General features: G+C 72.7%; 50 protein-coding genes and 1 pseudogene (2 of these 51 cut by a window edge). 21 read left to right on the top strand and 30 right to left on the bottom strand.

All coding sequences use genetic code 11. The features are described from left to right. The 9 genes from ACZ466_RS30440 to ACZ466_RS30400 all read right to left on the bottom strand — a co-directional run. On the bottom strand, positions 1-709 hold the start of the coding sequence (locus ACZ466_RS30440; RefSeq protein WP_464041756.1) for a type IV secretion system protein. 1,559 nt of this gene lie to the left of the window's left edge; only the first 709 of its 2,268 coding nucleotides appear in the window; its start codon is at positions 707-709; its stop codon lies beyond the left edge, outside the window. 173 nt (positions 710-882) lie between these two features. Then, positions 883-3,390 carry an ATP-binding protein gene (locus tag ACZ466_RS30435; RefSeq protein WP_378293414.1) on the bottom strand — a complete coding sequence of 836 codons (2,508 nt, stop codon included), beginning with the start codon at positions 3,388-3,390 and terminating at the stop codon, positions 883-885. Continuing rightward, positions 3,387-3,536, bottom strand: coding sequence for a hypothetical protein (locus ACZ466_RS30430; RefSeq protein ID WP_378293412.1), 150 nt, complete (start codon positions 3,534-3,536; stop codon positions 3,387-3,389). Before ACZ466_RS30430 ends, ACZ466_RS30435 begins: the two co-directional genes overlap by 4 nt. Next, the gene (locus ACZ466_RS30425) at positions 3,533-6,643 is read right to left on the bottom strand and encodes a TcpE family conjugal transfer membrane protein (RefSeq protein ID WP_464041755.1); all 3,111 of its coding nucleotides are present in this window, start codon (positions 6,641-6,643) and stop codon (positions 3,533-3,535) included. The genes ACZ466_RS30430 and ACZ466_RS30425 overlap by 4 nt, the downstream gene beginning before the upstream one ends. 91 nt (positions 6,644-6,734) lie before the next feature. After that, complete coding sequence (locus ACZ466_RS30420) at positions 6,735-7,019, bottom strand: hypothetical protein (RefSeq protein WP_378293511.1); 285 nt, start codon at positions 7,017-7,019, stop codon at positions 6,735-6,737. A gap of 73 nt (positions 7,020-7,092) precedes the next feature. Beyond that, a complete protein-coding gene (locus ACZ466_RS30415; protein WP_378293509.1) occupies positions 7,093-8,115 on the bottom strand; it encodes a conjugal transfer protein in 1,023 nt (340 codons plus the stop codon). Between the two features lie 749 nt (positions 8,116-8,864). Continuing rightward, positions 8,865-9,185, bottom strand: a complete 321-nt coding sequence (locus ACZ466_RS30410; RefSeq protein ID WP_378287970.1) for a hypothetical protein — start codon at positions 9,183-9,185, stop codon at positions 8,865-8,867. An 11-nt stretch (positions 9,186-9,196) separates the two neighbouring features. Then, positions 9,197-10,288, bottom strand: coding sequence for a redox-regulated ATPase YchF (gene ychF, locus ACZ466_RS30405; protein WP_378287969.1), 1,092 nt, complete (start codon positions 10,286-10,288; stop codon positions 9,197-9,199). Positions 10,289-10,370: 82 nt separating this feature from the next. Then, entirely contained in the window at positions 10,371-11,378 is a 1,008-nt protein-coding gene (locus ACZ466_RS30400) for an alpha/beta hydrolase (protein ID WP_378287968.1), read from the bottom strand. A gap of 157 nt (positions 11,379-11,535) precedes the next feature. On the opposite strand from ACZ466_RS30400, the gene ACZ466_RS30395 reads away from it, so the two are divergent. Then, complete coding sequence (locus ACZ466_RS30395) at positions 11,536-12,834, top strand: DNA recombination protein RmuC (protein WP_378287967.1); 1,299 nt, start codon at positions 11,536-11,538, stop codon at positions 12,832-12,834. 56 nt (positions 12,835-12,890) lie between these two features. Next, the gene (locus ACZ466_RS30390; protein WP_378287966.1) at positions 12,891-13,454 is read left to right on the top strand and encodes a DUF6542 domain-containing protein; all 564 of its coding nucleotides are present in this window, start codon (positions 12,891-12,893) and stop codon (positions 13,452-13,454) included. A 14-nt stretch (positions 13,455-13,468) separates the two neighbouring features. On the opposite strand, the gene ACZ466_RS30385 is transcribed toward ACZ466_RS30390, so the two are convergent. Further along, positions 13,469-14,437, bottom strand: a complete 969-nt coding sequence (locus ACZ466_RS30385; protein ID WP_378287965.1) for a 4-hydroxy-3-methylbut-2-enyl diphosphate reductase — start codon at positions 14,435-14,437, stop codon at positions 13,469-13,471. A gap of 235 nt (positions 14,438-14,672) precedes the next feature. Between ACZ466_RS30385 and ACZ466_RS30380 the strand changes: the two genes are divergently transcribed. The 3 genes from ACZ466_RS30380 to ACZ466_RS30370 are packed head-to-tail and all read left to right on the top strand — an operon-like array spanning position 14,673 to position 16,923. After that, on the top strand, positions 14,673-15,368 hold the full coding sequence (locus ACZ466_RS30380) for a hypothetical protein (RefSeq protein ID WP_378287964.1): 696 nt from the start codon (positions 14,673-14,675) through the stop codon (positions 15,366-15,368). A 40-nt stretch (positions 15,369-15,408) separates the two neighbouring features. After that, a complete protein-coding gene (gene xseA, locus ACZ466_RS30375; RefSeq protein WP_378287963.1) occupies positions 15,409-16,665 on the top strand; it encodes an exodeoxyribonuclease VII large subunit in 1,257 nt (418 codons plus the stop codon). A 45-nt stretch (positions 16,666-16,710) separates the two neighbouring features. After that, a complete protein-coding gene (locus ACZ466_RS30370) occupies positions 16,711-16,923 on the top strand; it encodes an exodeoxyribonuclease VII small subunit (RefSeq protein ID WP_378287975.1) in 213 nt (70 codons plus the stop codon). A 6-nt stretch (positions 16,924-16,929) separates the two neighbouring features. On the opposite strand, the gene ACZ466_RS30365 is transcribed toward ACZ466_RS30370, so the two are convergent. After that, the gene (locus ACZ466_RS30365) at positions 16,930-17,592 is read right to left on the bottom strand and encodes a DUF4245 domain-containing protein (RefSeq protein ID WP_378287962.1); all 663 of its coding nucleotides are present in this window, start codon (positions 17,590-17,592) and stop codon (positions 16,930-16,932) included. A gap of 20 nt (positions 17,593-17,612) precedes the next feature. Beyond that, on the bottom strand, positions 17,613-18,278 hold the full coding sequence (locus tag ACZ466_RS30360; protein WP_378287961.1) for a TetR/AcrR family transcriptional regulator: 666 nt from the start codon (positions 18,276-18,278) through the stop codon (positions 17,613-17,615). 179 nt (positions 18,279-18,457) lie between these two features. On the opposite strand from ACZ466_RS30360, the gene glpX reads away from it, so the two are divergent. After that, complete coding sequence (gene glpX, locus ACZ466_RS30355; protein WP_378287960.1) at positions 18,458-19,489, top strand: class II fructose-bisphosphatase; 1,032 nt, start codon at positions 18,458-18,460, stop codon at positions 19,487-19,489. Positions 19,490-19,653: 164 nt separating this feature from the next. On the opposite strand, the gene ACZ466_RS30350 is transcribed toward glpX, so the two are convergent. Continuing rightward, positions 19,654-20,271, bottom strand: coding sequence for a DUF1707 SHOCT-like domain-containing protein (locus tag ACZ466_RS30350; RefSeq protein WP_378287959.1), 618 nt, complete (start codon positions 20,269-20,271; stop codon positions 19,654-19,656). Between the two features lie 85 nt (positions 20,272-20,356). On the opposite strand from ACZ466_RS30350, the gene ACZ466_RS30345 reads away from it, so the two are divergent. Continuing rightward, entirely contained in the window at positions 20,357-21,310 is a 954-nt protein-coding gene (locus tag ACZ466_RS30345) for an ABC transporter ATP-binding protein (protein WP_378287958.1), read from the top strand. Continuing rightward, complete coding sequence (locus ACZ466_RS30340; protein WP_378287957.1) at positions 21,307-22,098, top strand: ABC transporter permease; 792 nt, start codon at positions 21,307-21,309, stop codon at positions 22,096-22,098. Before ACZ466_RS30345 ends, ACZ466_RS30340 begins: the two co-directional genes overlap by 4 nt. Positions 22,099-22,158: 60 nt before the next feature. Here the strand turns inward: ACZ466_RS30340 and ACZ466_RS30335 are convergent, their stop codons facing one another. Together ACZ466_RS30335 and pdxR are read right to left on the bottom strand one after the other, a co-directional pair. Continuing rightward, entirely contained in the window at positions 22,159-22,389 is a 231-nt protein-coding gene (locus ACZ466_RS30335) for a hypothetical protein (RefSeq protein ID WP_378287956.1), read from the bottom strand. Positions 22,390-22,417: 28 nt separating this feature from the next. Continuing rightward, the gene (gene pdxR, locus ACZ466_RS30330) at positions 22,418-23,845 is read right to left on the bottom strand and encodes a MocR-like pyridoxine biosynthesis transcription factor PdxR (RefSeq protein WP_378287955.1); all 1,428 of its coding nucleotides are present in this window, start codon (positions 23,843-23,845) and stop codon (positions 22,418-22,420) included. A gap of 109 nt (positions 23,846-23,954) precedes the next feature. Between pdxR and ACZ466_RS30325 the strand changes: the two are divergent. From ACZ466_RS30325 to ACZ466_RS30305, 5 genes and pseudogenes are all read left to right on the top strand, one after another. Further along, positions 23,955-24,317, top strand: a pseudogene (locus ACZ466_RS30325) (EamA family transporter); the annotation flags it as partial. A gap of 175 nt (positions 24,318-24,492) precedes the next feature. Beyond that, on the top strand, positions 24,493-24,906 hold the full coding sequence (locus tag ACZ466_RS30320; RefSeq protein ID WP_464041753.1) for a hypothetical protein: 414 nt from the start codon (positions 24,493-24,495) through the stop codon (positions 24,904-24,906). 113 nt (positions 24,907-25,019) lie between these two features. Then, positions 25,020-26,660, top strand: a complete 1,641-nt coding sequence (locus ACZ466_RS30315) for a fumarate hydratase (RefSeq protein ID WP_378287953.1) — start codon at positions 25,020-25,022, stop codon at positions 26,658-26,660. Positions 26,661-26,788: 128 nt separating this feature from the next. Then, a complete protein-coding gene (locus ACZ466_RS30310) occupies positions 26,789-28,063 on the top strand; it encodes a serine/threonine-protein kinase (RefSeq protein ID WP_378287952.1) in 1,275 nt (424 codons plus the stop codon). A gap of 92 nt (positions 28,064-28,155) precedes the next feature. Beyond that, a complete protein-coding gene (locus tag ACZ466_RS30305; protein ID WP_378287951.1) occupies positions 28,156-29,574 on the top strand; it encodes a class II fumarate hydratase in 1,419 nt (472 codons plus the stop codon). Positions 29,575-29,644: 70 nt separating this feature from the next. Here the strand turns inward: ACZ466_RS30305 and ACZ466_RS30300 are convergent, their stop codons facing one another. The 8 genes from ACZ466_RS30300 to ACZ466_RS30265 all read right to left on the bottom strand — a co-directional run bounded on the left by ACZ466_RS30300 (position 29,645) and on the right by ACZ466_RS30265 (position 40,285). Next, positions 29,645-30,511 carry an aggregation-promoting factor C-terminal-like domain-containing protein gene (locus ACZ466_RS30300; protein WP_378287950.1) on the bottom strand — a complete coding sequence of 289 codons (867 nt, stop codon included), beginning with the start codon at positions 30,509-30,511 and terminating at the stop codon, positions 29,645-29,647. A gap of 542 nt (positions 30,512-31,053) precedes the next feature. After that, complete coding sequence (locus ACZ466_RS30295) at positions 31,054-32,373, bottom strand: PhoH family protein (RefSeq protein ID WP_378287974.1); 1,320 nt, start codon at positions 32,371-32,373, stop codon at positions 31,054-31,056. A 177-nt stretch (positions 32,374-32,550) separates the two neighbouring features. Next, positions 32,551-33,285: an isoprenyl transferase gene (locus tag ACZ466_RS30290; protein ID WP_378287973.1), complete on the bottom strand. Its 735-nt coding sequence runs from the start codon at positions 33,283-33,285 to the stop codon at positions 32,551-32,553. Positions 33,286-33,743: 458 nt separating this feature from the next. Then, a complete protein-coding gene (locus ACZ466_RS30285) occupies positions 33,744-34,265 on the bottom strand; it encodes a hypothetical protein (protein ID WP_378287949.1) in 522 nt (173 codons plus the stop codon). Positions 34,266-34,404: 139 nt separating this feature from the next. Beyond that, positions 34,405-35,580, bottom strand: a complete 1,176-nt coding sequence (locus tag ACZ466_RS30280) for a C40 family peptidase (RefSeq protein ID WP_378287948.1) — start codon at positions 35,578-35,580, stop codon at positions 34,405-34,407. A gap of 303 nt (positions 35,581-35,883) precedes the next feature. Continuing rightward, positions 35,884-37,884, bottom strand: a complete 2,001-nt coding sequence (locus ACZ466_RS30275) for a thioredoxin domain-containing protein (protein ID WP_378287947.1) — start codon at positions 37,882-37,884, stop codon at positions 35,884-35,886. A gap of 57 nt (positions 37,885-37,941) precedes the next feature. After that, on the bottom strand, positions 37,942-39,300 hold the full coding sequence (locus ACZ466_RS30270) for a dihydrolipoyl dehydrogenase family protein (RefSeq protein ID WP_378287946.1): 1,359 nt from the start codon (positions 39,298-39,300) through the stop codon (positions 37,942-37,944). 28 nt (positions 39,301-39,328) lie between these two features. Further along, positions 39,329-40,285: a ribonuclease Z gene (locus ACZ466_RS30265; protein WP_378287945.1), complete on the bottom strand. Its 957-nt coding sequence runs from the start codon at positions 40,283-40,285 to the stop codon at positions 39,329-39,331. 82 nt (positions 40,286-40,367) lie between these two features. Between ACZ466_RS30265 and ACZ466_RS30260 the strand changes: the two genes are divergently transcribed. Further along, a complete protein-coding gene (locus ACZ466_RS30260) occupies positions 40,368-40,844 on the top strand; it encodes a pyridoxamine 5'-phosphate oxidase family protein (protein ID WP_378287944.1) in 477 nt (158 codons plus the stop codon). Between the two features lie 190 nt (positions 40,845-41,034). On the opposite strand, the gene ACZ466_RS30255 is transcribed toward ACZ466_RS30260, so the two are convergent. Genes ACZ466_RS30255 through mca form a run of 3 tightly spaced genes read right to left on the bottom strand, consistent with a single transcriptional unit; the run spans position 41,035 to position 43,456 of the window. Continuing rightward, complete coding sequence (locus tag ACZ466_RS30255; protein WP_378287943.1) at positions 41,035-42,273, bottom strand: hypothetical protein; 1,239 nt, start codon at positions 42,271-42,273, stop codon at positions 41,035-41,037. Between the two features lie 47 nt (positions 42,274-42,320). Then, on the bottom strand, positions 42,321-42,599 hold the full coding sequence (locus ACZ466_RS30250) for a hypothetical protein (RefSeq protein WP_378287942.1): 279 nt from the start codon (positions 42,597-42,599) through the stop codon (positions 42,321-42,323). Further along, a complete protein-coding gene (gene mca, locus ACZ466_RS30245) occupies positions 42,599-43,456 on the bottom strand; it encodes a mycothiol conjugate amidase Mca (protein WP_378287972.1) in 858 nt (285 codons plus the stop codon). The genes ACZ466_RS30250 and mca overlap by 1 nt, the downstream gene beginning before the upstream one ends. A 227-nt stretch (positions 43,457-43,683) precedes the next feature. Here mca and ACZ466_RS30240 point away from each other — a divergent pair, with 227 nt between their 5' ends. Together ACZ466_RS30240 and greA are read left to right on the top strand one after the other, a co-directional pair. Further along, on the top strand, positions 43,684-44,202 hold the full coding sequence (locus ACZ466_RS30240; RefSeq protein WP_464041752.1) for a DUF4307 domain-containing protein: 519 nt from the start codon (positions 43,684-43,686) through the stop codon (positions 44,200-44,202). Positions 44,203-44,395: 193 nt separating this feature from the next. Beyond that, complete coding sequence (greA, locus tag ACZ466_RS30235; protein ID WP_378287941.1) at positions 44,396-44,896, top strand: transcription elongation factor GreA; 501 nt, start codon at positions 44,396-44,398, stop codon at positions 44,894-44,896. A gap of 269 nt (positions 44,897-45,165) precedes the next feature. On the opposite strand, the gene ACZ466_RS30230 is transcribed toward greA, so the two are convergent. Next, positions 45,166-45,666 carry an Lrp/AsnC family transcriptional regulator gene (locus tag ACZ466_RS30230; RefSeq protein WP_378287940.1) on the bottom strand — a complete coding sequence of 167 codons (501 nt, stop codon included), beginning with the start codon at positions 45,664-45,666 and terminating at the stop codon, positions 45,166-45,168. Positions 45,667-45,803: 137 nt separating this feature from the next. Here ACZ466_RS30230 and hppD point away from each other — a divergent pair, with 137 nt between their 5' ends. The 4 genes from hppD to ACZ466_RS30210 all read left to right on the top strand — a co-directional run bounded on the left by hppD (position 45,804) and on the right by ACZ466_RS30210 (position 51,832). Further along, complete coding sequence (hppD, locus tag ACZ466_RS30225; RefSeq protein WP_378287939.1) at positions 45,804-46,895, top strand: 4-hydroxyphenylpyruvate dioxygenase; 1,092 nt, start codon at positions 45,804-45,806, stop codon at positions 46,893-46,895. A 156-nt stretch (positions 46,896-47,051) separates the two neighbouring features. Continuing rightward, positions 47,052-48,704 (top strand): M1 family metallopeptidase, encoded by a 1,653-nt coding sequence (locus tag ACZ466_RS30220; protein WP_464041751.1) that lies wholly within the window; start codon positions 47,052-47,054, stop codon positions 48,702-48,704. A gap of 113 nt (positions 48,705-48,817) precedes the next feature. Beyond that, positions 48,818-50,329 carry a M1 family metallopeptidase gene (locus tag ACZ466_RS30215; protein ID WP_378287937.1) on the top strand — a complete coding sequence of 504 codons (1,512 nt, stop codon included), beginning with the start codon at positions 48,818-48,820 and terminating at the stop codon, positions 50,327-50,329. A 78-nt stretch (positions 50,330-50,407) separates the two neighbouring features. Next, positions 50,408-51,832: a M1 family metallopeptidase gene (locus ACZ466_RS30210; RefSeq protein WP_378287936.1), complete on the top strand. Its 1,425-nt coding sequence runs from the start codon at positions 50,408-50,410 to the stop codon at positions 51,830-51,832. Positions 51,833-51,862: 30 nt separating this feature from the next. On the opposite strand, the gene ilvA is transcribed toward ACZ466_RS30210, so the two are convergent. Genes ilvA through ACZ466_RS30195 form a run of 3 tightly spaced genes read right to left on the bottom strand, consistent with a single transcriptional unit; the run spans position 51,863 to position 55,320 of the window. Then, positions 51,863-53,074 carry a threonine ammonia-lyase gene (gene ilvA, locus ACZ466_RS30205; RefSeq protein ID WP_378287935.1) on the bottom strand — a complete coding sequence of 404 codons (1,212 nt, stop codon included), beginning with the start codon at positions 53,072-53,074 and terminating at the stop codon, positions 51,863-51,865. 9 nt (positions 53,075-53,083) lie between these two features. Next, positions 53,084-54,163 carry an ROK family protein gene (locus ACZ466_RS30200; protein ID WP_378287934.1) on the bottom strand — a complete coding sequence of 360 codons (1,080 nt, stop codon included), beginning with the start codon at positions 54,161-54,163 and terminating at the stop codon, positions 53,084-53,086. Continuing rightward, positions 54,160-55,320, bottom strand: coding sequence for an FIST signal transduction protein (locus ACZ466_RS30195; RefSeq protein WP_378287933.1), 1,161 nt, complete (start codon positions 55,318-55,320; stop codon positions 54,160-54,162). The genes ACZ466_RS30200 and ACZ466_RS30195 overlap by 4 nt, the downstream gene beginning before the upstream one ends. A gap of 154 nt (positions 55,321-55,474) precedes the next feature. On the opposite strand from ACZ466_RS30195, the gene ACZ466_RS30190 reads away from it, so the two are divergent. Further along, positions 55,475-56,832, top strand: the 5' portion of a protein-coding gene (locus ACZ466_RS30190; RefSeq protein WP_378287932.1) for a magnesium chelatase. 61 nt of this gene lie beyond the right edge of the window; 1,358 of the gene's 1,419 nt are visible here — the first part of the coding sequence; the start codon lies at positions 55,475-55,477; its stop codon lies beyond the right edge, outside the window.

The raw sequence follows: 56,832 nt of genomic DNA, 5'->3' as shown, positions 1-56,832 counted from the left end.
CCACGTTCGGCGAGTTCATCGGATCCGACTTGCCCGCGGGCGGCGGGATGCAGGACGTCCCCTTGGTCTCGCTCTGCGGCAGCGCCGCGTTGAACGCCGCGCTGGTCGCCTCCGACACCTTCGTGCCCAGCGTCGTGAAGTCCGCGGGCCGCGCCACCAGCCAGATCAGCGCCACCATCGCCGCGACCATCCAGATCACGCCCTCGGTGACCTTGCTGGCCCGCTTGCGCACCAGCCCCCACCAGGCCAGCCACATCGCGCCGAGGATGACCACCCACGACCAGTACCGCGCGTTGAACGTCTTCCCGATGTCGCTGATCACACCGTCGACGGTGTTCTTCAGCCAGCCCAGCAGCGACTCCGACGCCGCCGCCTGGTACACGCTGATCGTGGTCCGGTCGATCGCCCGGACCAGCGTGAACGTGGTGTTGGCGAGCGCGTTGCCCATCATCGCCATCGCGTCCGCGCAGCCCATGTCGACCGCGTACCAGTGCTGCCCGGCCGTCCCGTACCGGTCGTAGTACGTCAGCTGGTCGACCGGCGTCTTCCGCAGCTGCTCGCTCGGATAGTCCGGCGGCTTGATCATGCCGTCCGTCCCCGACCCGTACTGCTCCGGCGCCGGATTATCCGCCGGCCGGCACGGATCGCCGCCGAACGGGCCGGCGCCCGCCATCGGGGACAGCCCCACCATGAACAGGACGGCCAGCATGGCCAGGACGATCGACCGGCCTCTCCGTGCCCTGCGCGGACGCCTGCGCGCCCCCGAGAGCACCGACCGGTCGAGACCCTCCGACGGAGAACGCTGCAACCGCCGGGCTGACGCACGGTCGAGCGCGCCTCGCGACGGGACGCGGGGACGGTTCATTGGCTGACCTCTCGTGTTCACCCGGCTCCACCTCGACCCTGTGCGGCGTCTGCCCCCGAAACCGTGAGTTCGGCCGAACCCGGACGGGACCGGGTCGGGTTGGTGTCCAGCCAGCGCCGCAGCTCCTCGGAGATCAGATCGACGCCGATCCGGCCCGCGCGGCCGTCCAGATCCCGGAAGACGCACTCGCCGTTGCCGAGGTTGCGCAGGACGGCCTTGTGCTCGTCGGAGGTCTCCACCCCCAGCAGGGACATCACGTTCCCCACCTCGTTGCGTTCGGACGAACGGAACGAGAAGACCGACGAGAGGCAGTTGGTCACCTGTTCGTTGAGCAGGTCACCGGCGTTCTGCGACACCAGGATCAGGGCGGTGTTGCGGGAGCGGCCCATCCTCGACACCTCGGGGATCAGCTTCGCGCCCTCCGGGGTCGAGGTGATCGCCCAGGCCTCGTCCAGGAAGATGGCCTTCGGCATGCGCCGCTCGAGGCCGTGCATCAGCCGCCGGGCGAACTGGGACACGAGGTACATCAGGGCGACCGAGAGGCGCTGCTCGTAGGAGTAGTCCTCGCGGGAGATCGCCACGTCGGGCAGCGTGAGGCCGCCCAGGGTGAACACGGTCGTCCAGCCGGCGGTGTCGATCCGCTCGCCGCCGGACGGGTCGAAGCAGAGCCTGGCCAGCCGCATCTCCGACATCGAGCGGAGCACGGCGCCCAGGTTCTTGGACGCGGGGTCGCCCGAGCCCTCCAGATGGTCCACGACCTTGCCGAGGGAGGGACGCTCGGCGTTGGCGACGGCGCCGACCGCCTGGATCATCGCGGACTCGCGCTCCTCCGACATGCGCGGCAGCAGCAGCCGCAGCGTCTCGGTCGCCATCGTCTTCTTGGCGGCCAGGTCGTCGCCGAACGAGAACGGGTCGAGCAGCCCCGGCGCCGCCGAGCCCAGCGGCAGGATCCGCGCCTTGCGGCCGCGCGCCTTGAGCAGCTCGACCAGGGACTCGGCGTCGCCCTTCGGGTCGATCGCCGCGACCGTCACGCCGCGCAGCGCCATCTGGTAGATGAGCAGCAGCGCCAGGGTCGTCTTGCCGCCGCCCGGCTCGCCGGTGATCGCGACCGCGGTGGGACGGTTGCGCGCCGCCGCCACCAGCGGGTCGAAGTGCACGATCGAGCGGGCCCGGCCGAGCGTCTCCCCGATGTACGGGCCGACCCAGCCCTCGCCGTCGTCGTCGGGACGGTCGCCCAGGTCGACCGTCGCCACCGGCATCCCGCCCGCGATCGTGCGCAGCGGCTGCCGCTGCGCGTACGCGTTGAGGCGGATCCGGTCGCCCGGCAGCGACTCCAGGAACAGGGAGAACTGGTCGCCGGTGGAGTTCACGACGTCGATGTTGATGTCGCGGTAGTGCTCGACGACCGCGTCCACGCGCTGCGCCAGCAGCTCCTCGCTGGGCGCGGACACGATCAGGCGGTGCCAGCCGTACACGAACGGCAGCCGCTCCTTGGTGATGCCGTGCTCCAGCATCCGCGCCGCGTCGATCTGCTCGGCCAGCGCGATCGGCGCCTCCGCGCCCGCCTCCCGGATGTGCTGGTCCATGTCGCGGGCGTGCGCGAGCTTGCGGGAGACGTCCTTGGACGCCTTCGCCGGCGGGATCAGCTTCATCCGCGAGCTGATCTCGACCGGGAACGGCAGCGCGTCGCAGTAGTGGAACCAGGGCTCCCCGTCCGGGAACGCCATCATGTCCGGGAAGCGGGCGAAGGAGAGGTAGGCGACGTAGGACTCCGCGGTCGCGCTCGTCCCCACGCCGTTGAAGTTGGGCTGCTCCACGCGCAGGTAGGAGCGGCCGTTGTGGATGGCGCCCTCGACCAGCGTCTCGATCTCACCCTTGCCCCAGGTGCGGCGCGGCACGGCCGACGGCGGCGGGTCGGCCAGCGACGCCGTCACCGCGTGCTGGAACAGCCAGGCCACCTCGGTGGACGCGGCGTGCCGCGCGTAGAGGGCGGAGCCGCCCAGGGCCCGGCCGACACGCTCGGCCTGGTCGGTCCACCGCGCGATCTCCTTCTTCTCGATCGCGTCGTCGGTGATGCCGAGGACCTGCTCGCTGCGCTTGTAGAACCCGAGCCACTGCGCCAGCACGCCGCCGGAGAACTGCGCGCCGACGCCGCGCGAGCCGAGCCGCACGCCGAGGTAGACCTCCTTGGTCCAGAAGTCCTTCGCCCAGACGTGCGCGTACGTCTCCTCCAGATACTCCCGCCAGCCCTGCCCGCCGTCGGAGGTGCGGTCCAGCGCCAGCGCCCAGTCGGCCGCCGGGTAGGTGCGGTGCGCGATCCGCAGGTGGATCTCCGCGTCCTGCATCCGGATCCCGGCCAGCGCGATGGTGATGTTGGTGGCCAGGGCCTCGCGCTCCTCGCCGGTGGTGAACTCGTACGACACCGTCGGCAGCCGGAAGTACGCCCAGGCCGCGTTGTCGGTGAGCAGCACCCGGTCGTCGAAGTACCGCACGGCCAGCCGGCCGGTCTTGGACGCCCTGCTCATGCCGCCTCCTTGCGGGGGGTCGGCCCGGCGGGGGCCGCGTTCGCGCCCTCGCCGCGCTCGGTCACCGCGGACCCCCCGGTGGGAACCGCGCTCATGCCCTCGCTCCGCTCGGTCATGACGCCCGCCCGGGTGCCGGTCGCGCTCATCGGGTGGCCTCCTGCTCCTGCTGAAGCTCCTGGTAACGCTCGGGCACGACGGTGAACCCGCCGGCGACCACACCGGCGAGCGCGAGGTAGGCGCGCCGCGTCGGCGCGCGCAGGGACTTGAGCTCGTTGCGGGGGGCGCGGTCCATGCTCAGGTGATCGTCCCATGGGATCCGCACCAGGGCCCGGCAGCGGCCGCGGGCCACCGCCTCGGCCTGCTCGACGTCGTCCATGCTGCGGCGGCTGACGCCGTTGATGACGGTCACGGCGCGGGAGCGCAGTTCCTCGTACCCGTGCCCGTCCAGCCACTCGAACGTCATCGCCACCGCGCGCGGCGCGTCGGCGCTGGCGGGCGCGACGAGCACGATCTGGTCGGCGTACGGCAGCACCCGCGCGACCACGGCGGCGGCCGCGTCCAGCAGCGTCACCGAGTAGAACCGGTCGATGGTGCGGATGGCCAGCGCGTAGTCGCGGTCGTCGAGGGCCTGCAGCGGGTTCTTCCCGGCCGCGATGACGTCCAGGCCCGATTTGGCCTGCGAGGTGTAGCGGCGCATCGCGGTGAGGCTGTTGACCTGGTCGGCGCGGGTGATGAGGCCGGTCAGCGTCTCGTTGGTCTCGCTGCGCGTCCTGCGCGCGAGCGCGCCCGGCCCGGGGTTGACGTCGATCGCGACGACCGGTTCCCCGTTGTGCTGGGCGAAGGTGTGCCCCAGCATGAGCGCGGTCACGGTCTGGCCCGCGCCGCCGGTGCAGCCGAGCACGACGATGTGGCGGGTGCCCTGGAACGGCTGCTGCAGCCGCTGCTGGTACTCGGCGTCGGCCTCGCCGTGCCCGCCGCCGACGGCCTGGATCAGCCGGCGCAGACCGCCGGAGCTGACCTCGTGCTCGGGCCCGGGCGGGGTGATCGCCGGTTCGGACGGCGGCGCGGGAGGGGGCGGCGGCAGCGGACGCGGCCGTACCGGCGACGCGGGACCCGAGCGCACCTCGCGCGACGGCGCGGGCGGCGGCTCCTCGTGCGCGGGCGGCCGGGGCGCCGGCCCCGACATGGGGAACCTGCCCGCGTGCCCGGCCGCAGGCGCCTCCGGCTGGACGTCCCGCGAGGGCGGCTGCCCTTGGGGCTGTGGGACGGGCGGCCACGTGGGCGCGTCGGCCGCACCCTCGCGGGACGGCTTGGACAGCTCCTCGGACCAGGGCCTGGGCGGCTCCAGGCGCGGGGCGTCCTCGCGCGGTGCCTCCTGCTCCGGCCGCTGCGGCTCGGCGCCCCCGGCCCCGAACGCTCCGGGCACCATTGGAATGTCGGGCCGGGTCGGCTTCGGCTGCTGCGGAATGTCGGGCCGAGTGGCCGCGGCCCGCTGCGGGACGTCCGGCCGCGTGGGCGGCGCCTCGCCCGGACGCCCGGCCACGGGCTCCTGAGCGCTCCCCCGCACACGCGTGCCCTCACCCGGACGCGGAACAGCCTCGCCGTGCCCCTCCGCACCGTGCGAGGCCGCAGCCGGACGCGGCACAGCACCCTGCTGCTCGGGCGCCGGCGTCCGCTTCCGCCCGGCGACCCGCTTGTCGCCCTCCTCCGGCACCGACGCGCCCCCACCTGGAGACTCGCCACCGGCGAACGCCGCACCAGTCGACGCCCCTTCACGACCTGCACCAGGCGCGGCCACCACATCGCCGCGAGGCTCGGCGCCAACACTCTCGTCGCGCGCACGCTCGCCGCGCGCGCCGGACGCGGAGCCCGCACCCGTCCGAGGCTCCCAGCCGCCCGCGCGGTCGCCGCCCGCGCTTTCGTCGGGCGCGCCGGACGCGGACATCGCCTCGCTGCGGGACTCAGCGCCAACCGCACGATCGCCGGGCGCACCCGACGCGGGGGCCGCGTCCGTCCGGGGCTCGGAGCCGGCCGTACGCTCAGCGGGCGCGCCTGATGCGGGCACCGCCTCGGTGCGCGGCTTGGCGCCAAGCCCGCTCTCGCCGCGCGTGCCGGACGCGGAGGCCGCGTCCGTTCGAGGCTCCAAGCTGCCCGCACGCTCGGCACCGGCATGCTCGCCGGGCGCACCCGACGCGGGGGCCGCGTCCGTCCTGGGCTCGAGGCCAGTTGCACGGTCGCCGCCCGTGCGTTCGCCGGGGGCGGGGGGTTCGTCGGGGCGGGGGGTGCCGAACGCTGGGGGGGTGTGGGGGGTGTTCGTTTGAGGTTCGAAGCCGCGCATGGGCTCGTTGGGGGGTTGGGGGGTGGGGACCGGCTTGTTGTGCCCGGGGGGAGGGGGCGCTGCGCCTGGGTGGGGGGCCGGGCTTTGGCCGGCTACTCGCTTGTCGCCCGGTTCGGGGACGGGCGTGGCCGGACGTGGCGCTTCGGTGGGGGGCTGGTCGTCGGCCTTCCAGAATTCCGGGGCGCCGCCCGGGCGGCGGACGCCCGAGGCGAAGGCTCGTTTTCCGGAGGCGCCGAGTTCCAGTTGGGGGGTGGCCGGGGGGTGTTCCAGGTCAGCCGGGCGCGGGGCCTCTTCCTCGTGCGAGATGTCGCGGGTGGTGCGGCGCCAGGGCTTGGCGGGAGGGGCGGCCGGGCGGGCGTCGTCGAAGCCGGCGGACTCGCGCTGGGCGGCGACCTCGGCGAGGGGCTGGGGGGCGGACGCCACGGCCGGGGACGGGGCGAACGCGGGGACCGGGGCCTCCTCGACCACCGGGCGGCGCTGCTGCTTGCGCGCCCTGCGGCGGGTCTTGAGCGCGGCGCGTTCGGGGGCGGCGACCGGGGCGGCGGCCTGGGGACGGCGCCACACGCGGGCCACGACGACGACCTCGCGGGGCTCCCGGATGGGGGTCAGCCGGCACCAGGTGCGGGGCTCGGCGAGGTAGCGGCTCTGCGAGATGAGCAGTTCGGTGAGCCGCTTGCCCTCGATGACCGGGCGGGTGGCCAGCCAGGTGAGGACGCCCGGGGGGACGATGTAGAGGACGTGCCACGGGGACTCGAACGGGATGCCCACGAAGCGCAGCAGCAGGATCCACGGCACGAACACGCCGGCGAACACGCCGATCTGGACCATCGGCAGCGGCATCGGAAGCCGCAGGTCGTACAGCTTGTACAGCCGCTTCTCAATGCGCCATATGTTCGTGTACGTGGGTAGATCCACGCCCCTACTCCCCTAACTGTGCGAGCACAGTGTCGCCTGCCGGCCCCGGCGCGCGGGGCCGCCCCTGCTCTCGGTGACCGCCGTGCCGAGGTCAGGTCAAGTCCACTCCCAGGGCCCGGGCGATCGCCCTGGCCGTGGTCTCGATGATGTTGGGCACGTAGAAGACCACCCCGATTCCGATGGCGAGCACGATGAATTGAACGAACCGCGTGATCTCGCGGGTGAACAGAAAGAAGATCGCCACAATGGAGACGATCACGAGGAAAAGGGGGCCGAATATCTGCCGCAGCCAGTCGGCCAGCTTATCGGTCTGCAGATCGTCGTTCGGCGCCGCCAGGACCTCGAACGGAATCGACGCCATCATGTGGTGCAGCATCGACTGACTACCTTCCTGGGTCGACGGATGTGTCGGATACGGGGCGAGGGCGCGCCGTCACGGCTTGGCCCCGTCATGACGCACCCGGCTGTGTGGTGCCGCGTATGTCTCTCACGTACCAGGTCGTGCCCTTCTTCACCAACGCGAGTTCGTAGGTCTGCTCGAGTTCGCCGCCTCCGGCGGTGCCGGGCACGCCCCAGGCGACAGTGGCGGTGACCGTGCGTTTACCGGCCTCTCCCCTGGGCGCGACGACCGCTCTGACCTGGACGAAGCTGACCGAGTCGGCGAGCCCGGCGATGACGGCGCCGTCGGAGAAGCGCGACAGGGCCGCCTGGTTGCTGCGGGCGTAGGCGTCGAAGAAGTCGTTCAGGATGGCCGCGAGCTCGCCCTCGAGGGCGGTGTCGCGCTCCTGCACGCCCTGCTGCGGCGGCGCGGCCTTGGCCGGGGGCGGCAGCAGCGCGGGGCGGGTGGGGACGACCATGGCGCCGTTGTTCGCGTACACGGGAACGGCCAGCCGGAGCCATTTGTCCTGGGCGCGGGCGAGCACGGTGACGACGCCGTTGTTGGCGTCGCGCGCGTCGACTCCGGCGACCTGGACCGACTGCACCAGCAACTGGCCGACGCCGTTCCAGCCGAACTGGCCGTCGGCGCCATCGGGCACGAAGGTGCGCAACTGCGCTTCGCGGCCGGCGGCGCTCTTCTGGTCGTAGTTGAGATAGACGTTGGCGAACTGCATCGCGAACGCGCCCGCGGCACTGGTGGGGAAGTCCGCGCCCTTGCCCTTGTCGGCGGCGGGGGCGCCCGTGGACGGGGTCTCGGTCGCGGTGAAGCGCTCGAACGGCGCGCGGATCCCGTTGACGAGGATGACGATGATGACGGCCCAGAGGACGGCGCGTCCGACCCAGACCCACCAGCGCCCGCCGGAGCCGCCCCAGCGGCCGCCGCCCCGCGAACCGCCGCCGGACCGCCCGCGCCGCCGGTCGGCGTCGCTCGCCCGCCAGGGGTCGGCGGACGGGTCGAGCGCGCGGCCGGTCACCGCGTCCTCCTCGACCACAGCGGTCTCACGGCCGTGTCGCACGGCCGACCTGCGAGCCATCCTGCCTCCGCTCGCGCCTCGCCCCCGGTCGGCGCGGTCATGTGTGCCTTTGGTCGTGTACGGGTGTGGTCGTCTCCTGCACCCACCCCGGGCCCAGCGTAACCACGAGCGCCAATTGTTCCAGCGCATCCGGACGAAGCACAGCCCCGGCACGCGGTTGTGGATAACGCGATTCACCTCGGCAGCGACGGGCCAGATTGCCAAACGGTGACGATCCTCTACCCGCGACTCCGAACGACGTGCGGACGGGGGTGCGAACTGTTCGCCTGTGAGGTCGGTTAAGTGAACATGCGGGCAATCCAAGTGATCCGGCTTGACGGTTTGTGCTGGTCCCTGTACTTTCAGTAGCGCAATCTGGGACGCCGGGTTCGATGTCAGCGTGCGGGGCCCCCTTTCCACCGGAGTGATGGCCTGGGGCCTCCCCGTCGCCTCTGGTCGAGCCCACATGGCCAGGTCGCACAGGGAACCGGCCTCCCGGGAACGGACCACGCACAGGATGCGTGTCGCCGCCCCGGGGTTGAGTACGCCGGGGACCAGTGCGTCCAAGACCGTTCGGGGCGCGCGGCTGAGCAACTCATGCACAGTCCTTAGGAACGGTTTGAGACAAGCACCATGGTGCTTGATGACCACATGGCGCGGCGGCGCGCACTTTCTTCCCAATGAATCCGGCATCGTGTCCACTTCGCGACACATCACCGTAACCCTCGCATCACTGGCGGTGTACGCCGCCCCGCCGTGCGGTCGACTGCTCAGTACTCGCCGCGCCTCATCATCGCGTTGAGGGCGCTCGCGTGGTTGGCGCCCTCTCCGGTCTGGGGACTGAGCGCCGCGGGCGTTGGAGGCCGTCTCAGCAACGTACGGGCGCACTCCAGGACCTCACCCGCGAGGTCTTCGTACGGCACGTCCCCACCGAACCGCGACAGCGCCCACGAGTGCTGGATGTGGTCCAGGGCGATCCCCATGGCGACGGTGTCGCCGCTGCGCAACAGTTCGAGCATCGGACGGTCGGCGCCGATCGCCTCACCCTCGGCGCAGCCCCGCCAGTAGAACGACGTCGCGGCCAGACTCATCCGCGAGGGACTCAGACGTTGAAGCGGAATTCCACCACGTCGCCGTCCTGCATGACGTAGTCCTTGCCCTCGATGCGCACCTTCCCGGCGGTGCGCGCGGCGGCCATGGACCCCTCGGCCACCAGGTCGTCGAAGGAGACGACCTCGGCCTTGATGAAGCCGCGCTGGAAGTCGGTGTGGATGACGCCCGCGGCCTCGGGCGCGGTGTCGCCCTTGCGGATCGTCCAGGCGCGCGACTCCTTGGGCCCCGCGGTCAGGTACGTCTGCAGCCCGAGGGTGGCGAAGCCGATCCGGACGAGCTGCGACAGGCCGGACTCCTCCTGGCCCATGCCCTGGAGCAGTTCGAGGGCCTCGTCGTCGGGCAGCTCGATCAGCTCGGCCTCGATCTTGGCGTCCAGGAAGATCGCCTCGGCCGGGGCGACCAGCTCGCGCAGCCGGGCGCGCAGCGCCTCGTCGGTGAGCTCCTCCTCGTCGAGGTTGAACACGTAGAGGAAGGGCTTGGCGGTGAGGAGGTGCAGCTCGCGCAGCAGGGCCAGGTCGATGCCGGCGCGCTCGGCGCCCGCGAACAGGGTGACGCCGTCGTCCAGCAGCTTCTGCGCGGCGGCGACCGCGTCGACGACCGCGAGCTTGTCCTTGTCCTTCTTGGTCCGCGCCTCCTTCTCCAGGCGCGGCAGGGCCCGCTCGATCGTCTGGAGGTCGGCCAGGATCAGCTCGGTGTTGATCGTCTCGATGTCGCGGAGCGGGTCGGTGTCGCCGTCCACATGGGTGACGTCGGGGTCGTGGAAGGCCCGGATGACCTGGCAGATCGCGTTGGTCTCGCGGATGTTGGCCAGGAACTTGTTGCCCAGCCCCTGCCCCTCGGAGGCGCCCTTGACGATCCCGGCGATGTCGACGAACTCCATGGTCGCCGGAATGATCTTCTGGGAGCCGAAGATCTCGGCCAGCCGCTCCAGCCGGGGGTCGGGCACCCCGACGACGCCGACGTTGGGCTCGATGGTCGCGAACGGGTAGTTGGCGGCCAGCGCGTCGTTCTTGGTCAGCGCGTTGAAGAGCGTGGACTTGCCGACGTTGGGCAGACCGACGATTCCGATGGAGAGGCTCACGGCGGACAAGTTTATGGGCCCGCCGGACCACACGCGGACGACGGCCGGGTGAACGTCCCGTCAACCCGGAACGCCCGCGAGCTCAGGATTCGACGGTGCGGAGGAACTCGGCGACGTGCCGGAACGCCGCCCGGCCCTCGGGGACGAAGTCGGCGAACACCGTGAAGACGTGCATGAGCCCGTCCCATTCCTGGTACGCGGTGGTCACTCCGGCGGCCCTGGCGCGTTCGGCCAGGTCGCGGGTGTCGTCCCGGAGGATCTCGCTGCCGCTGGCGACCAGGAGCAGCGGCGGCAGCCCGGTCAGGTCGGCGTGCCGGGTGGCCAGGAGGAGGTCGTCCTCGTCCTTGCCCGCGCAGAAGCGGCGGCCGAGCCAGGCGAGCTTGGCGGCCGGGATGACGGCCTCGCTGCGGGCGTTGAGGCGGTGCGAGTCCGCCGCGCACAGCAGGTCGACCCATGGCGACAGGCACAGCGCGGCGGCGGGCAGCCCGATCTCGCGCCGCTTGAGGGCCAGCAGCAGGGCGAGGGTGAGGTGGCCCCCGGCCGAGTCCCCTCCGACGACGATGTCTCGAGGCGCGTAGCCGTTGCGCAGGAGGAAGTCGTAGGCGGCGAGGGCGTCGTCCAGGGCGTCCGAGGGGGTGTGCTCTGGGGCGAGCCGGTAGTCCAGGGCGAGGACGGGCCGTCCCGTGGACGCCGACAGCCTCCAGGTGGACGGCCTGTAGAGACGGGCGCTTCCGAAGAAGTAGCCGCCCCCGTGCAGGTAGAGGAAGACCTTGCGCTCGTCGGGCGCCCCGGCCCGCACCCACTCGGCCGTACACGTACCGAGGTCTTCCTGGGCGATGGAAACACCGCGCGGTACGGCCTGGAGAGCCGCCGCGAGCTCGGCCGCACGCTGGAAGCGGAGCAGCCCGTCCGCGGAGTCGGGAAGGGACGACCAGACCCCCTTCACCAGGGCCCTGACCGCCTGGCCCGTGAGACGGGCCTGCGCGCTGGGAGGGCCGCCGGGTTCCAGCGCGAGCCTCCGGGCGACCCGTCGTTCCGTTCGCGTCCTCGGCACGATGCGGACGTTGCGCGTACCGGTGCTGGTGGTCATGCTCTCTCTCCTCGCTCGGCGGGGGTGTGAACGGTCCCGGGCGGCACCGCTCATCCGGTTTGAGGATGTAAGTGAACGCTGAGTCTAATTGTCCGGTGCCGGGTGCGTCTCGGCGCGTCGCACCGGAACCGCCCGCCTCCACTGTCACGATGAAGGGATGGATCTCGCGCTGCTCGTCGGTCTGGCCCTCGGGACGGCCCTCGGCGCGGTGGTCGGGTTCGCGCTCGCGACCGGCCGCCAGGGCGCCCTGATCGCCCGCGCCCGCGCCGCCGAGGAGAAACTGGCCTACGCCGAGGAGCGGATGGCCGAGCACTTCGAGAACCTGTCCGCCAAGGCACTGGACGCCAGCAACCAGCGTTTCCTGGAACTGGCCGACGCCCGTCTCAAGGCCGCCGGCGTCGAGGCCGCCGGCGAGCTGGAGCGCCGCAAGCAGGCCGTCGAACACCTCGTGGCCCCTCTCAAGGACACCCTCGCCAAGGTGGAGGCGCAGCTCCGCGAGGTCGAGACCGGCCGCCGCGAGTCGCACGCGATGCTGGCCAAGCAGGTCGACTTCGTCCGGCAGAGCTCCGAGCAGCTCCGCGGCGAGACCCAGGCGCTGGTACGGGCGCTGCAACGCCCCGAGGCCCGCGGCCGCTGGGGCGAGCTCCAGTTGCGCCGCGTCGTGGAACTGGCCGGGATGACCCACCACTGCGACTTCGACGAGCAGGCCACCGCCTACACCGAGAACGGCACCGTACGGCCCGACATGGTCGTCCGCCTCGCCGGGGGCAAGAACATCGTGGTCGACTCCAAGGTCTCCCTGGCCGCCTACCTGGAGGCCGCCGAGACCGGCGACCCGGTCCGCCTGGACGCCCACGCCCGCCACCTCCGCGACCACGTCGACCGCCTCGCGGCCAAGTCGTACTGGCAGGCGTTCAGCCCCGCCCCCGAGTTCGTCGTCCTGTTCATCCCCGGGGAGGCGTTCCTGGCGCCCGCGCTCGACCGCGACCCCGGCCTCCTGGAGTACGCGATGCGGCGCCGCGTCCACATCGCCACCCCGACGACCCTCGTCACGATGCTGCGGACGGCGTCGTACGCCTGGCAGCAGGCCGCCCTGTCCCGCAACGCCCGCGCCGTGTTCGACCTGGGCAAGGAACTGTACGAGCGCCTCGGCACGCTCGGCGGGCACGTCGACGAGCTGGGCCGCTCCCTGACCAGCGCGATCAAGTCCTACAACCGCACGGTCGGGTCGCTGGAGACCCGCGTCCTGGTCAGCGCCCGCAAGCTGAACGAGCTCGGCGTGGTGGACGCCCCGCTGGAGGGCCCCGCCCCCGTGGAGGAGAGCCCGCGCGCGCCGTCGGCCGCCGAGCTGACCGGCGAACCCGGCGGGCCCCCGGAGTCGTCCACCGAAGCGGTAGGTTTCGGCGGGCGGGCCGTCCCCGACCGCATCGATCACCGGGAAAGGTGGCGGCCATGAGTTCACCGCCGGTAGGCGACGCGCCCCCGGGCGCCTCGCCGGACGCAGGGGGTCGTGTGCGACGTCAGCGGGGCGGGACCCGCAGGGATCCGGGCTCGCGCGCCAAGTCCGCCGGGCCCTCGGTCACCCTGACCGGGCGCGGCGGAGTGGTGGTCCTGTTCGCCATCTCCCTGCTCGGCGCGCTGCTCGGCCGCTGGCTGGACCTCGGCGTCCTGGCGGGCGGGAGCTTCCTGGCCGGCTGCGCCCTGGCCGCGCTGGCCACCCGCCAGGCCGACCTGCTCACCCTGGCCGTCAGCCCGCCCGCGGTCTTCCTGGCCGTCACCGTCCTCGCGGAGACCATCACCGGCCTGGGCGGACCGTCCCCGCTGCGCGGCATCGCCCTGGGCGTGCTGACCGCCCTGGCGGGTACCGCCCCCTGGCTGTTCGGCGGCACCCTCCTGGTGCTGGTGATCACCGTCCCGCGCGGCCTCCCCGCCAACGTCCGCGAACTACGCGGCAGGCTGGCCGGCAGCCGCCTGTTCGACCAGGAAGAGAACGAGAACCCCGTCCGCTGGGAGGAGCCGCCCGCCCGGTCGCGCTCCCGGTCCCGGCGCCGCCTCTCCCACGACGAGACCGACTGACCGCTGCGCCGTCCTCAGCCGACAGGCGTGATGCGCAGGTTCTTGCGGAGTTCGTGGGGAAGGGCGAAGCGCATGCTCTCCGGGACGGACTCGACCTCTTCGACGTCGCCGTAGCCGCGCTCGGCCAGCCAGGCCAGGACGCCCTGGACGAGTTCGTCCGGGACGGAGGCGCCGCTGGTGACGCCGACCGTGGTGACGCCCTCCAGCCAGGTCTCGTCGATGTGCTCGGCGTAGTCGACCAGGTGGGCGTCGTCGGCGCCGTGCTCCTTGGCGACCTCGACGAGCCGCACCGAGTTGGAGGAGTTGGTGGAGCCGACCACGATCACCAGCTGGGCGTGGGCCGCGATCTGCTTGACGGCGGTCTGGCGGTTCTGGGTGGCGTAGCAGATGTCGTCGGACGGCGGGTCCATCAGCTTGGGGAACCGCTCGCGCAGCTTCTCGACCGTGGCGATGGTCTCGTCCACCGACAGGGTGGTCTGCGACAGCCAGGCGACCCGCTCCGGGTCGCGGACCTGGACGTTGGCCACGTCGCCGGGGCCGTCGACCAGGTGGATGTGGTCGGGGGCCTCGCCGGTGGTGCCGATGACCTCCTCGTGCCCCTCGTGGCCGATCAGGAGGATGTCGTAGTCGTCCTTGGCGAACCGGACGGCCTCCTTGTGGACCTTGGTGACCAGCGGGCAGGTGGCGTCGATGGTGCGCAGGCTCAGGCCGCGGGCCTCCTCGTGGACGACGGGGGCGACGCCGTGCGCGGAGAAGACCACGATGGCGCCCTCGGGGACCTCCTCGGTCTCGTCCACGAAGATCGCGCCGCGCTCCTCGAGGGTCTTCACGACGTGCACGTTGTGCACGATCTGCTTGCGCACGTAGACGGGGGCCCCGTACTTCTCCAGGGCGATCTCGACAGTCTCCACGGCCCGGTCCACGCCCGCGCAGTAACCACGCGGCTTGGCGAGCAGGACACGGCGCTGGCTGTTGGAGGTCATGTGCCCCATCGTACGAGCCGTCCCAGGCGTCCCGTACCGCCCGAGCCGTGACGCTCGGGGCACTCCGGGGAGGTAGGCCGGTGCCTGCCGGGATGTGACCCAGCGCACGACACTGTTGACCAATATTCCATTAACCCGGGGTGACCCCTATCGGGACGATGCGGCAAAGTGATGCTTGACAGACGGTCCAGTATCGACCCGGTCCGGTGATGGGGACAGCAGGGAGATGGAGACGATGACGAGATCGCCGCGCCGCCTCAAGCAGCAGGTGCAGGACACGGTGGGCGAGCAGGTCCGCGACCTCCCGCTGCACGCCGTCCGGCTGGCCATGTTCGGCGTCGGCCGGGCCCTGCTGCTCAGCGACCGGCTGACCAAGGACTACAAGGAGATCACCGAGGGCGGCGGGGTGCGCCCGGTGATCGGCCGGCTGCGCGAGGACGTCCAGCACACCGCGGAGAAGGTCGTGGGCGGCGTGGTGGAGCGGGTCCGCGGCGCGGACGGCGCCGAGCCCGAGCCCGAGCCGGAGCCGCGGCGCGCGCGGCCCGCCCGCGTGGCCGAGGCGCCGGCGAAGCCCGGGACCGGGGGCGACGGGGAGATCTCGATCGGCAAGCCCAAGCCCGCCGCGAAGGCTGAGCCCAAGCCCGAGCCGGCTCCCGAGCCCGCGGCGAGGCCCGAGCCCAAGCCCAAGCCCGCGTTCGAGCCCAGGCCGGAGAGCAAGCCCGCCGCGCCCGCCGAGGCCGAGAAGGTGGCGGCCGACCTGCCCGTGCCGAACTACGACGCGGCCACCCTCCCGCAGCTGCGCGCCCGGCTCCGCGGCCTGTCGTCCGAGCAGGTGAAGCTGCTGCGCGAGTACGAGCGCAAGCACGCCGCCCGCCCCGACGTCCTGCGCATGTACGAGAACCGCATCGCCAAGCTCAACGGGCTGAACTGAGCGAACCCCGGCGGCCGTCCGGGGCATAGGCTGACGTGCCATGGCCATGGAGACGTCCGCGGAGTCCCCCGTTCCGGTCCGCACCGTCCTGCAGGCGGTGGGCGGCTGGATCGGCAAGCTGGGCCGCATCTGGGTCGAGGGGCAGATCACCGACCTCAACGCCCGCGGCGGCACCTGCTACCTCACCCTCCGCGACCCCGTCGCCAACATGTCGGTCCGGGTCGTCGGCCCCCGCGCGGTCTTCGAGGCCGCCGGGCCCGCCGTGACCGACGGCGCCCGCGTCGTCGTCCACGCCAAACCCGACTTCTGGATCAACCGCGGCACCTTCTCCCTCAGCGCCCTGGAGGTCCGCCCGGTCGGCGTCGGCGAACTGCTGGCCCGGCTGGAGCGGCTCAAACAGGTGCTGGCCTCCGAGGGCCTGTTCCGGCCCGAGCGCAAGCGGCCGCTGCCGTTCCTCCCCGGCAAGATCGGGCTGATCACCGGCCGCGACTCCGACGCCGAGCACGACGTGCTGCAGAACGCCCGCCGCCGCTGGCCCGCCGTCGACTTCCGGGTCGAGAACACCGCCGTGCAGGGCTCGTACGCGGTCGGCGAGGTCATGGACGCGCTGCGCCGCCTGGACGCCGACCCCGACATCGAAGTGATCGTCATCGCCCGCGGCGGCGGATCGATGGAGGACCTGCTGCCGTTCTCCGACGAGGCCCTGGTCCGGGCGGTCGCGGCGGCCCGCACCCCCGTCGTCAGCGCCATCGGGCACGAGCAGGACTCCCCCATCCTCGACCTGGTCGCCGACGTCCGCGCCTCCACCCCCACCGACGCCGCCAAGAAGACCGTCCCGGACGTGCGCGAGCAGCTCCAGCTCGTCCGGCAGCTGCGCGACCGCGGACGGCGCTGCCTGGCCGGCGGGATCGACCGGGAGACCGCCTGGCTCCAGGCGGTCCGGTCGCGGCCCGCGCTGGCCGACCCGATCCGGGAGATCGAACGGCAGTCCGAGCAGGTCCTGGCGCTGCGCGACCGGGCCCGCCGCTGCCTGTCCGGCGCCCTGGACCGGGCCGCGGACGAGCTGTCGCACACCCGCGCCCGGCTGCTGGCCCTCTCCCCCGCCTCCACGCTCAGGCGCGGCTACGCCATCGTCCAGCGGGAGGACGAGTCCGTCGTCCGGGACGCCGCGGGCGTCGGCAAGGGCGACCGGCTCCTGGTCCGGCTCGCCGACGGGCGCCTCGCGGTGACCGTGGACGACGCCGCGCCCGGCGACACCGCACCCGGGGACACCGGTTCCGGGCCGTCCGGGCCGTAGGGTTGACGCGTGACCGAAGCGAAGCCCGGGACGGCCGGGGAACGGATGTCGTACGAGCAGGCCCGCGACCAGCTCACCGAGGTCGTCAAGCGCCTGGAGACCGGCGGGCTGACCCTGGAGGAGTCGCTCGGCCTGTGGGAGCGCGGCGAGAAGCTCGCCGCGATCTGCGAGGAGTGGCTGGAGGGCGCCCGCGCCCGCCTGGCCGCCGCCATGGCCCGCCCGGAGAACGGCGACGACGGCTCCGCCGCCCCGTTCTGACCCCGCTCAGGAAGGGCGCGGCGAGGGCGCCAGCGACGCCCCCTGCTTCGGCTGCGCCTTCAGCGCGCCCGCCAGCACGGCCAGCTCCTGGAACGACGCCGTGCCCGTCACCACCAGCGTCACCCCGTCCGGGAGCGTCCGCACCAGCGACCGGGCGTTCTTGTCCTTGCGGTGATGCTGCGCCCAGGACACCCCGCCGACCTGCATCGTGCCGATCGTCTTCTTGATGCTGGTCATCCGCGGGACGTACGCCGACGCCTTCTCGTTGCTCTGCTCCAGCGCCGCGTACTCGTCGGACGGCGTCACGAACCCCAGATGCCACGCCACCGGGTCGTCGGTGTTCAGGCCGTGCACCCGCGAACTGGTCGGCCGCCACCCCGCCGGAAGCCCCTCCGGGGCGTGCACCGTGTACGGGGCGTCGCTCCGCATCGCCCACAGCTGCGAGCTGTAGTCGGCCGTCGGGAGCAGCTCCTCGTCGCTGCGCGGCGTGACCAGGTAGATCGCCCCCACCAGCACCAGGCAGGCCGCCATCGCCAGCGTGAAACCGCCCAGCCCGGTCGTCAGCCGCTTGTAGACCCCGGGGCTGACCTGAACCGACCCCCGTCCGCCCGCGGCGGGAGCCGGGGACTCGGCGGCGGTGGAGGTCGAGGAAGTGGTCTTGTCGGTCACCCTTCAAGCATCCCGTACGGTCAGCCCTGCTCCGTACCGGGGTTCCTGATCGTCCCCACGATCGCCATGATGTCGCCGGCCAGCCGCCGCGAGGCGTCCTCGTCGTCGCTGCCCGACACCTCCGACACCGCGCCCGCCATCGCGCCCGTCAGCACGATCACCAGCGCCTCGTCCACGCCGCCGTCGGCGGTGTGGAACAGGGCCGCGTTGCGGCGCGCCCACTTGTTGAGCCGCTGCCGCATCACCCGGTCGAAACCGGGCGGCCCGTCCCCCGAAATGAACAGCCGCGCCACATGCCGCTCGGTCAGGCAGCCGTCGAGATACGCGCCCGCCCCGGCGATGAACAGCCGCATCGGGTCCTTCTCACCGGCCTCCCGCACCGCGTTGATCGCGTCCCGGGTGCGCTCCTGCTGCCGGACCTGGAACTCTTCGAACAGCGTCAGGTACAGGTCGGCCTTGCCGTTGAAATGGTGGTAAAGGCTGCCGACGCTGGCCCCCGCCTTCGCGACGATGTCGGTCACCGCCGCCTGCGCGAACCCCGACTCGCTGAACACGTCGCTGGCCGCGGCCAGCAGCGCGCTGCGCGTCGCCGCCCCGCGGTCGGAGGTCCGGGCGGACGATCCGCTCCCGGAGGAGTTCCCATCCGCGGTCACCCCGCCGGCCGAGAGGTCGATGTCGCTGCTCATGGAAGCTGAGATTACGCCCTCTCACCGTGGGGAAACGATCCCTTGCACTCGCTGAGGCCGAAATCGGGCCCCGCGGACCCCGCGACCCGACCGCCGATCGCTGGTCTGGTCCAATTTGTGGCACGGCACGGGCGACCCGGAGAATCCGTGTCACCAACTGACCGAAAGGGCTGCCTCGCATGTCCGACGACACCATCCCCTCGCCGCTCGCCACCGAGCCCGCGGCCCCGGACCGCAACCTCGCGCTGGAACTGGTCCGGGTCACCGAGGCCGCGGCGATGGCCGCCGCCCGCTGGGTCGGCCGCGGCGACAAGATCGGCGCCGACGGAGCCGCCGTGAACGCCATGCGCCAGCTGATCAACACCGTGTCCATGCGCGGCGTGGTGGTCATCGGCGAGGGCGAGAAGGACAACGCCCCGATGCTGTTCAACGGCGAGGAGGTCGGCGACGGCAGCGGCGCCGAATGCGACGTGGCCGTCGACCCGATCGACGGCACCCGCCTCACCGCGCTCGGCATGAACAACGCCATCGCCGTCCTCGCGGTCGCGCCCCGCGGCTCCATGTACGACCCGTCCGCGGTCTTCTACATGGAGAAGCTCGTCACCGGCCCCGAGGCCGCCGACGCCGTCGACATCGAACGCCCCATCGGCGACAACATCCGCGCCGTCGCCCGCGCCAAGGGCTCCTCACCGCAGGACGTGACGGTCGTCATCCTCGACCGTCCCCGGCACGAGGCCATGGTCAAGGAGGTCCGGGAGGCCGGCGCCCGGGTCAAGCTGATCACCGACGGCGACGTCGCCGGCGCCATCATGGCCGCCCGCGAGGGCACCGGCACCGACCTGCTCCTCGGCATCGGCGGCACCCCCGAGGGCATCATCGCCGCCTGCGCGATCAAGGCACTCGGCGGCGTCATCCAGGGCCGCCTCTGGCCCCAGGACGACGCCGAGAAGCAGAAGGCCATCGACGCCGGCCACGACCTCGGCCGCGTCCTCACCACCGACGACCTCGTCACCTCCGAGGACGTCTTCTTCGCCGCCACCGGCATCACCGACGGCGAACTCGTCGACGGCGTCCGCTACCGCAAGGGCTCCGCCACCACCCACTCCCTGGTCATGCGCTCCCGCAGCGGCACCATCCGCACCGTCGCCAGCGAACACCAGCTGAACAAGCTGAGGGCCTACAGCACGATCAACTTCGACAGCGCTGTATAGCCCGGGGGGCCACCCCCCAGACCCCCAGGCGGGGCGGGCGCACCCTTCCGCTCGCCTGGGGGCTCGCTTCAGGGCACACCCGCCCCGGCAAGGGGCTCCGCCCCCTGCACCCCCGGCAGGGGGGCTCCGCCCCCCTGCACCCCCCGCCGTCACCGGAGAGGGGCTTACTCCCCCTCACGCCATGAGAGGCGTTTGCGCAGGCGGGTTCTGAGTCTTTGCTTGGGGGCTCGGGCCTTGATCGAGCCGAAGACGAAGGTGCCGCCGACCTCGATCGTGGGGCCCTCGGGGGCGGGGCGGGTGCGGACCTCGCGGGTGCTGAGGATGGTGCGGCCGGTGACGTTCACCTGGACGCCCTCGGGGACGACGATGCGGACGCGGCCGCCGACGATCAGCGAGTCGAGGACGATGTGGCGGCGCTGCAGGACGGCCTCGCGCAGGTCGAGCTCGACGGTGCCGAAGAGGGCCAGCAGGGGGAGCTTGACCGGGACGACCCAGCGGCCCTCCCGCCGCATCCGGCCGAAAAAGGCCGAAACCGGACGGTCGTCGACGAGGATGGGCTGGGCCTCCTCGGGGCTGAGGTCGCCGGTGAGGCCGGTGAGCTCGCCGAGGGTGCGGGCCTGGTAGGCGCGGGTGGTGCGTTCGGAGTGCTCTTCGAGGGTGAGCCGCCCGTCGGCGAGGGCCTCGCCGAGGACGCTGACCACCCGTTCGCGATCGGCGTCGGAGGCGCGCAGGTCGCGCACGTTCGTCGCCTGCTCGGCGGGGCGGCGGATGGGCGTGTCCACGGGTCAAGGGTAGCGGGGCGTCCGGCGGGGCGACCCCGCGAAAACCTGTGGGGCTTTGTCCGTCCTCACGCATAGTGTGGCGAGCATGACGGTTCAGCGTCACGCAATCGCGACCGGGGAGGGGACCGGCGGCCGTTCGGCCATCCGCCTGCGCGGGGTGGTCAAGCGGTTCGGTGACTTCACCGCCGTGGACGGCCTCGACCTGGAGGTGGCGGCCGGGAGCTGCCTGGGCCTGCTGGGCCCGAACGGCGCCGGAAAGTCCACGACGATGAAGCTGCTCACGGCGCAGGCGCGGCCGGACGAGGGGTCCATCGAGGTGCTGGGGTTCTCGGTGCCGCGGGAGTCCAAGCGGGCGCGGGCGGCGATGGGCGTCGTACCGCAGCAGGACAACCTGGACGAGGAGCTGACCGCCCGGGAGAACCTGGAGGTGTTCGCGCACCTGTACCGGGTGCCGCGGGCGCGCCGGCGCCAGGCGGTGGACGACGCGCTGGAGCTGGCCCATCTGACGGCGCGGCAGCGGACCAAGGTCGACGATCTTTCCGGCGGGATGCGGCGCAGGCTGCTGATCGCCCGCGGGCTGGTGCACCGTCCCGCGCTGGTCCTGCTGGACGAGCCCACGGTGGGCCTGGACCCGCAGGTGCGGGCGGAGCTGTGGGGGCTGATCGACGGGCTGCGGACGGCCGGCACGACGGTGCTGATGTCGACGCACTACATCGAGGAGGCCGAGCGGCTCGCCGACGACTGCGCGCTGATGTCGCACGGCCGGGTGGTGGCGCGGGGCGGCCCGTCCAAGCTGATCGAGGAGCATGCCGGGCAGCTCGTGGTGGAGCATTACGGGCCGCCCGTCCGGCTGGAGGAGGTCGAGCGGCTGGCGCACGCGGCGGGTCTGACGACGCGCCGTACCGGCCCGTCGGTGTCGGTGCTGAAGGCCGAGACCATCCCGCCGTCCCTCGACGAGGAGCTCGGCCCCGACGGCGTACGACGCGCCGCCAACCTGGAGGACGTGTTCGTGGTGCTCACCGGGGAGCGGGTCGAATGACGGCGGAGACACAGACGCCCCTGCGCCGGTTCGAGATGGCGCCGGTCCGCGGGATCTGGCGGCACGAGCTGGCGCTGTTCAAGCGCTACTGGGGGTCGCAGTCGTTCGCGTCCATGGTCGAGCCGACCTTCATGCTGCTCGCCTTCGGGTACGGCTTCGGCTCGATGGTGGCGGCGGTCGGCGACTACCGCTACCTCGACTTCGTGGCCACGGGCGTGGTGGGCATCGCCGCGCTGTTCACCTCGGTCTTCCCGGGCATGTTCAACGGCTACATCCGGCGGGTGTTCCAGCACACCTACGACGCGATGCTGGCCGCGCCGGTGGACGTTCACGAGCTGGTCACCGGGGAGGCGCTGTGGATCGCGGCCAAGTCGGCCGTGTACGCCTGCACCCCGATCATCGTGGCCATGTTCTTCGGCCTCGACCCGTCCTTCGGGATGCTCCTCGTCCCCTTCATCGTGTTCGTCACGGCCCTGGGCTTCGGCCTGTTCGGAATGTGGACGTCGGCGGTGGTGCCGTCGATCAACTCGTTCGACTACGTGATCACCGGCGTGGTGACCCCGCTGTTCCTGATCGCCGGGACGTTCTTCCCGATCGGGTCGCTCCCCGAGTGGGCCCAGAAGGCGGCGCTGGCCAACCCCCTCTACCACACGGTCGAGCTGATCAGGCACGCCGTCTTCGGCCTCGAGCCCCTCAAGGACCTGGGCCACCTGGCGGCCCTGCTGGTCTTCGCGTCCCTCATGTGGATCATCGCCGTGCGAGGAATGCGCCGCCGCCTGATCGCGTGACCGTGGAGGGGCCGTGTTCACCTGGGGGTGGCCCCCAGGTGAACACGGCCCCGCAGGTGACTACGGGTATTCCAGGGCCATTACGGCTCGTTCGCCTTCGGTTCTGGCCTCCTCCGGCGTCATGTCCTCCAAGGCCCGGGACAGTGCGGTCAGGGCTGCGTCGGACGCCGTCCGTGCGGTGAGCGAGTGTTCCTGGGCGCGCTCCAGGTCGCCGAGTCCGACACAGTCGAATGCGACCTGCGCGTCGTGGACCGCCATCTTCAGCTGCCTCGCGGCCTCTTCTAGGCTCATCCGTCCCTCCTTCGCCGGGACCGACTAACTACCCAAGGGCACGCTGGGTAATCGCTTTGCCCAGGAGTTCGGCGGCTTGGGTCAAGCGGGTCTCGTTGAGGCGGGCGTAGCCGAGGACCAGGGCGGGCGGGGCTTGGGGGGCGCGGCCTCTGGACCACATGGGTTTGGCTCCGGCGACGGCGACGCCCAGGCGGGCGGCGGTGGCGACGACGTCGTCCTCGTCGCATCCGGCGGGGAGTTCGACGTAGAGGTGGATGCCCGCTGAGACGCCCCGGACGGTGACGCCGGGGACGTGGTGGTGGAGGGCTTCGACCAGGGCGTCGCGGCGGGCGCGGTACTGGCGGCGCATGAGGCGCAGGTGGCGGTCGTATCCGCCGGTGCGCATGAAGTGGGCGAAGGCGTGCTGGTCCAGTACGGGGGCGCCGAGGTCGGTGTGGGCGCGGTGGGTGCGCAGGCGTTCGGCGAGTTCGGGCGGGGCGGCGGCCCAGCCGAGGCGGAGGCCGGGGGCGAGGGCCTTGCTGACGGAGCCGAGGAGGACGACGCGGTCGGGGTCGACGCCCTGGAGGCAGCCGACGGGGTCGCGGTCGTAGCGGAACTCGGCGTCGTAGTCGTCCTCGATCACCAGGCCGTCGACGTCGCGGGCCCAGGCGATGAGGTCGGCGCGGCGTTCAGGGGAGAGGACGACGCCGGTGGGGTACTGGTGGGCGGGCGTGACGAGGACGGCGCGGACGTCGAGGCGGTCGAGGGCCTCGACGTCGATGCCGTGCCGGTCGACGGGGACGCGGACGAGCCGGATGCCGGTGGACTCCAGCATCGGCATCTGGCGGACGCTGGTGGGGTCTTCGACGGCGAGGGTGCGGTGGCCGCTGTCGACGAGGGCGCGGACGACGGCGGACATGCCGTGGGCGACGCCGCTCATGATGGTGACGCGGGCGGGGTCGGTGTGGGCGGCGCGGACGCGTCCGAGGTAGCCGGCGAGTTCGGCGCGCAGGGCGGGGGCGCCGGCGTGGTCGGGGTAGGTGAGCTCGTCGTTGGGGAGGGCGCGGAGGGAGGCGCGGACGGCGGCGACCCAGCGTTCGCGGGGGAAGGAGCCGAGGTCGGGGGTGCCGGGCCACAGGTCGTAGGGGAGGTTCCCCGGCGGGTCGGCGTGCGGGGTGGGGGTGGCGGCGGGCGCGGGGAGCGCGGGCGGCGGGGTCTCGGGGCGGGCGAGGCGGGCGACGCGGGTGCCGTCGCCGCGCCGGGCCACCAGGAAGCCCTCCGCGATGAGCTGCTCGTAGGCGGTGACGACGACGCCGCGGGAGACCTCCAGGTCGCGGGCCAGGTCGCGGCTGGAGGGGAGCCGGGTGCCGGCGGTGAGCCGGCCGGTGCGGATGGCACCGCGGAACCCGGCCGCGATCTGTGCGGCCAGCCGCCCGGCGGAGCGGTCGAGGGGTAGATGAAGGTCGGTCACACCCATCTCAGCGTCGCGGGGGCGACCAGATGTCACGCCCCGTGAAAGTGGTACCGGTTATGTCGAGGTGATTGGTCCTGTATCGGGGACCAAGTCGCTCTTAGCGTTCCGTGTCATGAACCCTCACACCTACCGGGGCATGGCCGGCGCCGGTTCCGCGATGCTCATGGTCGGCACGCTGACCGCCGTGTCCGCGACGATTTCCGGTTATCCCATATTCGGCGGACAGGCGGTGCGTTACGCGGTGGCCGCCGTGCTGCTGTACGCGGCGGTGGTGATCAGCGAGCGGGGGTTTCCCGGGCTGCCGTCGCGGCGCGATCTGCTGCTGCTGGCGGCGCTGGCCGGGACGGGGCTGGCGGCGTTCAACGTGTGCATCGTCGCGGCGACCGAGGACACGAGCCCGGCCACGATCGGGACGGTGATCGCGACGGTGCCGGTGGCGCTGGCGCTGGTGGGGCCGCTGCTGGAGCGGCGCCGTCCGGCGCCCCCGGTGGTGTTGGCGGCGTGCGTGGTGACGGCCGGGGCCGCGCTGGCCAACGGGCTGGGCAGCGGGACGCTGCGCGGCCTGCTGCTGGCGCTGGGGGCGCTGGCCGGGGAGGTGTGCTTCTCGCTGCTGGCGGTGCCGCTGCTGCCGAGGCTGGGGGCCGCTCCGGGTGTCGGCGTACTCGGCGGCGCTGGCCGCCCCGATGCTGCTGCTGATCGGGCTGGCCGCCGACGGCCTCGGGGTGCTGCGCGTGCCGACCGGGGCGGAGCTGGCGGGGTTCGCGTATCTGGCGGTGGTCGTGACGACGGTGGCGTTCTTCCTCTGGTACGACGCGCTCGGCCGGCTGGGCACCGACCGGACGGGGCTGTTCGCCGGGCTGATCCCGATCAGCGCGGTGATCACGACGGTGGTCCTCGGGCTGGGCGCCCCGGCCCCCGCCGACCTGGCGGGCGCCGCGCTGGTGGGCGCCGGGGTGGTGCTGGGCATGCTGTCCAACGCACCCCGGCCCGCCAGCCCGGCCCCGCAACAAGCGCAACCGTTGCGATCGCGTGCGAAGCCAGATTCGAGCGAAGCGAGAATCTGATCGCGCAGCGAGCCCCCAGGGCGAGTCGGAGCGATGCAGCGATCGCCGCAAGCGCTACAAGCGACGAGCCCCCAGGCGAGGAGCGCAGCTAGCGCTTGCAATAAACTCAGCCGATGCCTGAGTTCTCCTATACGGACCTGTTGCCGATCGGCCCGGACGAGACCGAGTACCGGCTCCTCACCTCCGAGGGCGTGTCCACCTTCGAGGCGGGTGGGCGGACGTTCCTCCAGGTCGAACCGGAGGCGCTGCGGCTGCTCACCGAGACGGCGATGCGCGACATCGCGCATCTGCTGCGTCCCGCGCACCTGGCGCAGCTGCGGAAGATCCTGGACGACCCCGAGGCCTCGCCGAACGACCGGTTCGTGGCGCTGGACCTGCTCAAGAACGCCGGGATCGCCTCCGGCGGGGTGCTGCCGATGTGCCAGGACACCGGCACCGCGATCGTGATGGGCAAGCGGGGCCAGCACGTCCTCACCGACGGGCGGGACGAGGAGCACATCTCGCGCGGCGTGTACGACGCGTACACCAGGCTCAACCTGCGCTACTCGCAGATGGCGCCGGTGACGATGTGGGACGAGAAGAACACCGGGAACAACCTGCCCGCGCAGGTCGAGTTGTACGCGGCGCCCGGCGAGGCCTACAAGTTCCTGTTCATGGCCAAGGGCGGCGGCAGCGCGAACAAGTCGTTCCTCTACCAGGAGACCAAGGCGGTCCTGAACCCCAAGCGGATGCCGGCGTTCCTGGAGGAGAAGATCCGGTCGCTGGGCACGGCCGCGTGCCCGCCGTACCACCTGGCGATCGTGGTGGGCGGGACGTCGGCGGAGTACGCGCTGAAGACCGCCAAGTACGCCTCGGCGCACTACCTGGACACGATGCCGAAGGACGGGTCGCCGCTGGGCCACGGGTTCCGCGACCTGGACCTGGAGCGGGAGGTGTTCGAGCTGACGCAGCGGCTGGGCATCGGGGCGCAGTTCGGCGGCAAGTACTTCTGCCACGACGTGCGGGTGATCCGGCTGCCGCGGCACGGGGCGTCCTGCCCGGTGGCGATCGCGGTGTCGTGCAGCGCGGACCGGCAGGCGGTGGCGAAGATCACCGCGGAGGGCGTGTTCCTGGAGCGGCTGGAGACCGATCCCGCGACGTACCTGCCCGACACCACCGACGAGCAGCTGGACGGCGACGTGGTGCGGATCGACCTGAACCGCCCGATGGACGAGATCCGCGCCGAGCTGACCCGGTACCCGGTGAAGACCCGGCTGTCGCTGACCGGGCCGCTGGTGGTGGCGCGCGACATCGCGCACGCCAAGATCAAGGAGCGGCTGGACGCGGGGGAGCCGATGCCTCAGTACCTGCGCGACCACGCGGTGTACTACGCGGGCCCGGCCAAGACGCCCGAGGGGTACGCCTCGGGGTCGTTCGGCCCGACGACGGCGGGGCGGATGGACTCCTACGTGGAGCAGTTCCAGGCGGCGGGCGGGTCGCTGGTGATGCTGGCGAAGGGCAACCGCTCGCAGCAGGTCACCGACGCGTGCGGCGCGCACGGCGGGTTCTACCTGGGCTCGATCGGCGGGCCGGCGGCGCGGCTGGCGCAGGACTGCATCAAGAAGGTGGACGTCCTGGAGTACGCGGAGCTGGGCATGGAGGCGGTCTGGAAGATCGAGGTGGAGGACTTCCCGGCGTTCGTCGTGGTGGACGACAAGGGGAACGACTTTTTCGCGGACACCACGGGCCCCGTCCTCTCGATCGGCAGGCGATGATCACCGGCCGGTGCCGAGTGGGCGGCGGTGGAAACCGTCAAGCCTTCCTGCCCGACATTGGAGCAATATCCAAGTAAGTCCCGTAGTCTCCCCAATGAGCGCCTGGTCACTCCGGTATCTTTTCCGCCATGTCTCAGTCAGAGCGCCTCGTTCTCGCGACGCGCTACCGGCTGGTCTCGGAAATAGGTCAGGGTGCCAACGGCACCGTCTGGCGAGGCCACGACGAACTCCTCGATCGCGCCGTGGCGATCAAGGAGCTGCGGCTCCCCGAGGACCTCTCCGAGGACGACCGGGTCGTCTTCTACCGCCGCACGCTCCGGGAGGCGCGCGCGCCGGCCCAGCTCCGCACCCCCTCGATCGTCGAGGTCTACGACGTGGTGATCGAGCAGGGCCGGCCGTGGCTCGTGATGGAGCTGATCGAGGCGCCCAACCTCGACCAGCTGATCGAGCGGTCCGGGCCGCTGCCGCCCGAGCGGGTGGCGCACATCGGCCGGCAGCTGCTGGAGGCGCTGGCGGCCGCGCACAGGGCCGGGATCGTGCACCGCGACCTCAAGCCCAGCAACGTGCTGCTGGACGGCGACCGCGTGGTGCTCACCGACTTCGGGCTGGCCTTCTCGTCGGGCTCGGTCAGCCTGACCAGATCAGGCCATTTCATGGGGTCGCCCGCGTACGTGGCGCCTGAGGTCGCGGCCGGGGAGAAGGCCACGCCGCGGTCCGACCTGTGGTCGCTGGGCGCGACCCTGTACGCCGCGCTGGAGGGCCGTCCGCCGTTCGAGCGCGAGAACGTCATGGCCACGCTGAGCGCGCTGGCGAACGAGTCCGCGCCGACCCCGCAGAACGCGGGGGCGCTCGCCCCCGTGGTCACCGGGCTGCTGGAGAAGAACCCGACGCGGCGGCTCAGCCACGCCCGCGCGGTGGACCGGCTGGAGCGGGCGATGACCGGGCCGCGCGCCGGCCGCCGCCCGCCCACGCCGCGGCTGCGGGTGGTGGCGGTCATCGCGCTGATCGGGGCGACCGTGGCGTCGTGCGGGATCGGCGCCACCGCGCTGGTCGTCGGGATGATGCGGGAGAGCCCCGGCCCCTCCCCCACCGCGCCGGCCGGGGGCTCCCCGGCCGACGGCGCGGTCGCGGCCCCGCCGGGCGCCGGCTCCAGCACGCTGGTGGTGCGGGCCCGCAGCGGCCCCTGCAAGATCTTCGTCTCGGTGCCCGGCCCCACGATCAACGTGATCTCCGACGAGACGCTGGAGCGGGGCGACGCCCGCCAGTACGACCAGCCCGACCTCAACGCCGTCGTCTACGACGCCGCGGCCTGCGACGTGTGGGTCAACGGCGAGCGCAAGCCCGGCGGGAAGCCCGGCGAGCGCCGCTCCTACACCGTGCAGAAGGCCACATCCGGCGGGTGACCCCGGCGGGAATGCGAGCGCCGTTCCGGAGGCTGCCACGAAGGCGGGGGTGGTTCGAGCCCCGTGCCGAGCGGAGGAAGGGTGGCTTTTCCATGACCGAGGGTGCGCCGTCGCAGCCCGAGTACCGGATCGAGCACGACTCCATGGGGGAGGTGCGGGTCCCGGCCTCGGCGAAGTGGCGTGCTCAGACGCAGCGCGCGGTGGAGAACTTCCCGGTCTCGGGCCGCGGACTGGAGGCGGCGCACATCGCCGCGCTCGGCCACGTGAAGGCCGCCGCGGCGCTCGTGAACGCCGAGCTGGGCGTGCTCGACGAGGACCTCGCGGCGGCGGTCCGCGAGGCGGCGCTGGAGGTCGCGGAGGGCCGCTGGAACGACCAGTTCCCCATCGACGTGTTCCAGACGGGCTCGGGGACGTCCTCGAACATGAACGCCAACGAGGTCGTCGCCACGCTCGCCGAGGAGCGCCTGGGGCGTCCCGTCCATCCCAACGACCACGTCAACGCCTCGCAGTCGTCCAACGACGTGTTCCCGTCCTCCATCCACATCGCGGCGACCGGCGCGGTGGTGAGCGACCTGATCCCGGGGCTGCGGCACCTGGAGGAGGCGCTGGCGGCGAAGGCGGCGGAGTTCGCGACGGTGGTCAAGGCGGGCCGCACGCACCTGATGGACGCCACGCCCGTCACCCTCGGCCAGGAGTTCGGCGGCTACGCGGCGCAGGTCCGGTACGGGGTGGAGCGACTGGAGGCCGTGCTGCCCCGACTGGCCGAACTGCCGCTGGGCGGCACCGCGGTCGGCACCGGCATCAACACGCCCGAGGGGTTCGCGGTCCGGGTCATCGCGGAGATCGGCCGCGCGACCGGGCTGCCGCTGACCGAGGCGCGCGACCACTTCGAGGCGCAGGGCGCCCGGGACGGCCTGGTGGAGGCGTCCGGCGCGCTGCGCACGATCGCGGTCGGCCTCAACAAGATCGCCAACGATCTGCGCTGGATGGGCTCGGGCCCGCGGGCGGGGCTGGCCGAGATCCGGCTGCCCGACCTGCAGCCCGGCTCGTCGATCATGCCGGGCAAGGTGAACCCGGTGATCCCGGAGATGGTGGCGCAGGTGGCCGCGCAGGTGATCGGGAACGACGCGGCGATCGCGTTCGGCGGCGCGTCGGGCAGCTTCGAGCTGAACGTGATGCTGCCGATGCTGGCCCGCAACGTGCTGGAGTCGATCACCCTGCTGGCGAACGCGTCGCGGCTGCTGGCCGACCGGTGCGTCGCGGGGATCGAGGCGGACGTGGACCGCCTCCGCGAGTACGCCGAGTCCTCGCCGTCCATCGTGACGCCGCTGAACCGCTACCTCGGGTACGAGGAGGCCGCCCAGGTGGCCAAGCAGGCCCTCAAGGAGCGCAGGACGATCCGCGAGGTCGTCCTGGAGCGCGGCCACGTGGCCGAGGGCAGGCTGACAGAGGAGCAGCTCGACGCCGCCCTCGACGTCCTCTCCATGACCCGCTCGGCGCCGCGCGGCTGATCCGGGCGCCCCGGAACGGCAAAGGCCGCGCGGGGGCCTCCCGCGCGGCCTGAGACGGCTCTGAAGGTCTCTAGTACCAGCCGACCGACTGGGAGTGCGACCACGCCTTGCACGGCGTGCCGTAGCGGTCGTCGATGTAGCCGAGACCCCAGCGGATCTGCGTCTTGTAGTTGGTCTTCCAGTCGGCGCCGGCGCTGGACATCTTGGAGCCCGGAAGGGCCTGCGGGATGCCGTACGCGCCGGAGCTGGGGTTGGCGGCCCGGTAGTTCCAGTTGCTCTCCTTGTCCCAGAGCTTCTGGAGGCAGCCGAACTGGGTGCCGGGGTCGTCCATGATCGACTTGGCGTACGCCTGGGCCACGCCCTTGGGCACCGGGCTCCCGAGCGACGGCACGCCGCCGGTCTCGGTCTCGGGCTTCTTGGTCGGGATCGGCTCGCCCTTGGGCATGAGCGCGGGCTTCTTGCCGGGGCTCTGCCGCGCGGCGCGGGTGGCGCGCTCGTAGGCGAGCTTGCGGCGCTGCTGCTGCTCGACGTACGGGTCGACGGGCGGCGGCTTGGCCGCGTCGGCCTGCGGGGACGCCGACACCGTCGCCTTGCCGTCGTCTCCGCCGCCTCCGGTCAGGGCGAGCGCGGCGACCGCGCCGCCGCCGACCACGACGGCCGCACCGGCGGCCATGGCCACGATCTTCATCCCCTTGCCCTTGCCGCCGGAACGGCGCCCGCCGCGCGGAGGGCGCGGGCCCGGGGCGGGACCGCCGAGCTCGTCGGCGGAGCCGGGGTAGGGCGGCGGCTCGGCCAGGCCCACCGCGACGCCGGCCTGCGGCTGATCCGGGATGGCCCCCATGGCGGCGGTGTCGCCGGGACCGCCCGGAGCCCCGGGACGGCCCGCCGGGCCCATGGCCAGGGCCTGGGTCGCGTAGGGGGAACCGGCGACCTTCACGTCGTCATCGTGCGCGGCGCCGAGCGCGGGCTCGTGCGGAACGCCGTAGGCGGGCCCCAGGGAGTCGTGGGGGGCAAAGCTCTGTCGATCGTCTCGCCTAGGGGACCCGGGGCGGTCTCCGTGCAAGGCGGTCCTTCCGACGGTCATACGCGCATGGACACGCGCACGAGGCGCTTCCACCCCCGGCCCGCCGGACCGCCGGGACACGGCGGCCCCGGACCGGAACACTGCCGCGCCGGCCTCGCCGGATCAGGGGGGACGAGGGCGTGCCGCACCGTTCGGGGGGTGCTTACGAGGAGACACAATGCCCCAGCCCAAGGCATGCTCCGCAACCAGAACGAGACGAATGCTGCCGATGGGCCGATTGTCAACTCCCCGGGCGAGCGCCCGAAACGACGATGAGAGCTGGGGTTCTTTACCTTTACCCCGGTTGATGTGACGTTCATCACAGATCGCCGCAACGTCGTTTATCGATCACCGACCGTGAGGAAGATGATCTCCCCGAGGGGGCGCGGGGATGCGTCCCCGCGCCCCCTCGACGACTACGCGCCCACGTCGCCGAGCATGTCGGTCACCAGCGCGGCGATCGGGGACCGTTCCGAACGCGTCAGCGTCACGTGCGCGAACAGCGGATGCCCCTTGAGCCGCTCGACCACGGCCGCCACCCCGTCGTGCCGGCCGACCCGCAGGTTGTCGCGCTGCGCCACGTCATGGGTGAGCACGACCCGCGACCCGGCGCCGATCCGGGACAGCACGGTCAGCAGCACGCCGCGCTCCAGCGACTGCGCCTCGTCCACGATCACGAACGCGTCGTGCAGCGAGCGCCCACGGATGTGGGTGAGGGGCAGGACCTCCAACATGCCACGGTCCAAAACCTCCTCGATGACCTCCGGGGTGGTCACCGCCGAGAGCGTGTCGTAGACGGCCTGCGCCCACGGCGACATCTTCTCGTTCTCCGAGCCGGGCAGGTAGCCCAGCTCCTGGCCGCCCACCGCGTACAGCGGCCGGAAGACCACCACCTTGCGGTGCTTGCGCCGCTCCAGGACGGCCTCCAGGCCCGCGCACAGCGCCAGCGCGGACTTGCCGGTGCCGGCCCGGCCGCCCAGCGAGACGATGCCGACATCCTCGTCCATCAGCAGGTCGAGCGCGATCCGCTGCTCGGCCGAGCGGCCGCGCAGCCCGAACACCTCGCGGTCGCCGCGCACCAGCCGCACCGACTTGTCGGCCTGCACCCGGCCCAGCGCCGACCCGCGCTCCGACAGCACCCGCAGCCCGGTGTGGCAGGGCAGCTCGCGCGCCTCCTCCAGATCGGCCGTGCCGCTCTCGTACAGCTCCTCCACCTGGCCGCCGGGGATCTCCAGCTCCCGCATCCCGGTCCAGCCGGACTCCACGACCGCCAGCTCGGCCCGGTACTCCTCGGCCGCCAGCCCCACCGCCGACGCCTTCACCCGCATCGGCAGGTCCTTGGAGACCAGCACGACGTCGCGGCCCTCCTTGGCCAGCCAGCCGGCCACCGAGAGGATCCGGGTGTCGTTGTCGCCCAGCCGGAAGCCGTCGGGCAGCACGCTGGGGTCGGAGTGGTTCAGCTCCACCCGCAGGGTGCCGCCCTGGTCGCCCAGTGGCAGCGCCTCGTCCAGACGACCGTGGTCGAGCCGCAGGTCGTCCAGGGTGCGCAGCGCCTGCCGGGCGAAGTAGCCGAGTTCCGGGTGGTGGCGCTTGGCCTCGAGCTCGGAGATGACGACGATGGGGAGTACGACCTCGTGCTCGGCGAACCGGGTCATCGCCCCGGGGTCGGCGAGCAGGACGCTGGTGTCGAGGACGTACGTGCGCCGGTCCGGGACGGAGGTCGTCCCGGTGGGGATCCCGGAGACTTCGGGACGGCGCGCGGAGGTTGTGGCCACTCGATCTCCCTGAGAAGAGGGGAACTACCGGTGGCGCAACAGTCCGCCCCCGCGCGGCCGGGGAGACCCCGGCCCGGGACGGTGGCCGCCGGCGGCCCCTGGGGACCAGAGCGGCCCCCGGGAGGCGCGGGCCTGCCCTTAGGTACCGAAGCGCCGATGACGCGCGGCATAGGAGCGCAGCGCCCGCAGGAAGTCGACCTTGCGGAAGTCCGGCCAGTGGACCTCGCAGAAGTAGAACTCCGAGTGGGCGCTCTGCCAGAGCATGAAGCCGGAGAGACGCTGCTCCCCCGAGGTCCGGATGACCAGGTCGGGGTCCGGCTGACCGCGCGTGTAGAGATGCTCCGCGATGTGCTCGACGTCGAGGATCTCGGCGAGTTCCTCGATGCTGGTGCCTCTGCTCGCCTGCTCGATGAGCAGAGAGCGCACCGCATCAGCGATCTCACGCCTACCTCCATACCCAACGGCGACGTTCACAATCAGGCCGGGGGCGTCGGATGTGGCTTCACCCGCATCTTTCAGGACACGGGCGGTCTTGTCGGGCAGCAGATCGAGGGCGCCGACGGGCTTGACGTGCCAGCCCTCGTCGGCGAGCTTGCGGACGGTGTTCTCGATGATCTCCAGCAGCGGGTCCAGCTCGCGGGCCGGCCGGCTGAGGTTGTCGGTGGACAGCAGCCACAGCGTGACCACCTCGACGCCGGCCTCGGTGCTCCAGTGCAGCAGCTCGAGGATCTTGTCGGCGCCGCGCCGGTGGCCGGTGTTGACGTCGGCGAGCTTCATGGAGCGGGCCCAGCGGCGGTTGCCGTCCAGGATGACCCCGACGTGCCGCGGGGTGATGTCGGTGGGCAGCGAGGAGCCGACCCGCCGCTCGTACATGCGGTAGACGGCGTCGCGGATGGCGGCGTACGGGCCGCTGCGGCGGATCGCCGAGCTCAGCTTCTCCTTGGCCGCGTCTCCGGCCCCGCCGGTCCCGGTCCCGGGCTCGCCCCGCACCGCGTCCCCCCGTCCGCCCCTGTCATCTCGCCGAACCCCCATGCGGGCTTCCCTTCGCGCGACCGCACCTGCTCCGAAAAGATGCCCAATTATGGCCCGGCGGCGATGTTTATCCCACCGCATTGGCATTACACGCGTACCCGGCGAACTTCGCTGGAACGTCCGGCAGGGGCCCGGCGGCCCAATGAAGGCTAGTCGACGCCGTCCCCCGGCGGGCACGGCGGCGGACGGCACGGTCCGGCCACGACCGAGGCGGGCGGTCAAGCACGGGTCAGGCGGCCGGTCAGGCAGGCCGCCGGTCCGGCGGGCGGACGCCGGCCGGCGGGGCGGGGAGGCGCTGGTCAGGCGGTGGGGCCGGCGGCGCGGGCGCGCTCGACGTACTCCAGGGCGGTGCGCAGCTCCGACAGCCACTCGTCGGTGTTCTTGCCGACCAGCCGCACGCACCAGGCCAGCGCGTCGCTGCGGCTGCGCGCCACGCCCGCCTCGACCAGGGTGTCGAGCACCCGGCGCTCGGGCTGGCGCAGCCGGGTCATGACGGGCACCGACAGCGTGGTGAACATCTCCCGCAGGTCGCCGCACTCGGCGCCCCAGGAGACCTTGAGGCCGAACCGGTGCTCGGCCTCGCGGGCGATCGCGATGCGCTGGTCGCGGGTGTCCTCGCGGAAGCGGTGGATGTGGCCGGAGAGGGCCCCGGCCCGCTCGCCGTCGCTCACGCCGCTCGCGGCGCGCGGCTCGGGCAGGCGCCCGACCACGCTGACCTCTTCGCGGTCGAGCACGACCTCCGGCGCACCCTCGAACCAGGCCTCCGGCAGCCGGCCCGCGAACCAGCCCCGGATCTCGCCGCCCGTTTCACTCGAAGTCATGTAATCAAAATTACACCCCTCCGGCGGCCGAGGGCGACCCGCTTCGGGCATTGGCACTCGGCTTCGACGGACCGGAGGCGATCGACCAGAACCTCAGGCTCATGGGAGGGGGCCTCCCCCTCGGCCGACCCGCGCCGGGTCAGCCGGCGATGCGGTCGGCGTGCCGCGGGTTGACCCGCACGGCGCCCTTCATGTTGCGGGTGTAGACGTTCTGCACCTGCACCACCGTGCCCCGGCGCGGCGCGGCGAGCATCTTGCCTTCGCCGAGGTAGAGGGCGATGTGGGAGATGTAGCCGGGCGCGGTGGGGTCGTTCGCCCAGATGAGCATGTCGCCGGGCTGCGCCTTCTTGTAAGGGATCACCCAGCCGGCGCGGGCCTGGTCGGCGGCCACCCTGGGCAGCCTGATCCCGGCCTTGGCGAACGCGTACTGCATCAGGCCGGAGCAGTCGTAGCCGCCCTCGGCCTCCGACTCGCCGCCCCACACGTACGGCCAGCCCAGGCGCGTGTACGCGGCACGGATCACGGTCTGCACCTGCCGCGCCGTCATCACCTGGCCGCGCGAGGTGGGCACCTTCTCGGCCTTGGGGTAGTCGATGCTCGGGTTGATCTCGACCGTCTTCGCCTGCTTGGGCAGCATCTTCTTGAGCCGCTTGAGGTAGTCGCCGGTCTTGCCCTTGGGCACGCTGACGAGCATCGCGTTGCCGGTGGGCACGCCCAGGGACCGCGCGGTCGTCCTGGAGACGACCGCGTCGACGTCGCTGATGCCCATCGTGGCGTACGCGCCGACGCGCAGCCGCGCCTCCTGCCGGTTCTGCCCGCCGACCGGCACCTGGGTGCCGAGGTCGATGCCGCCGTCGCTGCCCATGGTGAACGAGATCGCCGCGTCGCCCGCCGCCACGTTGCGCCACAGCGCGTCGGACTGGGCGGTCGGCTTGGGCGTGTAGTTGCGGAAGGTGGACGGGTCGACGCCCAGCAGGCCCACCCGCCGTCCCGAGACCATGGCCTGCACCGCGTCGACGACCTCGACGCCCGCCACGCCCTTGAGCGCGCGCACCTTGGACGCGGCGTCGGCGGGCAGCGCGGTGGGCGCGGCGACCAGGATGTGCGGGTCGAGCCGCTTGCCGAGCGGGGCCACGACCGTCGGCGACAGCCGGGAGCTGCCCGAGGCGGCCACGAACTTCTGGTGCTCGGCGCGGGTGCGCGGATCGGGGCCGGACTGCTCGTGCGCGACCAGGACGGCGCCGTTCGCCGCCAGCGTGGTCACCACCGAAACGCCGATGATCGTCGGAAGAATCCGGCGGTCCGGCTTGCGCACGGCAACACTCCCTCACACCCCGGCCTGGCGGCCACGCGGTCACGGTTCGCGTCCGTGCCCGACCCCTACGGTCCCCGAGGCGGAGCCGGCCGCGGCGCGGCGCGGCGCGGTGGCACGGTCCCGGTCGAGATCGTCCGATATCCAGATTTCCGTTACCCGCGGCGCCGTGCGCCACCCCCGCAAGGATGGCCGCACAGCGTCAGCCCCGCCTCTGCTACTCAGTGGTAACACCAAGCGCAGGCGAGATCAAGGTCACAGTGCCATAAACCGGATCCCCCGGTCCACCCGCGCCGGTCGAGGCGGTCAGGCCGGCAGCTCGCGCCGCAGGTCCGCGGGCGCGGTCACGGGCAGACGGCAGGTGAAGCCGCGGCAGACGTAGGCCGCCGGGGAGCCGTCCACCAGTCCCCGGCCCTCCAGGAGCGGCACCTCGCCCGTCGCCGGGCCGCCGCCGGGCGCGGGCGCGCCGAGGCTCACCACCGTCCCGGGCGCGACCGCCATGAGCGCGGTCCGGTGCAGGGCGCGGGTCCGCTCGTCCTCCGGGTCGCCGATCACCGCGATCTCCAGCGGCCCCGCCGCGTTCGCCTCGGCCACCGCCAGCCCCCAGCCCGCGAAGCGCGCGTGCTTGCCCGCCAGCAGCCCCGCCGGGGCCAGCGCCGCCGCGGCGGCCTCCCGGTGCCGGGCCGAGCCGGTGAGCGCGCCGTACGACAGCAGCGCCCCCGCCGCGGCGAACTGGCCGGACGGCGTCGCGTTGTCGGTGGGGTCCTGCGGCCTGCGGAAGAGCCGCTCGGCGTCGTCGGCGGTGTCGTAGAAGCCCCCGTCGCCGTCGCCGAAGCGGTCCAGGACAGTGTCCAGCAGGGCGCCCGCGAGCCGCACGTACGCGGCGTCACCGGTCACGCCGTGCAGGGCCAGGAAGCCCTCCGCGACGTCGGCGTAGTCCTCCAAGACGCCCGCGTTCGCCCCCGCGGCCCCGTCCCGCGAGGTCCGCACCAACCGCCCGTCGCGCATGTGCAGGCGCGCGACCAGGCCGGCGACCTCCACCGCGGCGCCGACCAGATCCGGCCGGTCCAGCAGCGCCCCGCACTCGGCGAGCGCCGCCACGGCCAGCCCGTTCCAGGCGGCCACCACCTTGTCGTCACGGGACGGGGGGATGCGCTGCTCGCGGGCGGCGAGCAGCGCGGCGCGCACCCGCTCGTACCGGTCGGCGTCGCCGGGGTCGCGCAGCAGCCGCAGGACCGAGGTGCCGTGCTCGAACGTCCCGTTCGCCGTCACGTTGAACAGCTCGGCCGCGTAGGCGCCGTCCTCCTCGCCGAGGACCTCGCGCAGCTGCTCCGGGGTCCAGACGTAGAACTTGCCCTCGACGCCCTCGCTGTCGGCGTCCAGGGCCGACGCGAGGCCACCCTCGGACGTCCGGAGGTCGCGCAGCATCCAGTCGCACGTCTCCAGGGCGACGCGCCGCGCGAACGGGTTCCCCGTGAGACGCCACCAGTGCGCGTAGACCCGCGCCAGGAGGGCGTTGTCGTACAGCATCTTCTCGAAGTGCGGAACGACCCAGGAGTCGTCCACCGAGTAGCGGGCGAAGCCACCGCCGAGCTGGTCGTACATGCCGCCGCGGGCCATCGCCTCCAGCGTGTGCCCGGCCATGGCGAGCGCGTCGTCGTCCTGGGTCCGCGCATGGTGGCGCAGCAGGAACTCCAGTGCCATGGACGGCGGGAACTTGGGCGCTCCCCCGAACCCGCCGCGCGCCGCGTCGTACGTCTGCGCCAGCACCTTCACCGCCGCCGCCAGGCTCTCGGCCCCCGGCGGCTCCCCCTGCCCCGCGACGGGCCCGCGCTGGGTGAGCGCCGCCACGACCTCCTGCCCCTGACCCACGACGTCCTCGCGCTGCTCCGTCCACGCCTTGTGGACGGCCTGCAGCAACGCCTGGAACTGCGGCCGGGGGAAGTAGGTGCCGCAGTAGAACGGGTGCCCGTCGGGCGTCATGAACACCGTCATCGGCCAGCCGCCCTGGCCCGTCATGGCCTGGGTCGCCTCCATGTACACGGCGTCGACGTCGGGACGCTCCTCGCGGTCGACCTTCACGTTGACGAACATCGCGTTCATCAGCTCGGCCGTCGGCCCGTCCTCGAACGACTCGTGCGCCATGACATGGCACCAGTGGCAGGCCGCGTACCCGACCGACAGCAGGATCGGCACCTCCCGGCGTCTCGCCTCGGCGAACGCCTCCTCCGACCACTCGCGCCAGTCGACGGGGTTGCCGGCGTGCTGCAGCAGGTACGGGCTGGTCGCGTCCTTGAGCCGGTTCATGCCTCCGATCCTGCCCGATACGCGGGCGCGCTCACCCCCCGGGGCTCACCCCGGGGTTCACGCGTCCAGGTCGGCGATGGCGGTCTCGATCGCGCGGTGGAACGTGGGATAGGCGTAGATCATCCCGCGCAGCGCGGCGGTCGGGACCTGCCCGTGCACGGCCACGACCAGCGCGCCGATGATCTCCCCGCCGGACGGGCCCGCGGCGGTGGCGCCCACGAGGACGCCGCGCCCGGTGTCCTCCACCAGCTTGATGAAGCCCTCGTTCCCCGTCTTGTGGATCCAGCCCCGCGCGGACTCGTTCAGCGGCACGTATCCGGTGCGGACCGACAGCCCCTGCTCGCGGGCTTGTGCCTCCGTCAGCCCGACCGCGCCGATCTCCGGGTCGGTGAAGGTGACCCTGGGCACGGCGCGGTACTCGGCGTCCTGCCCGTCCTCCCCGAGGATGTCCCGCACGGCGATGGCCGCCTGGTACATCGACATGTGCGTGAACTGGCCCTTGCCGGTCACGTCGCCGATCGCCCACAGGCCGTCGCCGGCGCGCATGCGGCCGTCGACCGGGATCGTCCGGGCGCTCTCGTCCAGCCCGACCGCGGCGACGCCGAGGCCGCCGAGGTCGCTGCGGCGGCCGGTCGCGACCAGCAGCCGGTCCGCGGTGACGCTCTCGCCGCCCAGGTCCAGGGTGAACGCGTCGTTCTCGTGCCGGACGGCGGCGACCTTCGCGCCGGTCCGCACGGTGATGCCCTCCTTCTCGAAGACCCGGGCGATCAGCTGCGACGACTCCGGCTCGTCCTGGATCAGCAGCCGGTCGGCGACCTCCACGACCGTGACCCGGCTGCCGAAGCGGGAGAACGCCTGCGCCATCTCCACGCCGACCACGCCGCCGCCCAGGACGAGCAGCGACCCCGGCGCCTCCGTCGCCCGCACGGCCTCGCGGTTCGTCCAGTAAGGGGTGCCGGCCAGGCCGTCGATCGGCGGCGCGACCGGGTCGGTGCCGATGTTGACCAGGATGCCGCGGCGGGCGCGCAGCACCCGGTCGCCGACGGTGACCTCGCGCGGCGCGGTGATCCGGCCCCGGCCGCGGACCAGGGTGACGCCCTTGCCGGTCAGCCGGTCCGCAGCGACCTGGTCGTTCCAGTCGTCGGTCGCCTCGTCCCGGATCCGGCCGGCGACCGGCGCCCAGTCCGCCCGGACCGTCGCCTCGCCCGCCATCCCCGGCACCCGCCGGCCGTCGGCCAGCAGGTCCGCCGCGCGCACCATCATCTTGGTCGGCACGCAGGCGTAGTACGGGCACTCCCCGCCGACCAGGCGGGACTCCACCCCGGCCACCGACAGCCCGGCCTGCGCCAGGCGCCCGGCGGCGTCCTCTCCCCCCGGGCCCAGCCCGATGACCACCACGTCGACTTCTTCAGCCATGCCCGTGTCCTCCCCGCCCGTCTTGCACCTATTCGGCCGGTCGCGGCCGCACGACGGCGCGGCGCCGCGGCACCGGCACCCGGTCCAGGTCGTGCACCAGCGTGATCTCCCCGGAGAACCGCGCCGCCGCCTGCCGCAGGAACCGCTCCTCGTCCGCGTCACCGTAGCGCTCGGAGAGGTGCGTCAGCACCAGGTGCCGCACCCCGCCCGCGGCGGCGGCCGCGGCCGCCTGCCCGGCGGTCAGGTGCTTGCGCTCGAGGGCCAGCGGCTCGTCCTCGTCCAGGAACGTGGACTCGATGATCAGCAGGTCGGCGCCGTCGGCCAGCTCGTACACCGCCGGGCACAGCCCGGTGTCCATGACGAACGCCACCTTCTGCCCGGGCCGCCGCACGCTGCACTCCTCCAGCGTGACCGTGCGCCCGTCCGGGGCGGTGACCGCCCCGTCCTCCTGGAGCCGCCGGACGAGCGGTCCGCGGACGCCGCGCGCCGCCAGCTCGGCGGGCAGCATCGTCACCCCGTCCGGCTCCTCCAGCCGGTAGCCGTACGCCTCGACGTAGTGGTCCAGGCGCCGCGCGGTGAGGGTGAACGGGGCGTCGCCGGTGTCCAGCCGCGTCGCCTCACCGGACACCGGCTGCTCGCGGATCACCTCGGTGTCGTGGAACGCCGCCGCGTGCCGGAGCCGCCGCCAGTACACAGTCCCGCTCTCCGGATACGCGGCGTCGACCCGGTGCGCCACGCCGTCCCGGGCGATGCGCTGCACGATGCCCGGGACGCCGAGGCAGTGGTCGCCGTGGAAGTGCGTCACGCAGAGCCAGGTGAGGTCGGAGGCGGTGACGCCGGCGTGCGTCATCTGCCGCTGCGTCCCCTCCCCGGGGTCGAACAGCAGGCCATGCCCGTCCCAGCGCAGCAGGTAGCCGTTGTGGTTGCGGGTCTTGGTGGGCACCGCGCTGGCGGAGCCGAGCACGATCAGTTCGCGGACCGACATGCCCCCATGGTGCCGGTCGGCCCCCCGCGTAAGCGCCTGGTTATTCTGGCCGCGTCGCCGCCGCCGCACCGAAGGAGGCCCCGTGGGCAGCAACAAGCGCGAGAAGATCAAGATGACGGAGCAGGAGGTCGCCGACTTCCTGCACGCGAGCCACAAGGTCCAGGTCGCCACGATCGGCAAGGACGGCGAACCGCATCTGGTCACCATGTTCTACGCGCTGCTGGACGGGAAGATCGCCTTCTCCACGTACCGCACCTCGCAGAAGGTCCTGAACCTGCGCCGCGACCCGACCATGACCTGCCTGGTCGAGGACGGCGGGGAGTACAACGAACTGCGCGGCGTCGCGCTGTACGGCAAGGGCGCGGTGATCGAGGACCCGGCGGTCCGCTCGAAGGTGGGGGCCGTGGTCGGCTCCCGGATGGCCGGGCTGCCGGTGCCGGAGATGGGCGAGCCGATCGACCCGGCTCTGGCCGAGGGCATCGAGCAGGCCATGGCCAAGCGGGTCATCATCGTGATGGAGCCGGACCGCGTCGTCAGCTGGGACCACCGCAAGGCGTGACCCCGATCTCAGACGCTAGGCTGTGTCTCAAAGTCCCGGCCCACGGCGCTCGCCTGGCGGCTCGCCCCTGACCGGGCCTTGGCGAGCGCGGCATCGCTTCGCGATCTGGCCGGTGACGCTCGCCTCCGGCATCGCACCACCGCCCAGGTAACGCGCTCGCGCGGCACCTGAGGCCACTTCGAGACAGGCGCTAGGACAGGTCTTCCAGGCGGGCGGACACGGCGGCGGCCCGGGGGCTCTCCACGGCCTCGTACAGCGGGAGCGCCTCGGCCAGCGCGGCCCGCTCGGCGTCGGGATCGCGGCGGACGCGGGCCGCGTCGGCGAAACGGCACCACAGGCCCGCCTGCCGCTCGACCGCCCGCTCGGCCTGCATGATCACCAGCGCCTGGCCGAAGAAGTTGATCGCCGTGTCGGGCCGCCGCGCGCGCACGTACGCCCGGCCCAGGCCGGTCAGCGCGCGGGCCCGGCCGTAGCGGTCGGGCGGGTCGAGCGCGAGGAAGTCGTCCGGCAGCGGCCCCAGCAGCTCCATCGCGCGGGCCTGGTCGCCGGCGTCGCCGGCCGCCCCGCCCAGGTGGCGGCGGGCCGACAGGAGAGCGCGCCGGTCGCCGGTCCCCTCCGCCAGCCGGACGGCGGTCTCCAAGACCTCGAACGCCTCGTCCCGCCGCTCCTGCTCCAGCAGCGCCCGGCCGAGCGCCTCCGCCGCCTCCTCCTCGCCGCGACCGTCCGCGGCGGAGCGGGCGGCGTCCCGTGCCGCGGTGAACTCGCGTACGGCGTCCCCGGCCCGAGCCTGGCCGAGCAGGGCGTACCCGAGCTGGGTCCGCATCCGAGCCTCGGCGCGCGGGTCTCCGCAGCGCACGGCCGAGGCGACGCCAAGCTCATGGGTGTCGATCCAGTCGCGGTACAGGCCGCGCAGGTGGTAGAGGTGCCAGAGGGCCTCGCAGAGCCACCAGGCGTGCTCGTCCCGGGCGTGGGCGTGCGCGGCCTCGACGGCGGCGCGCAGGTTGGCGCGCTCGCTTTCCAGCCACTCCCACGCGTCGTCCTTGGCGTCCAGCGGGTGGACGCGTTCGTACGCGGGGCCGAGCCGCCACCGGCCCGGCCCGAGCGTCAGATCTGCCGCGGCCACACCGGACAGGTACCAGTCGAGAACGCGGCCGAGCGCCGCGTCCCGTTCGTCCGGCGAGGGGGCGCGCCCGGTCGGCTCGTCCGAAGGCTTGCGGAAACGGCGGTGGCGCCCCTCCTCGTCCACGGCGAGGAGGCCGCGCCGGACGAGGGCGTCCAGCAACTCCCCCGTCTCGTCCTCGGAACGGCCGGCCAGCGCGGCCGCGGCACCCGTGCCGAACGAGCCGCCCGGATGCACGGCGAGCAGGCCGGGCAGCCCGGCCGCACCGGGCGGCGGGTCACGGCGGAGATCATCGGAGTTCGCGCGCACGCCGGGATCGTCCCCGGCCCGCACGCGCCCCAATCAGCGCCCCGACCTCAGCCCGAGGGCTTGTCGTCCTTCCCCGACGGGGAGGCCGACGTCACCTCCGGCGTCGCCTCGGGCTCGCGGTCGGCGGCCTCGTCCTGCGCGGCCTGGGCGCGTTCCCACGCCTGCTGCTTGAGGTCGGCCTCGCGCGGGGCCTGGATCTTGCCGATCTGCTTGTTCATCGAACGGATCAGGAAGATCGTCGCGATCAGCAGCGCCAGGAACACCCCGAAACCGAGGAAGCCCGGCGTCACCGTGTCGTCGTTGAGCGGAATGGCGAGTACGGGCACTACAAACACACCTTCTCCCGGACGCCGGCGAACAGGTCGTCCTCCGGCAGCTCGGTGTCGACCAAGGACCTGGCCAAATGGTAGTCCTCGGTCGGCCACGCCTCGCGCTGGACGTCCATCGGGCAGGCGAACCAGAAGCCCTCGGGGTCGATCTGGGTGGCGTGGGCGAGCAGCGCCTTGTCGCGGATCTCGAAGAACTCGGCGCAGGGCACGCGGGTGGTGACCGTCCAGCGCGGCGCCGGCGCGTCCTCGAACCGCTTGATCCACTCGGCGTACGGGGACTCCAGCCCGACCCGCTCCATCGCCGCGTGCAGCGCCAGGATCCGCTCCTCATGGAAGGTCATGTGGTAGTAGAGCTTCAGCGGCTGCCACGGCTCGCCGGTGCCCGGGTAGCGGTCGGGGTCGCCGGCCGCCTCGAACGCCTCCACCGACACCTCGTGGCACTTCACGTGGTCGGGGTGGGGGTAGCCGCCGTTCTCGTCGTAGGTCAGGATCACGTGCGGGCGGAACTCCCGGACGGCCCGTACCAGCGGCTCCGAGGCCACCTCCAGCGGCTGCACGGCGAAGCAGTCCTCGGGCAGCGGCGGGGGCGGGTCGCCCTCGGGGAAACCGGAGTCGACGAAGCCCAGCCAGGACTGGCGCACCCCCAGGATCTCCCGGGCCCGCGCCATCTCCTGCTCGCGGACCTTCCCGATGTTCTCCTTGACCTCGGGACGGTCCATCGCGGGGTTGAGGATGTCGCCGCGCTCGCCGCCGGTGCACGTGACGACCAGGACCTCTACCCCGTCGGCCACGTAGCGGGCCATGGTGGCCGCGCCCTTGCTCGACTCGTCGTCAGGGTGGGCGTGCACGGCCATCAGCCGCAGCCGCTCGCCGGGACCTCCGCACGGGTCGAGCGTCGCATGATCGATGGGCGCATCGATGGGCTCGGACACCTGAGGTACTCCCTCTCAGTTACTCTCGGCAATCAATGGCACGGGTTGCCAGTACACACCGTGATGAGCGGCCCCCGGTGCAAGGCACGCGTCTCTACGGAAGAGAATTGTCCCTGACAACGTCCGCGTCCCGCATGGAGATTCCCGGCATGTCCACGAGCGTCACACCAGGAGCCGCCGCAGGCCCGGCCTCTCCGGCGGCCGCCGCCGAGCGCGAGGACGCCGGCGCGGCCGAGTGGCCCGGCCTCTCCGGCGGCGGCCCCGGCGCCCCGGCCGGGGACGGCCCCTCCGGCGACGGCGGCGGCCCCGAGGGCGGGCGGCGGCGCGGGAGCCCGCTCGGCTACGCGCTCATCGGCCTGCTCGCGGTCGTCATGGCGGCCGGCTGGGCGGTCGTGGTCGGGCATGCGAACAACACCCCGGGAATAGCCGCCCAGACCATCACGTTCGTCATACAGAACGACTCGTCGGTGCAGGTCACCTACGCCGTGGCCAAGTCCCGGGAGGACGTGGTGCGCTGCACGGTGGACGCCTTCGACACCGACTTCGCCATCGTCGCCTCGTCCGAGATCACCGTCCCGGCGGGCACCGAGAAGATTCAGCGGACCGACACGCTGCGGACCTCCAAGCGCGCCACCGGCGCCCGCGTCAAGGACTGCCGCAAGGTCTGACGGCGGCCGGAGAACACCGGCGACCTGGTGAAAGCCCGGCCTGGTTTGGCGGGTTGCGTGCGCGGTGTTCAGGGAACCTTTACCCGCACACACCGGATAGGCTAGAGGTTTCACCCGGCCGCACTTCATGTCGATGTGTCGCTCCTCCCGCCCGGGACGAGCGAGGATCGCAACATGTGGATGAGGAGTACCCGTGACCGAGACCCGCGCTGACAACGTCACCTGGCTGACCCAGGAGGCGTACGACCGGCTCAAGGCTGAGCTGGACCACCTGTCGGGCCCGGGCCGCATCGAGATCGCTCAGAAGATCGAGGCGGCGCGGGAGGAGGGCGACCTGCGCGAGAACGGCGGCTACCACGCGGCCAAGGAGGAGCAGGGCAAGATCGAGGGGCGCATCCTCCAGTTGCAGGGCATCCTGGAGAACGCGCGCGTCGGCGAGGCCCCCCGCACCGAGGGGGTCGTCGGTCCCGGCATGACCGTCACGGTCGCCTTCGAGGGCGACGACGAGGAGGTCACCTTCCTGCTCGCCTCGCGGGAGGAGAGCGGCGCCCCGATCGACGTGTACTCCCCCAAGTCCCCGCTCGGCGCGGCGATCAACGGCAAGAAGGTCGGCGACAAGGCCACCTACTCGCTGCCGAACGGCCGCAGCATGACGGTCGAGATCCTGGACGCCACCCCCTACGCGGGTTCCTAGGCTTTTCCCGGGGCCGCGAGCATCCCGCGCCCCGGGCCCCATCCCGGCCGTGCCAGGCCCGCCGGCTGTGTTCTCGCAGCCCCGGCCCAGGGCCCTCGCCTGGAGGCTCGCACCCTGACCGAGCCTGGGCGAGCGCGACATCGCTTCGCGATCTGGCCGGTGAGGCTCGCCTCCGGCATCGCCCCACCGGCCAGGTAGCGCGCTCGCGCGGTACCGGAAGCCGCTTCGAGACACGCCTCAAGCTCGTGGGCCGCCCTCTGACGGCCCCCTCATAGCCTCTCATGGCCTCGCGCGGTCGGGCGCTTGGCGCGGGCGGCGGCGGCCACCAGCGGGAGCGTGCGCTGCGGCACCTGGGTGGCCAGCGAGATCACCGAGGACGCCCGCTCCACCCCGCGCACCCCGACGATCATGTCGATGACGCGCTGCAGGTCCTGGTTGCTGCGGGCCACCACCCGGCAGAGCATGTCGCCGCCGCCGGTGATGGTGTGCGCCTCGATCACCTCGGGCACCCCGGCGAGCCGTTCGGCGACCGGATCGTGCCCGCCGGGCTGCCTGATCTGCAGCGTGACGAACGCGGTCACGCCGTAGCCGAGGGCGGCCGGGTCGATCTCCGGGCCGAAGCCGCGGATCACGCCGTCCCGGACCAGCCGGTCGAGCCGCGCCTGCACGGTGCCGCGGGCGACCCCGAGCCGCCGGGACGCCTCCAGCACCCCGATCCGGGGTTCCGCGGCGAACAGCGCGATCACCCGCCCGTCCAGTTCGTCGATCACCGGTACCGCCCCCACCTGTGCGCCGCCCTGGGCATCCTGTACAGATCGTCCCCTTCTTACGGTGATCGACTCTACAGATTGTCCACTGAATCAAGTCACTCTTGCGCAGTCTGTAGCCGCCTGTCGAGATTGGGCGCATGGACGAATTTCCGGTCAAGGGCATGGACGCCGTCGTCTTCGCCGTCGGCAACGCCAAGCAGACTGCGCACTTCTACTCGACCGCCTTCGGGATGCGCCGGGTCGCCTACCGCGGGCCGGAGAACGGCAGCCCCGACGAGGCCGTGCACGTACTGGAGTCGGGCGGCGCCCGGTTCGTGTTCCGCGGGCCGGTGCGGGCGGGCACCGACCTGGGACGGCACGTCGCCGAGCACGGCGACGGCGTGGTGGACCTGGCCATCGCGGTCCCCGACGCCGAGGCCGCCTACCGGCACGCGGTCTCCAACGGGGCCACGGGGATCGAGGAGCCGCACGTCCTGGAGGACGAGCACGGCAAGGTCGTGGTCGCCTCGATCGCCACCTACGGGGAGACGCGGCACTCGCTGGTCGACCGCTCCAACTACTCCGGCGCCTACCTGCCGGGCTTCACCGCCGCGGACCCGATCGTGGCGCCGCCGGAGAGAAGGAACTTCCAGGCGGTCGACCACTGCGTCGGCAACGTCGAGCGGATGGAGGAGTGGGCCGGGTTCTACCACCGGGTCATGGGCTTCACCGACATGGCCGAGTTCGTCGGGGACGACATCGCCACCGAGTACTCGGCGCTGATGTCCAAGGTCGTCGCGGACGGCACCCGCAAGGTCAAGTTCCCGCTGAACGAGCCGGCCGAGAGCCGCAAGAAGTCGCAGATCGAGGAGTACCTGGAGTTCTACGGCGGCCCCGGCGTGCAGCACATCGCGCTCGCCACGAACGACATCCTGGCCTCGGTGGACGCGATGCGGGCCGCGGGCGTGGAGTTCCTGGCCACCCCCGACTCCTACTACCAGGACGCCGAGCTGCGCGCCCGGATCGGCGAAGTGCGGGTGCCGGTGGAGGAGCTCCAGCGGCGCGGCGTGCTGGTGGACCGCGACGAGGACGGCTACCTGCTGCAGATCTTCACCAAGCCCGTCCAGGACCGCCCGACGGTGTTCTTCGAGCTGATCGAGCGGCACGGGTCGCTCGGCTTCGGCAAGGGCAACTTCAAGGCGCTGTTCGAGGCGATCGAGCGGGAGCAGGCGCTCCGCGGCAACCTGTGACCGTCCGTGACCGCCGGGCCCGGTGAACCTGGGGCCGGGCCTCGCGGGGCCGGGGGAACGGTTCCAGGTCATGACCCCGGCCTCGCGCGCCCCCGAACCCGGGCACGGGATGCATCTGAGTTGCCCAGAGTGCCCACTCCGGGCAGTCTGGGCACCGTGGATACGGCCGGAAGTACGCCTCCCCCCTCGCGCGGCCCCCGCCGCGGCATCCTCAGCGACCGCCGCGGGGCGCCCGGCATCGCCCGGCGCGGGACGGCCGGCCTGGCCGCCCTCGCCGTCGCGGGCGCGCTGACGGCCTGCCAGATCGACCTGCGCGGCGACCGCGGCGGCGACCCGCCGCCGAACGCCGGGCCCGGGCAGCCGACCGGCCCGTCCGGGCCCGACAGCGCCGGCGACCCGTACACGCCGGGCAACGGCAACGGCGGCTACGACGTCCAGCACTACGGCCTGCGGCTGGCGATCACGCCGGGCGGGCCCCGGGAGCTGGACGGCACCGCCGAGATCAGGGCGAAGGCCACCGAGCGGCTGAGCCGGTTCAACCTCGACCTCACCGGGCTCCAGGTGTCCGGCGTCCAGGTCGACGGGGCCGCCGCGCAGCAGCTGCACGACGCCGACGAGCTGGTCGTCACCCCGGCCAAGCCGCTGGAGAAGGGCGCCGACTTCACCGTCACGGTGCGGTACTCGGGCACGCCGAAGCCGGTGGCCGACCCGATCCTCGGCCGGTACGGGTGGATCCGCACGCCCGACGGCGTCTTCGTGGCCTGCCAGCCCAGCGGGGCGCACACCTGGTTCCCCAGCAACGACCATCCGAGCGACAAGGCCACCTTCGACTTCCAGATCACCGTCCCCGACGGGCTGGTCGCGATCGCCAACGGCGAGCCGACCACGCCGGTGAGGGGCACGGACGGCGCGCCGCCGCAGGAGGAGGTCCCGCCGGGCCAGGTCCCGCCGGGGACGGGGACGCCGACGGACGGCCCGCCGACCGGGCCCCCGATCGTCCCCGCCGCGGCGCCCGCGCCCGCGAAGGTCGCCGGGGCGGCCGGGCGCACCACGACGTCCTGGCGGGTCAAGGAGCCGATGGCCACCTACCTGGCCACCGTCAACGTCGGCCGGTTCGGGGTGCGGACCGGCAAGACGCCCGGCGGCATCACCAACATCACCGCGGTCGACCCGACGGTCGGCGGGCTCCAGCTCGACCAGTTCCACGCCAAGAACGCCCAGATCACCGACGAGTTCGTGAAGCTGTTCGGGCCCTACCCGTTCAGCTCCACCGGCGGCCTGGTCGACAACGCCACGGTCGGGTTCGCGCTGGAGACCCAGACCCGGCCGGTGTACGGGGCGTTCGGCGCCGACGAGTCGATCGTGGCGCACGAGCTGGCGCACATGTGGTTCGGCGACAGCGTCAGCGTCACCCGCTGGCAGGACATCTGGCTGAACGAGGGCTTCGCCACCTACGGCGAGTGGATGTGGGACGAGAAGTCCGGCGGCCAGACGGTGAAGCAGAAGTTCGACTCCCTCTACGCCGACGCCGGCAACCGCGAGCTGTGGGACGTCCCGACCGGGAACCCGGGCCGCGCGCAGATGTTCGGCCGCACCGTCTACGACCGGGGCGGGATGACGCTGCACGCGCTGCGCACCAGGGTCGGCGACGGCAAGTTCTTCGACATCCTGAAGACCTGGGCCAGGGAGCGCCGCCACTCCAACGCGACGACGCAGCAGTTCATCGAGGTGTCCGAGCGGGTGTCGGGCCGGCAGCTCGACGACTTCTTCAACGCCTGGCTGTACGAGCGGGGACGTCCCAAGCTCTGACGGCCCGGCCCCGGTCCGGGCGCTCCAAGCGACACCCAGGAAACGGCAAGGGATCGGGAAAGACGCGGCCGGGCGGCCCGCGCCGTCCCGGAGGGGCCGCCAGGGTGGGCCGCGTGGTGAACACGCCTGCGGCGCGGAAGTCCGCCGCCTCCCTGCTCATGGTCCCGGCCCTCGCCTCCTCGGCCGTGGTCGCCGCCTCGGCGTCGTCCGCGACGGCCCGGCCGCCGGGCTCGCCGTCGCCGGACGTGCGGTTCGTGCCGGGCGCGGCCAGTGCGGGCGACGCCTACTTCCCCGCGGCCGGGAACGGCGGCTACGACGCCGGCCACTACCACGTCCGGTTGAACTACCGGCCGAACGGCCGCCGGATCGCCGCGACCACCACGATGTGGGCGACGGCGACCCAGCACCTGTCCAGCTTCAACCTCGACTTCGTCGGCAACCAGGTGCGGAACGTCACCGTGAACGACCTGCCCGCCTCGTGGCGGCGCGCCGGCCAGGAGTTGACGATCATCCCGAAGGGCGGGCTCCGGAAGGGCTCGCGGTTCAGGGTCGCGGTGACCTACGACGGTTCGCCCAACGGCCGCCGCAGCGGCTGGATCCGCACCCGCGACGGCGCCGTCACGCTGTCGCAGCCGCAGGGGTCGGCGACCTGGTTCCCGCTGAACGACCATCCCAGCGACAAGGCCACCCACGCGTACACGATCACCGTGCCGCGGGGGCTGACCGTCGTCGCCAACGGCGAGCCGGTCCGCGCCCGGCAGCAGGTCAGGCGGGGCCCGAGCGGGCGGGAGGGCGCGCGGGCGCCGGGCACCACCACGTTCCGGTGGCGCTCCCAGCGGCCCATGGCCGGGTACCTCGCCATGATCGCGATCGGGCGGTTCAAGACCCGGGACGGCCACTCCCCCGGCGGCATCCGCACGTTCACCGCGGTCGACCCGTCGGTCGAGCGCAACATCGCCTGGTTCCAGCGGGAGACCGGGCGGGTGACCGACTGGGGCGTCCGGACGTTCGGCCGCTACCCGTTCGACTCCTCCGGCGGCGTCATCGACGACGTCCCCGTGCTGTACGCGCTGGAGACCCAGAACCGGCCGGTGTACCCGGGGCGCGCCGGCCTGCGGCTGACCGACACCCGGCTGATCGTCCACGAGATCGCCCACCAGTGGTTCGGCGACGCCGTCAGCGTGCGGCGCTGGCAGGACATCTGGCTGAACGAGGGCTTCGCCACCTACGCCGAGTGGCTCTGGGCCGAGCAGCACGGCGGCCCGACCGCCGCCCAGGAGTTCGCCAAGGCGTACGCGCGGCCCGGGAACGACGCCGAATGGCGGCAGGCGACGGGCAGGCCCGGCCGCAAGGGGATGTTCAAGTACTTCCCGACCTACACCCGCGGCGCCATGACGCTGCACGCCGTGCGGGTCGCCGCGGGCGACCGCGCCTTCTTCGATATCCTGCGTACCTGGGCGCCTTCGCGCACGCACGGCCACGCCTCCACCGCGGACTTCGTGCGGCACGCGGAGCGGATCTCCGGGCGCCCGCTGTGGCCCGTCGTCCACGACTGGCTCTACAAGCGAGGCAAGCCCGCCAGGCCGGCCCAGCCGAAAGGTATGGCCCGAACCGGTCCGAATTGAGATCGATTCGCGCTTGAACGGCGGCCGGGCTGCTGAAATTTTTGGGGCGAACGTGACGTCATCCCAAGGACGAGGCCGATGAGCAGAACCCCACGAGCACTGGCCGCCGTGGCACTGACCGCCACCGCGGGCCTCCTGGTGTCGGCGGTGCCCGCGGGGGCCACCGCCCCCCGGTTCACCCCGGGGGCGCCGGGCGCCGGCGACCCGTACTTCCCCGACATGGGCAACGGCGGCTACGACGTCGCCCACTACGACATCGGGCTGAAGTACGACCCGTCCACCAAGGCGATCCAGGCGGTCACCGGAATCCAGGCCCGCGCCACCCAGAACCTGTCCCGGTTCAACCTGGACTTCCTCGGCCCGCTGAAGATCTCCTCGCTGAAGGTCAACGGCGCCAAGGCCGCCTACAAGCGCACCGGCGCCCAGGAACTGGAGATCACCCCGTCGAAGGGCCTGCGGGCGAACGGGAGGTTCACCGTCACGGTCGCCTACTCCGGCGTCCCGCAGACCATCAACGACCCCGCGCTGGGCACCTCCGGCTGGATCGCCACCGGCGACGGCGCGGTGATGCTCAACCAGCCCATCGGCGCCGCCACCGTCTACCCGGTGAACGACATCCCCACCGACAAGGCCACCTACAGCTTCACCCTGGCCGCGCCCCAGGACCTCACCACCCTCGCCAACGGCGACTTCGCCGGCAAGGCCACCAAGGGCGGCTGGACGGTCTCCCACTGGCGGATGCGGCAGCCCATGGCCAGCGAGCTCAGCATGCTCGCCATCGGCAAGTACGACGTGCTCAGCGGCAAGACCAAGAGCGGGTACCCCAACATCACCGCCACCGACAAGGCGCTGAACATCACGCCGGAACTGCACAGGTCGTTCCAGTTCCAGACCGGCGACATCCAGGACTTCCTCGCCGGCCACTTCGGGAAGTACCCGTTCACCTCCACCGGCGGCATCGCCGTGAAGGCGGGCGTCGGCTACGCCCTGGAGACCCAGGGCCGTCCCGTGTACGACCTGGGCCGCCGCCCCGGCACCATCCCGCGGCCCGACCTGATCGCGCACGAGATCGCCCACCAGTGGTTCGGCGACAGCGTCACCCCCGAGCGCTGGGCGGACATCTGGCTGAACGAGGGCTTCGCGACCTACTCGGAGTGGATGTACTTCGAGAAGTACGACGGCAAGCCCGTCCAGCAGAGCTTCGACGAGACCTACGCCACGCCCGCCGACAACGACCTGTGGAAGCCGCTCACCGCCGACCCCGGCCGCGACAACATCTTCCACTCGACCGTGTACGAGCGCGGCGCGATGACCCTGCACGTCCTGCGCAAGGCCATCGGCGAGAAGGACTGGGCCAGGCTGGTCAAGGAATGGCCCGCCGCCAACCGCGACGGCAACGTCACCACCGTGGACTTCATCCGCTTCGCGGAGAAGATCTCCGGCAAGCAGCTCGACGACCTGTTCGAGAAGTGGGTCTACACCTCCGGCAAGCCCGCCCTCTGAACGCCCCGGCCGGTCGATTGAGGATGCCGGTCAGCTGAGGGTCAGGGTGTAGCCCTTGTCCCTCAGCCGGCCGAGCACCTCCTCGCTGTGGTCGCCGCCGCGCGTCTCCAGGTGCATCAGCACCTCCGCCTCCTCGACGTGGAGGCGCGCGGCCACCCGCTCGTGCATCACGTCCAGCACGTTCACGCCCAGCTCGGCCAGCTCGCTCAGCAGCGTCACCAGCGCCCCCGGCCGGTCGTTCAGCCGGACCCGCACCACCAGGTACCGCCCGGCGCCCGCCAGCCCGTGCCGCAGCACCTTCGCCAGCAGCACCGGATCGATGTTCCCGCCCGACAGCAGCGCCACCACCGGCGTCCGCACCGCGTACGAGTGCTCCAGCAGCGCCGCCACCCCGGCCGCGCCCGCCGGCTCCACCACCTGCTTGGCCCGTTCGAGGCACAGCAGCAGCGCCTGCGAGATCGACTCCTCGGTCACCGTCACCACGGCGTCGACCAGCTCCGTCACCAGGGCATAGGTCAGATCACCGGGCCGCCCCACCGAGATCCCGTCCGCCATCGTCGGCTGCACGTCCACCCGGACCGGCCGGCCCGCCGCCAGCGACGGCGGGAACGCCGCCGCCCGCTTCGCCTGCGCGCCCACGACCTTCACATCGTGGTCGGCGCCCTGCTTCAGCGCCGTCGCCACCCCCGACATCAGCCCGCCCCCGCCGACCGCGCCGACGACCGTGCGCACGTCCGGGCACTCCTCCAGGATCTCCAGCCCGATCGTTCCCTGCCCGGCCACCACGTCCGGATGGTCGAACGGGTGGATCAGCACGGCCCCGTTCCGCTCCGCGTGCTCCTGGGCGGCCTGCAGGCAGGTGTCCACGGTCGGACCGGGGAACACCACCTCCGCCCCGTACGCCCGCGTCGCCGCCACCTTCGGCAGCGGAGCGCCCTCCGGCATGAACACCGTGGCCTTGCAGCCCAGCATGGACGCCGCGAGCGCGACCCCCTGGGCGTGGTTCCCGGCGCTGGCCGCGACCACCCCGCGGGCCCGCTCCTCATCGCTGAGCCGCGCGATCCGCACGTACGCCCCGCGGATCTTGAACGACCCCGTCCGCTGCAGGTTCTCGCACTTCAGGAACACCGGACCGCCGATGGCCTCGGACAGCGCACGCGAATGCATCAACGGCGTGGGCACGACGACGTCGCGCAGCATCACACGAGCGGCACGAATATCGTCAACACTGACGAGCGACATAGCCAGAATCTATAGGGGAGCGGGCGATCGGCCCGCCTGTCCCGCGGGGGGTTCGAGGGGGTCCCCCCAGTATTGCGGGGCGCGGAAGATGAGCGCCGCGGCGCCCACCAGGCCGCTGGTCTGGCCGAGTGCGGTGGGGACGATGCGCAGCCGGCGGGCGAAGGCCATGCGGGCGTGGGTGTCGAACGTCTCCATCAAGGGGTCGAAGAGCAGGTCGCCCGCCTGGGAGACGCCGCCGCCCACGGCCACGACGTCCAGGTCGCACAGGTGCGTGGCGGAGGCGATGGCCAGGCCCAGGGCGCGGCCGGCCCGGCGCATGGCGGCGGTGGCGATGGGGTGGCCCGCGCGGGCGTCCTCGGCGAGGTCGGCGCCCGTGGGGTCGCCGGCCTGGTCCTGCCGCCAGCCCTGCGCGCGGGCCCAGGCGGCGAGGCCGGGGCCGCGGGCCACGGCTTCGAGGCAGCCGTGGCCGCCGCAGCCGCAGGGCGGGCCGTCGGGGTCGACGATCACGTGGCCGATGTGGCCGGCGTTGCCGGTGCCGCCGTCGATGAGGCGTCCGCCGAGGATGAGGCCGCCGCCGACGCCGGTGGAGACGACCATGCCCAGGACGTTGGCGTGGCCTCTGCCCGCGCCCTGCCAGTGCTCGCCGATGGCGACGCAGATCGCGTCGTTGTGGACGCGCACCGGCAGCCCCGGGTAGCGGGCGCGGAGCCGCTCGCGCAGCGGGAAATCGCGCCAGGCGGGGATGTTGAGCGGGGAGACCTCCCCGGCGGGCCAGGTCATGGGGCCGCCGCAGCCGACGCCGACACCCGCGAGTTCGGGGGCGCCCGCGTCCGCGACCACCTTGTCCAGGAGGGCCTCCAGGGCCGACCAGATGGCCTCCCGGCCGTCGTCCTGCACCGACCGATTCACCGTGGGGGGACGACCCCCCGCACCTCCCGGCAAGGACAACTCACCGCCCTCCGGGCGCTCGGACGGTGAGTTCGGCGTCGCGGTCCGGTCGCGGGAGGCGAGGCGGCCGTCGGGGTGGACGACGGCCGCGGCGAGTTTGGTGCCGCCGATGTCGACGGCCAGCGCGGGGAGTTCGGTCATCGGTCTCCGCTCGGGCCGAACGCGAGGATGGACGCGGTGAAGCCGTGCACGTGGTTGCGTCCGGCGACGGGGCCGATCTCCCCCGCGGCGAAGAAGCCGCCGACGCCGGCGGCGCCGAACACGCGGTGCAGGACGCGGGCGTCGTGGTCGGAGTCGGGGAACATGGCCCGGCCGCGGCCGTTGCACGAGAACAGCAGCGCCCCCTCGACCGGCTCCAGGTCGAAGCGTTCCAGCAGGGCGGCCAGGTCCTCCTCCGCCTGCCCGGCGTCGCGGACCTGGAACCGGACGGTGCGGCCGACCTCGACGACGTCGCCGATCGCGATGGCGCCGCTGTCGGTGTCGGCGCCGACGACGCCGCGCACCAGGAAGTCGCCGTACTCGTGCTCCTCGGCGTACTCGTCCATGGCCACGCCGATCAGCAGGCCGCGCCCGGCGAGCTCCTGCTCCTCCTCGGGCAGGCCGAGCACGATCTGCTCCAGCTTGTCGAGGGCGGGGGTGCCGGCCAGCTCGTACAGGACGTTCTCGTCCGCCCTGGTGACGATCATGTCGGGGCCGACGGGGCGGGCGCCCTGGCTGACCAGGGTGGCGGCGATGATCGGGCCGCCCAGGACCACGCCGACGGCGCCGGAGTCGAACACCTCGCCGTTGACGAACAGCCGGGTGTCGCCGCGGCCCTTGCCGTCGGCCATCCCGCCGACGAGCGGCAGGCCGGGCAGGGCCTCGGAGGAGCGCTCCACGAAGGCGTCCACGGGGAAGGTGTAGGGATCGGCCAGCAGCACGCCCACCACGTCGTCGACGTGGCCCTCGGGCATGCCGACGACGATCAGCCGGTCCTCGGTCTTGAGGGTCTCCAGGCGGAACGGCTCCAGCCTGGCCCCGGGCAGCACCGCCGCCCAGGCGCTGACCGCACTGGCCTCCTCGATGCCGTGGCCGCCGCCGATGACGCCGTTGGCGCTGCAGCCGACGACCGCCGCGCCGCCGGCGGCCTCCATCGCCACCTGCCCGGCGGCCTCCACCGCGTCCGGATCCTCCGCCGAGACGAACACGCACACCAGGTCGGGCGGCGCGCTCAGCGGGGCCAGGGCCTTCTCCACCGCGGTGCGGGCGGCGGCTGACAGATCGGGGCCGAGGGCCAGGCCGTCACCGAATCGGGTCATCGGTGGCGCCTCCCTCGTGCGGTTCGCGCGATCCTTCACACCCCCAGTCTCCCCCTTCTCGTCTCCGGCACCCAAACGTTCCGGGGGCGGACCGCGGCGAGGAATCCCCCCGCGAGGGTGCGATTCCGAGGATCGGCGACGTAATGTCGATCGCGTGCGTCCAACCGAACCTCGTGAGAACACACTGGGCGGGCTGCGCACCAGTGGCCACATCCAGCGCTCGGTGAAGGCCGAGATCCGTCACAACCTCCTCGGCCGGCTGAGATCCGGCGAGTCCCGCTTCCCCGGCATCGTCGGGTTCGACGACACGGTGCTGCCGCATCTGGAGCGGGCCCTGCTGGCCGGGCACGATCTGGTGCTGCTCGGCGAGCGCGGGCAGGGCAAGACGCGGCTGATCCGCACCCTGGGCGGCCTGCTGGACGAGTGGACCCCGGTGGTGGCGGGCTGCGAGATCAACGACCACCCGTACGCGCCGGTGTGCGTGCGCTGCAGGCGGCTGGCCGCCGAGGCGGGCGACGACCTGCCGGTGGCGTGGCTGCACCGCGACGACCGCTACGGCGAGAAGCTCGCCACGCCCGACACCAGCGTCGGCGACCTGATCGGCGACGTCGACCCGATCAAGGTGGCGGAGGGCCGCACGCTGGGCGACCCGGAGACCGTCCACTTCGGGCTGGTGCCGCGGACCAACCGCGGGATCTTCTCCATCAACGAGCTGCCCGACCTGGCCGAGCGGATCCAGGTGGCGCTGCTGAACGTGCTGGAGGAGCGGGACGTCCAGGTCCGCGGCTACGCGCTGCGGCTGCCGCTGGACCTGCTGCTGGTGGCCAGCGCCAACCCGGAGGACTACACCAACCGGGGCCGGATCATCACCCCGCTGAAGGACCGCTTCGGCGCCGAGATCCGCACCCACTACCCGCTGGAGCTGGACACCGAGCTGGAGCTGATCCGCCAGGAGGCCGACTTCGCCGACGTCGGCGGCGTCCAGGCCGAGGTGCCCGACCACCTGGTCGAGGTGATCGCCCGGTTCACCCGGCTGGTGCGGGAGTCGACGGCGGTGGACGGCCGGTCCGGCGTGTCGGCGCGGTTCGCGCTGGCGGGCGCGGAGACGGTCGCGGCCGGGGCGGTGCGGCGCGCCGCGCTGGCCGGCGAGGAGCGGGCGGTGGCGCGGGTCTGCGACCTGGCGCCGGTGGTGCCGTCCCTGATGGGCAAGGTGGAGTTCGAGGTCAGCGAGGAGGGCCGCGAGCAGGAGGTGCTGGAGCACCTGCTGCGCCGCGCCGTCGCCGAGACCTACCGGCGGACGCTGGGCCCGGCCGATCTGACCGGGCTGCTCGACAAGTTCGACTCGGGCGACATCGTGGAGTCGGGCGAGCTGGTGCCGGCGGCCGAGCTGCTGCGCCGGATCGGCCAGGTCCCCGGGCTCGCCAAGATCATGGAGCGGCTGGGCATGAGCGGGGAGTCCCCCGAGCAGGCCGCCGCGGCGCTGGAGTTCGCCCTGGAGGGCCTCTACCTCAC

This window comes from Actinomadura rugatobispora, from assembly GCF_055379765.1.
This window is presented reverse-complemented; position numbering and strand designations above follow the sequence as displayed.

What these genes read in the sequence shown, in the direction of transcription:
- ACZ466_RS30430 (WP_378293412.1), bottom strand. Translation starts at nt 3,536, where the DNA reads ATGAGCGCGACCGGCACCCGGGCGGGCGTCATGACCGAGCGGAGCGAG.
- ACZ466_RS30285 (WP_378287949.1), bottom strand. Translation starts at nt 34,265, where the DNA reads ATGACTTCGAGTGAAACGGGCGGCGAGATCCGGGGCTGGTTCGCGGGC.
- ACZ466_RS30420 (WP_378293511.1), bottom strand. Translation starts at nt 7,019, where the DNA reads ATGCTGCACCACATGATGGCGTCGATTCCGTTCGAGGTCCTGGCGGCG.
- hppD (WP_378287939.1), top strand. Translation starts at nt 45,804, where the DNA reads ATGGACGAATTTCCGGTCAAGGGCATGGACGCCGTCGTCTTCGCCGTC.
- ACZ466_RS30240 (WP_464041752.1), top strand. Translation starts at nt 43,684, where the DNA reads ATGTCCACGAGCGTCACACCAGGAGCCGCCGCAGGCCCGGCCTCTCCG.
- ACZ466_RS30410 (WP_378287970.1), bottom strand. Translation starts at nt 9,185, where the DNA reads ATGAGTCTGGCCGCGACGTCGTTCTACTGGCGGGGCTGCGCCGAGGGT.
- ilvA (WP_378287935.1), bottom strand. Translation starts at nt 53,074, where the DNA reads ATGTCGCTCGTCAGTGTTGACGATATTCGTGCCGCTCGTGTGATGCTG.
- ACZ466_RS30275 (WP_378287947.1), bottom strand. Translation starts at nt 37,884, where the DNA reads ATGAACCGGCTCAAGGACGCGACCAGCCCGTACCTGCTGCAGCACGCC.
- ACZ466_RS30385 (WP_378287965.1), bottom strand. Translation starts at nt 14,437, where the DNA reads ATGACCTCCAACAGCCAGCGCCGTGTCCTGCTCGCCAAGCCGCGTGGT.
- ACZ466_RS30335 (WP_378287956.1), bottom strand. Translation starts at nt 22,389, where the DNA reads ATGAGCCTAGAAGAGGCCGCGAGGCAGCTGAAGATGGCGGTCCACGAC.
- ACZ466_RS30315 (WP_378287953.1), top strand. Translation starts at nt 25,020, where the DNA reads ATGCCTGAGTTCTCCTATACGGACCTGTTGCCGATCGGCCCGGACGAG.
- ACZ466_RS30340 (WP_378287957.1), top strand. Translation starts at nt 21,307, where the DNA reads ATGACGGCGGAGACACAGACGCCCCTGCGCCGGTTCGAGATGGCGCCG.
- ACZ466_RS30305 (WP_378287951.1), top strand. Translation starts at nt 28,156, where the DNA reads ATGACCGAGGGTGCGCCGTCGCAGCCCGAGTACCGGATCGAGCACGAC.
- pdxR (WP_378287955.1), bottom strand. Translation starts at nt 23,845, where the DNA reads ATGGGTGTGACCGACCTTCATCTACCCCTCGACCGCTCCGCCGGGCGG.
- ACZ466_RS30380 (WP_378287964.1), top strand. Translation starts at nt 14,673, where the DNA reads ATGACGAGATCGCCGCGCCGCCTCAAGCAGCAGGTGCAGGACACGGTG.
- ACZ466_RS30270 (WP_378287946.1), bottom strand. Translation starts at nt 39,300, where the DNA reads ATGGCTGAAGAAGTCGACGTGGTGGTCATCGGGCTGGGCCCGGGGGGA.
- ACZ466_RS30360 (WP_378287961.1), bottom strand. Translation starts at nt 18,278, where the DNA reads ATGAGCAGCGACATCGACCTCTCGGCCGGCGGGGTGACCGCGGATGGG.
- ACZ466_RS30310 (WP_378287952.1), top strand. Translation starts at nt 26,789, where the DNA reads ATGTCTCAGTCAGAGCGCCTCGTTCTCGCGACGCGCTACCGGCTGGTC.
- ACZ466_RS30435 (WP_378293414.1), bottom strand. Translation starts at nt 3,390, where the DNA reads ATGAGCAGGGCGTCCAAGACCGGCCGGCTGGCCGTGCGGTACTTCGAC.
- ACZ466_RS30395 (WP_378287967.1), top strand. Translation starts at nt 11,536, where the DNA reads ATGGATCTCGCGCTGCTCGTCGGTCTGGCCCTCGGGACGGCCCTCGGC.
- xseA (WP_378287963.1), top strand. Translation starts at nt 15,409, where the DNA reads ATGGCCATGGAGACGTCCGCGGAGTCCCCCGTTCCGGTCCGCACCGTC.
- ACZ466_RS30290 (WP_378287973.1), bottom strand. Translation starts at nt 33,285, where the DNA reads ATGTACGAGCGGCGGGTCGGCTCCTCGCTGCCCACCGACATCACCCCG.
- ACZ466_RS30345 (WP_378287958.1), top strand. Translation starts at nt 20,357, where the DNA reads ATGACGGTTCAGCGTCACGCAATCGCGACCGGGGAGGGGACCGGCGGC.
- ACZ466_RS30265 (WP_378287945.1), bottom strand. Translation starts at nt 40,285, where the DNA reads ATGTCGGTCCGCGAACTGATCGTGCTCGGCTCCGCCAGCGCGGTGCCC.
- ACZ466_RS30195 (WP_378287933.1), bottom strand. Translation starts at nt 55,320, where the DNA reads ATGACCCGATTCGGTGACGGCCTGGCCCTCGGCCCCGATCTGTCAGCC.
- ACZ466_RS30400 (WP_378287968.1), bottom strand. Translation starts at nt 11,378, where the DNA reads ATGACCACCAGCACCGGTACGCGCAACGTCCGCATCGTGCCGAGGACG.
- ACZ466_RS30200 (WP_378287934.1), bottom strand. Translation starts at nt 54,163, where the DNA reads ATGACCGAACTCCCCGCGCTGGCCGTCGACATCGGCGGCACCAAACTC.
- mca (WP_378287972.1), bottom strand. Translation starts at nt 43,456, where the DNA reads ATGGCCGTGCACGCCCACCCTGACGACGAGTCGAGCAAGGGCGCGGCC.
- ACZ466_RS30415 (WP_378293509.1), bottom strand. Translation starts at nt 8,115, where the DNA reads ATGGCTCGCAGGTCGGCCGTGCGACACGGCCGTGAGACCGCTGTGGTC.
- glpX (WP_378287960.1), top strand. Translation starts at nt 18,458, where the DNA reads ATGTCCGACGACACCATCCCCTCGCCGCTCGCCACCGAGCCCGCGGCC.
- ACZ466_RS30370 (WP_378287975.1), top strand. Translation starts at nt 16,711, where the DNA reads ATGTCGTACGAGCAGGCCCGCGACCAGCTCACCGAGGTCGTCAAGCGC.
- ACZ466_RS30210 (WP_378287936.1), top strand. Translation starts at nt 50,408, where the DNA reads ATGAGCAGAACCCCACGAGCACTGGCCGCCGTGGCACTGACCGCCACC.